At 64.2% G+C, this 55215-nt stretch carries 54 protein-coding genes, 1 tRNA gene and 3 pseudogenes (1 of these 58 only partly in view); 23 read left to right on the top strand and 35 right to left on the bottom strand.

Annotated features, from left to right (window positions below):
• The 6 genes from cobM to FJ425_RS16775 form a co-directional block, all read left to right on the top strand.
• Positions 1 to 278, top strand: the 3' end of a protein-coding gene (cobM, locus tag FJ425_RS16800) for a precorrin-4 C(11)-methyltransferase (protein ID WP_140626953.1). 487 nt of this gene lie to the left of the window's left edge; only the last 278 of its 765 coding nucleotides appear in the window; the start codon falls outside the window, past its left edge; it ends in the stop codon at positions 276 to 278.
• The gene (gene cobA / locus FJ425_RS16795; RefSeq protein ID WP_140626951.1) at positions 275 to 1090 is read left to right on the top strand and encodes a uroporphyrinogen-III C-methyltransferase; all 816 of its coding nucleotides are present in this window, start codon (positions 275 to 277) and stop codon (positions 1088 to 1090) included. The genes cobM and cobA overlap by 4 nt, the downstream gene beginning before the upstream one ends.
• Positions 1087 to 2403, top strand: coding sequence for a cobyrinate a,c-diamide synthase (locus FJ425_RS16790; protein ID WP_140724951.1), 1317 nt, complete (start codon positions 1087 to 1089; stop codon positions 2401 to 2403). The genes cobA and FJ425_RS16790 overlap by 4 nt, the downstream gene beginning before the upstream one ends.
• The gene (gene cobS / locus FJ425_RS16785; RefSeq protein ID WP_140543160.1) at positions 2400 to 3167 is read left to right on the top strand and encodes an adenosylcobinamide-GDP ribazoletransferase; all 768 of its coding nucleotides are present in this window, start codon (positions 2400 to 2402) and stop codon (positions 3165 to 3167) included. Before FJ425_RS16790 ends, cobS begins: the two co-directional genes overlap by 4 nt.
• A 24-nt stretch (positions 3168 to 3191) precedes the next feature.
• A complete protein-coding gene (cobT, locus tag FJ425_RS16780; RefSeq protein WP_140724948.1) occupies positions 3192 to 4202 on the top strand; it encodes a nicotinate-nucleotide--dimethylbenzimidazole phosphoribosyltransferase in 1011 nt (336 codons plus the stop codon).
• Positions 4203 to 4425: 223 nt separating this feature from the next.
• Positions 4426 to 4686 carry a hypothetical protein gene (locus FJ425_RS16775; protein WP_140724944.1) on the top strand — a complete coding sequence of 87 codons (261 nt, stop codon included), beginning with the start codon at positions 4426 to 4428 and terminating at the stop codon, positions 4684 to 4686.
• 40 nt (positions 4687 to 4726) lie between these two features.
• On the opposite strand, the gene FJ425_RS16770 is transcribed toward FJ425_RS16775, so the two are convergent.
• Both FJ425_RS16770 and FJ425_RS16765 read right to left on the bottom strand, forming a co-directional pair.
• Positions 4727 to 4802 (bottom strand) — tRNA-Lys (locus FJ425_RS16770).
• Positions 4803 to 4964: 162 nt separating this feature from the next.
• Positions 4965 to 5867, bottom strand: a complete 903-nt coding sequence (locus tag FJ425_RS16765; protein WP_140724941.1) for a PhzF family phenazine biosynthesis protein — start codon at positions 5865 to 5867, stop codon at positions 4965 to 4967.
• Between the two features lie 132 nt (positions 5868 to 5999).
• Here FJ425_RS16765 and FJ425_RS16760 point away from each other — a divergent pair, with 132 nt between their 5' ends.
• The 4 genes from FJ425_RS16760 to FJ425_RS16745 all read left to right on the top strand — a co-directional run bounded on the left by FJ425_RS16760 (position 6000) and on the right by FJ425_RS16745 (position 9519).
• The gene (locus FJ425_RS16760) at positions 6000 to 7286 is read left to right on the top strand and encodes an efflux RND transporter periplasmic adaptor subunit (protein ID WP_140724938.1); all 1287 of its coding nucleotides are present in this window, start codon (positions 6000 to 6002) and stop codon (positions 7284 to 7286) included.
• Between the two features lie 4 nt (positions 7287 to 7290).
• Positions 7291 to 7995 carry an ABC transporter ATP-binding protein gene (locus tag FJ425_RS16755; protein ID WP_140724936.1) on the top strand — a complete coding sequence of 235 codons (705 nt, stop codon included), beginning with the start codon at positions 7291 to 7293 and terminating at the stop codon, positions 7993 to 7995.
• Complete coding sequence (locus FJ425_RS16750; RefSeq protein WP_140724933.1) at positions 7992 to 9209, top strand: ABC transporter permease; 1218 nt, start codon at positions 7992 to 7994, stop codon at positions 9207 to 9209. The genes FJ425_RS16755 and FJ425_RS16750 overlap by 4 nt, the downstream gene beginning before the upstream one ends.
• A gap of 79 nt (positions 9210 to 9288) precedes the next feature.
• Positions 9289 to 9519 (top strand): hypothetical protein, encoded by a 231-nt coding sequence (locus tag FJ425_RS16745; RefSeq protein WP_140724930.1) that lies wholly within the window; start codon positions 9289 to 9291, stop codon positions 9517 to 9519.
• A 22-nt stretch (positions 9520 to 9541) separates the two neighbouring features.
• On the opposite strand, the gene FJ425_RS16740 is transcribed toward FJ425_RS16745, so the two are convergent.
• Together FJ425_RS16740 and FJ425_RS16735 are read right to left on the bottom strand one after the other, a co-directional pair.
• Positions 9542 to 10258, bottom strand: a complete 717-nt coding sequence (locus tag FJ425_RS16740) for a hypothetical protein (RefSeq protein ID WP_140725103.1) — start codon at positions 10256 to 10258, stop codon at positions 9542 to 9544.
• 5 nt (positions 10259 to 10263) lie between these two features.
• Positions 10264 to 11376, bottom strand: coding sequence for an endonuclease/exonuclease/phosphatase family protein (locus tag FJ425_RS16735; RefSeq protein ID WP_140724927.1), 1113 nt, complete (start codon positions 11374 to 11376; stop codon positions 10264 to 10266).
• Between the two features lie 167 nt (positions 11377 to 11543).
• Between FJ425_RS16735 and FJ425_RS16730 the strand changes: the two genes are divergently transcribed.
• The gene (locus tag FJ425_RS16730; protein ID WP_140626936.1) at positions 11544 to 12131 is read left to right on the top strand and encodes a BA14K family protein; all 588 of its coding nucleotides are present in this window, start codon (positions 11544 to 11546) and stop codon (positions 12129 to 12131) included.
• A gap of 174 nt (positions 12132 to 12305) precedes the next feature.
• Positions 12306 to 12590 (top strand): PilZ domain-containing protein, encoded by a 285-nt coding sequence (locus FJ425_RS16725; RefSeq protein ID WP_095764807.1) that lies wholly within the window; start codon positions 12306 to 12308, stop codon positions 12588 to 12590.
• Between the two features lie 184 nt (positions 12591 to 12774).
• Here FJ425_RS16725 and ilvC read toward each other — a convergent pair whose 3' ends face one another.
• Together ilvC and FJ425_RS16715 are read right to left on the bottom strand one after the other, a co-directional pair.
• On the bottom strand, positions 12775 to 13794 hold the full coding sequence (ilvC, locus tag FJ425_RS16720; protein ID WP_140724924.1) for a ketol-acid reductoisomerase: 1020 nt from the start codon (positions 13792 to 13794) through the stop codon (positions 12775 to 12777).
• 25 nt (positions 13795 to 13819) lie between these two features.
• Positions 13820 to 14473 (bottom strand): TetR/AcrR family transcriptional regulator, encoded by a 654-nt coding sequence (locus tag FJ425_RS16715; protein ID WP_140724921.1) that lies wholly within the window; start codon positions 14471 to 14473, stop codon positions 13820 to 13822.
• 121 nt (positions 14474 to 14594) lie between these two features.
• Between FJ425_RS16715 and FJ425_RS16710 the strand changes: the two genes are divergently transcribed.
• Positions 14595 to 15026: a DUF1772 domain-containing protein gene (locus tag FJ425_RS16710; RefSeq protein WP_181175957.1), complete on the top strand. Its 432-nt coding sequence runs from the start codon at positions 14595 to 14597 to the stop codon at positions 15024 to 15026.
• A 21-nt stretch (positions 15027 to 15047) separates the two neighbouring features.
• Here the strand turns inward: FJ425_RS16710 and FJ425_RS16705 are convergent, their stop codons facing one another.
• Positions 15048 to 15503, bottom strand: a complete 456-nt coding sequence (locus tag FJ425_RS16705) for a MarR family winged helix-turn-helix transcriptional regulator (protein WP_140724916.1) — start codon at positions 15501 to 15503, stop codon at positions 15048 to 15050.
• Between the two features lie 103 nt (positions 15504 to 15606).
• Here FJ425_RS16705 and FJ425_RS16700 point away from each other — a divergent pair, with 103 nt between their 5' ends.
• Both FJ425_RS16700 and FJ425_RS16695 read left to right on the top strand, forming a co-directional pair.
• On the top strand, positions 15607 to 15906 hold the full coding sequence (locus tag FJ425_RS16700; RefSeq protein ID WP_246677952.1) for a Rieske (2Fe-2S) protein: 300 nt from the start codon (positions 15607 to 15609) through the stop codon (positions 15904 to 15906).
• Position 15907: 1 nt separating this feature from the next.
• A complete protein-coding gene (locus FJ425_RS16695; RefSeq protein WP_181175951.1) occupies positions 15908 to 16627 on the top strand; it encodes a glutathione S-transferase family protein in 720 nt (239 codons plus the stop codon).
• On the opposite strand, the gene FJ425_RS16690 is transcribed toward FJ425_RS16695, so the two are convergent.
• On the bottom strand, positions 16581 to 17810 hold the full coding sequence (locus FJ425_RS16690) for an NAD(P)/FAD-dependent oxidoreductase (RefSeq protein WP_140724911.1): 1230 nt from the start codon (positions 17808 to 17810) through the stop codon (positions 16581 to 16583). The two genes, FJ425_RS16695 and FJ425_RS16690, sit on opposite strands and share 47 nt — an antisense overlap.
• An 89-nt stretch (positions 17811 to 17899) precedes the next feature.
• Positions 17900 to 18304 carry a helix-turn-helix domain-containing protein gene (locus FJ425_RS16685; RefSeq protein ID WP_140626926.1) on the bottom strand — a complete coding sequence of 135 codons (405 nt, stop codon included), beginning with the start codon at positions 18302 to 18304 and terminating at the stop codon, positions 17900 to 17902.
• Between the two features lie 272 nt (positions 18305 to 18576).
• Here FJ425_RS16685 and FJ425_RS16680 point away from each other — a divergent pair, with 272 nt between their 5' ends.
• Complete coding sequence (locus tag FJ425_RS16680) at positions 18577 to 19470, top strand: SDR family oxidoreductase (protein ID WP_140626925.1); 894 nt, start codon at positions 18577 to 18579, stop codon at positions 19468 to 19470.
• Between the two features lie 39 nt (positions 19471 to 19509).
• Here the strand turns inward: FJ425_RS16680 and FJ425_RS16675 are convergent, their stop codons facing one another.
• The 4 genes from FJ425_RS16675 to FJ425_RS16660 form a co-directional block, all read right to left on the bottom strand.
• Positions 19510 to 20550 (bottom strand): aldehyde reductase, encoded by a 1041-nt coding sequence (locus FJ425_RS16675; protein ID WP_140626923.1) that lies wholly within the window; start codon positions 20548 to 20550, stop codon positions 19510 to 19512.
• A gap of 81 nt (positions 20551 to 20631) precedes the next feature.
• On the bottom strand, positions 20632 to 22548 hold the full coding sequence (locus tag FJ425_RS16670; RefSeq protein ID WP_140626921.1) for a potassium transporter Kup: 1917 nt from the start codon (positions 22546 to 22548) through the stop codon (positions 20632 to 20634).
• Positions 22549 to 22696: 148 nt separating this feature from the next.
• Complete coding sequence (locus FJ425_RS16665; RefSeq protein ID WP_140689669.1) at positions 22697 to 24610, bottom strand: potassium transporter Kup; 1914 nt, start codon at positions 24608 to 24610, stop codon at positions 22697 to 22699.
• An 86-nt stretch (positions 24611 to 24696) separates the two neighbouring features.
• Positions 24697 to 25437 carry a pyridoxine 5'-phosphate synthase gene (locus FJ425_RS16660; protein WP_140724908.1) on the bottom strand — a complete coding sequence of 247 codons (741 nt, stop codon included), beginning with the start codon at positions 25435 to 25437 and terminating at the stop codon, positions 24697 to 24699.
• A 109-nt stretch (positions 25438 to 25546) separates the two neighbouring features.
• On the opposite strand from FJ425_RS16660, the gene FJ425_RS16655 reads away from it, so the two are divergent.
• Positions 25547 to 25942, top strand: coding sequence for an STAS/SEC14 domain-containing protein (locus FJ425_RS16655; RefSeq protein WP_181175949.1), 396 nt, complete (start codon positions 25547 to 25549; stop codon positions 25940 to 25942).
• A 115-nt stretch (positions 25943 to 26057) separates the two neighbouring features.
• On the opposite strand, the gene FJ425_RS16650 is transcribed toward FJ425_RS16655, so the two are convergent.
• The 9 genes and pseudogenes from FJ425_RS16650 to FJ425_RS16610 form a co-directional block, all read right to left on the bottom strand.
• Positions 26058 to 27185: an ATP-dependent RecD-like DNA helicase gene (locus FJ425_RS16650; RefSeq protein ID WP_140626914.1), complete on the bottom strand. Its 1128-nt coding sequence runs from the start codon at positions 27183 to 27185 to the stop codon at positions 26058 to 26060.
• A gap of 133 nt (positions 27186 to 27318) precedes the next feature.
• Positions 27319 to 27670: pseudogene (locus FJ425_RS16645) on the bottom strand (nitrile hydratase accessory protein).
• Positions 27657 to 27974 (bottom strand): annotated as a pseudogene (locus tag FJ425_RS16640) (SH3-like domain-containing protein); the annotation flags it as partial. The pseudogenes FJ425_RS16645 and FJ425_RS16640, both read right to left, overlap by 14 nt.
• Before the next feature lie 13 nt (positions 27975 to 27987).
• A pseudogene (locus tag FJ425_RS16635) lies at positions 27988 to 28245 on the bottom strand (nitrile hydratase subunit alpha); the annotation flags it as partial.
• Positions 28246 to 28309: 64 nt separating this feature from the next.
• Complete coding sequence (locus FJ425_RS16630) at positions 28310 to 31462, bottom strand: efflux RND transporter permease subunit (protein WP_140724905.1); 3153 nt, start codon at positions 31460 to 31462, stop codon at positions 28310 to 28312.
• Entirely contained in the window at positions 31459 to 32748 is a 1290-nt protein-coding gene (locus FJ425_RS16625) for an efflux RND transporter periplasmic adaptor subunit (RefSeq protein WP_140626910.1), read from the bottom strand. The genes FJ425_RS16630 and FJ425_RS16625 overlap by 4 nt, the downstream gene beginning before the upstream one ends.
• Before the next feature lie 421 nt (positions 32749 to 33169).
• Positions 33170 to 33766 (bottom strand): LysE family translocator, encoded by a 597-nt coding sequence (locus FJ425_RS16620; RefSeq protein ID WP_140543132.1) that lies wholly within the window; start codon positions 33764 to 33766, stop codon positions 33170 to 33172.
• A gap of 106 nt (positions 33767 to 33872) precedes the next feature.
• Complete coding sequence (ilvN, locus tag FJ425_RS16615; protein WP_140626909.1) at positions 33873 to 34448, bottom strand: acetolactate synthase small subunit; 576 nt, start codon at positions 34446 to 34448, stop codon at positions 33873 to 33875.
• Between the two features lie 142 nt (positions 34449 to 34590).
• Positions 34591 to 36372: an acetolactate synthase 3 large subunit gene (locus FJ425_RS16610; RefSeq protein ID WP_140724902.1), complete on the bottom strand. Its 1782-nt coding sequence runs from the start codon at positions 36370 to 36372 to the stop codon at positions 34591 to 34593.
• 584 nt (positions 36373 to 36956) lie between these two features.
• Between FJ425_RS16610 and FJ425_RS16605 the strand changes: the two genes are divergently transcribed.
• Complete coding sequence (locus FJ425_RS16605) at positions 36957 to 38765, top strand: NAD(P)/FAD-dependent oxidoreductase (RefSeq protein WP_140626905.1); 1809 nt, start codon at positions 36957 to 36959, stop codon at positions 38763 to 38765.
• A 56-nt stretch (positions 38766 to 38821) separates the two neighbouring features.
• Here the strand turns inward: FJ425_RS16605 and FJ425_RS16600 are convergent, their stop codons facing one another.
• Positions 38822 to 39412, bottom strand: coding sequence for an HD domain-containing protein (locus FJ425_RS16600; protein WP_140626903.1), 591 nt, complete (start codon positions 39410 to 39412; stop codon positions 38822 to 38824).
• Positions 39409 to 40560: a gamma-butyrobetaine dioxygenase gene (locus FJ425_RS16595; RefSeq protein WP_140724899.1), complete on the bottom strand. Its 1152-nt coding sequence runs from the start codon at positions 40558 to 40560 to the stop codon at positions 39409 to 39411. Before FJ425_RS16595 ends, FJ425_RS16600 begins: the two co-directional genes overlap by 4 nt.
• Before the next feature lie 111 nt (positions 40561 to 40671).
• On the opposite strand from FJ425_RS16595, the gene FJ425_RS16590 reads away from it, so the two are divergent.
• Positions 40672 to 41556 (top strand): LysR family transcriptional regulator, encoded by an 885-nt coding sequence (locus FJ425_RS16590; protein ID WP_181175947.1) that lies wholly within the window; start codon positions 40672 to 40674, stop codon positions 41554 to 41556.
• On the opposite strand, the gene FJ425_RS16585 is transcribed toward FJ425_RS16590, so the two are convergent.
• Genes FJ425_RS16585 through FJ425_RS16575 form a run of 3 tightly spaced genes read right to left on the bottom strand, consistent with a single transcriptional unit; the run spans position 41548 to position 43005 of the window.
• Positions 41548 to 42087: a GNAT family N-acetyltransferase gene (locus tag FJ425_RS16585; protein ID WP_140724896.1), complete on the bottom strand. Its 540-nt coding sequence runs from the start codon at positions 42085 to 42087 to the stop codon at positions 41548 to 41550. The genes FJ425_RS16590 and FJ425_RS16585 overlap by 9 nt on opposite strands.
• Before the next feature lie 37 nt (positions 42088 to 42124).
• Positions 42125 to 42433: a hypothetical protein gene (locus tag FJ425_RS16580; RefSeq protein WP_140724894.1), complete on the bottom strand. Its 309-nt coding sequence runs from the start codon at positions 42431 to 42433 to the stop codon at positions 42125 to 42127.
• Between the two features lie 5 nt (positions 42434 to 42438).
• Positions 42439 to 43005 carry an XRE family transcriptional regulator gene (locus FJ425_RS16575; protein WP_140724891.1) on the bottom strand — a complete coding sequence of 189 codons (567 nt, stop codon included), beginning with the start codon at positions 43003 to 43005 and terminating at the stop codon, positions 42439 to 42441.
• A gap of 153 nt (positions 43006 to 43158) precedes the next feature.
• On the opposite strand from FJ425_RS16575, the gene FJ425_RS16570 reads away from it, so the two are divergent.
• Complete coding sequence (locus FJ425_RS16570) at positions 43159 to 44991, top strand: ATP-binding protein (RefSeq protein WP_140724888.1); 1833 nt, start codon at positions 43159 to 43161, stop codon at positions 44989 to 44991.
• A 166-nt stretch (positions 44992 to 45157) separates the two neighbouring features.
• Here the strand turns inward: FJ425_RS16570 and FJ425_RS16565 are convergent, their stop codons facing one another.
• Complete coding sequence (locus FJ425_RS16565) at positions 45158 to 45949, bottom strand: GGDEF domain-containing protein (protein WP_140626893.1); 792 nt, start codon at positions 45947 to 45949, stop codon at positions 45158 to 45160.
• 123 nt (positions 45950 to 46072) lie between these two features.
• Positions 46073 to 47017 carry a tRNA (adenosine(37)-N6)-dimethylallyltransferase MiaA gene (gene miaA, locus FJ425_RS16560; protein ID WP_140628120.1) on the bottom strand — a complete coding sequence of 315 codons (945 nt, stop codon included), beginning with the start codon at positions 47015 to 47017 and terminating at the stop codon, positions 46073 to 46075.
• Here miaA and serB point away from each other — a divergent pair.
• Together serB and FJ425_RS16550 are read left to right on the top strand one after the other, a co-directional pair.
• On the top strand, positions 47007 to 47894 hold the full coding sequence (gene serB, locus FJ425_RS16555; protein ID WP_140724886.1) for a phosphoserine phosphatase SerB: 888 nt from the start codon (positions 47007 to 47009) through the stop codon (positions 47892 to 47894). The genes miaA and serB overlap by 11 nt on opposite strands.
• Positions 47891 to 48463: a GNAT family N-acetyltransferase gene (locus FJ425_RS16550; protein ID WP_140724883.1), complete on the top strand. Its 573-nt coding sequence runs from the start codon at positions 47891 to 47893 to the stop codon at positions 48461 to 48463. Before serB ends, FJ425_RS16550 begins: the two co-directional genes overlap by 4 nt.
• A gap of 46 nt (positions 48464 to 48509) precedes the next feature.
• Here the strand turns inward: FJ425_RS16550 and FJ425_RS16545 are convergent, their stop codons facing one another.
• From FJ425_RS16545 to FJ425_RS16520, 6 genes are all read right to left on the bottom strand, one after another.
• Positions 48510 to 50027, bottom strand: a complete 1518-nt coding sequence (locus FJ425_RS16545) for a DegQ family serine endoprotease (RefSeq protein WP_140545373.1) — start codon at positions 50025 to 50027, stop codon at positions 48510 to 48512.
• Between the two features lie 147 nt (positions 50028 to 50174).
• On the bottom strand, positions 50175 to 50360 hold the full coding sequence (locus tag FJ425_RS16540; RefSeq protein WP_140689591.1) for a DUF2065 domain-containing protein: 186 nt from the start codon (positions 50358 to 50360) through the stop codon (positions 50175 to 50177).
• Positions 50361 to 50365: 5 nt separating this feature from the next.
• Positions 50366 to 51319, bottom strand: a complete 954-nt coding sequence (locus FJ425_RS16535; RefSeq protein ID WP_140626885.1) for a protease modulator HflC — start codon at positions 51317 to 51319, stop codon at positions 50366 to 50368.
• Positions 51319 to 52434 carry an FtsH protease activity modulator HflK gene (gene hflK / locus FJ425_RS16530; RefSeq protein WP_140724880.1) on the bottom strand — a complete coding sequence of 372 codons (1116 nt, stop codon included), beginning with the start codon at positions 52432 to 52434 and terminating at the stop codon, positions 51319 to 51321. The genes FJ425_RS16535 and hflK overlap by 1 nt, the downstream gene beginning before the upstream one ends.
• A gap of 247 nt (positions 52435 to 52681) precedes the next feature.
• Positions 52682 to 53200 (bottom strand): dihydrofolate reductase, encoded by a 519-nt coding sequence (locus FJ425_RS16525; protein WP_140724876.1) that lies wholly within the window; start codon positions 53198 to 53200, stop codon positions 52682 to 52684.
• Positions 53200 to 54213, bottom strand: coding sequence for a DUF4424 domain-containing protein (locus FJ425_RS16520; RefSeq protein WP_140724874.1), 1014 nt, complete (start codon positions 54211 to 54213; stop codon positions 53200 to 53202). The genes FJ425_RS16525 and FJ425_RS16520 overlap by 1 nt, the downstream gene beginning before the upstream one ends.
• 141 nt (positions 54214 to 54354) lie before the next feature.
• Between FJ425_RS16520 and cobF the strand changes: the two genes are divergently transcribed.
• The gene (gene cobF, locus FJ425_RS16515) at positions 54355 to 55119 is read left to right on the top strand and encodes a precorrin-6A synthase (deacetylating) (protein WP_140724871.1); all 765 of its coding nucleotides are present in this window, start codon (positions 54355 to 54357) and stop codon (positions 55117 to 55119) included.
• Positions 55120 to 55215 lie beyond the last annotated feature (96 nt).

The raw sequence follows: 55215 nt of genomic DNA, 5'->3' as shown, positions 1-55215 counted from the left end.
TTCATCTTGCCATCCATGCCATCGACCGCGTCGTCGCGGATCTGACGCCGCTCTACGGCGCCGAGTGTCCGGTCGCGGTCGTTTTTCGCGCCTCCTGGCCGGACGAGCGCATTCTGACCGGCACGCTCGGCACTATCGAAGCACAGCTGGCGGAAAACCCGATGGAGCGCACGGCGATCATTTTCGTCGGCAGCGCGCTCGCGGCGCAGGATTTCGGCGAAAGCTCATTGTACGACGCCCACTACCAGCGGCGTTTTCGCGGACGGGACGGATTGTGAACGGCAGCGCCAATACGAACGGACGGGCAAATGTGGAGCAGGCGCTGGCGCGGCTGAACTTCAAGCCGCGCGTGCTGGAACCCGGCCATGTCTGGCTGGCCGGCGCCGGCCCCGGCGACCCCGGCTGCCTGACGCTGGAGGTGCTGGCCGCACTCGGGCAATGCGACGCGCTGGTCTATGACGCGCTGGTCTCGCCCGACGTCGTGGCGGTCGCTCAAGGTGCCGAGCTTTTCTACGCCGGAAAACGCGGCGGCCAGCCCTCGATGAAGCAGGACGACATTAACGCCCTTCTCCTGCGCCTGGCGCGCGAAGGCCGCCGCGTCGTGCGCTTGAAGGGCGGCGACCCCTACATCTTCGGCCGCGGCGGCGAAGAGGCTCTGGCGCTCGCCGGCGAAAGAATTCCATTCCGGGTGCTCTCCGGCCTCACCTCCGGTCTCAGCGCGCTGGCCGCCACCGGCATTCCGGCCACCATGCGCGGCATCAACAAGGCGGTCATCCTCGCCACCGGCCACGCGGCGGGCACTGATGACGACATAGACTGGGCCGCGCTCGCCCGCACCGGACAGCCGGTCGTCATCTATATGGGCATGGCCAATCTGCCGGTCATCGCGGCAAAGCTGCTCAGTGGCGGCCTAGCGCCGTCGACCCCGGCCGCCGTGATCATCGCGGCGACCACGCCGCAGGAGCGCATCGTCGTCGCCACGCTCACCACCATCGCTGAGGAGGCCGCGGCCGCCGGGCTCGCTTCGCCGGCGCTGATCGTGGTCGGCGGCATCGTCGCCATGCGCGCGGCACTGGCGGGCGAGGCATGACGGCGCGCGCGATCATCGTCGGCGCGCCGCGCTCCGGCTCGGGCAAGACCAGCGTCACGATCGGCCTGCTGCGCGCGCTTGCCCGGCGAGGGTTGAAGGTGCGCGGCGCGAAGTCCGGACCGGATTATATCGACCCGGGCTTCCACGCCGCCGCGACCGGCCTGTCCGGCGTCAATCTCGACAGCTGGGCGATGTCGCCTTCCTTGCTCAACGCGCTGGCGGCCCAGGCCGCGGGCGACGCCGAATACATCATTCTCGAAAGCGCGATGGGCCTGTTCGACGGCATCCCCGCGCCGGAAGGCCGCTCCGGCTCGGCCGCCGATCTCGCCCGGCTCTACGGCCTGCCTGTGCTCCTGGTGCTCGACGTTTCCGGCCAATCGACCACGGCGGCGGCGGTGGCCAAGGGTTTCGCGACCTACGATCCCGATGTCCGCATGGCAGGCGTCGTGCTCAACCGGCTCGGCAGCGAACGCCATCGCCGCCTGTCCGGCGACGCTATCGAGGCGATCGGCCTGCCCGTGGTCGGCGCCATCCTGCGCGATCCGACACTCAACCTGCCGGAGCGGCATCTCGGCCTCGTCCAGGCCGGCGAATACGAGAACCTGATGGCGCATCTCGACCGGCTGGCCGACATGGTCGAGAAGTCGCTCGACATCGACGCCATCCTGGCGCTGGCATCCCCGCTAGAGCCGAACGCCGGCGACTTCGGCGATGCCTTGCGGCCGCCCGGGCAGCGCATTGCGCTGGCCGAGGACGCCGCCTTCACCTTCCTCTATCCGCATGTCGCCTCGCATTGGCGCAAGGCCGGCGCCGAGATCGTGCCCTTCTCGCCGCTTACCGACGAGGCGCCCTCGCCGGACTGCGATGTCTGCTGGCTGCCGGGCGGCTATCCCGAGCTGCATGCCGGCAAGCTTGCGGCCGCGACGAACTTCCAGGCCGGAATGGCGCGCTTTGCGGCGACCAAGTCGGTTCACGGCGAGTGCGGCGGCTTCATGGTGCTGGGTGAGGTGCTGGAAGACGCGGACGGCGAGAGCCACAAGATGCTCGGCCTGCTTGGCCATTCGACCAGCTTCGCCAAACGCAAGATGAACCTCGGCTATCGCGAAGCGCGGCTGCGTGCCGCCTGTCCGCTGGGACCGGAGGGCACGCTGATCCGCGGTCACGAATTCCACTACGCGCAGATGCTTGCTGCCGGCAATGACGAGCCTTTGGCCGACCTTGCCGATGGCCAGGGCAACCCGCTCGGCGCCTCCGGCTACCGGCGCGGCCATGTCAGCGGCACCTTCTTCCATGCCATTGCGAGGGGCGCATGAGCGGCCCTTCCGCACCCCGGCAAGTGCTTGACGATATCGGCCTCAGCCTCGTCTTCTTCACCAGATTGAGGTTACCCTCGAGCGACTTCGGCGGCCGCAGCCTGGCGGATGCGATCTGGGCAGCGCCCTTCGCCGGTCTTGCGGTGGCGATCATCGGCGCGCTTGTCTATGCGATCGCCGCCGTCTTCGGCCTCGCCACAGCACCGGCCGCGGCGCTCACGCTCGCCGCGACGATGCTCGTCACCGGCTGCCTGCACGAGGACGGGCTTTCCGATATCGCCGATGGTTTTTGGGGCGGCAGGACGCGCGACAGGAAGCTGGAGATCATGCGCGACAGCCGCATCGGCGCCTATGGCGCCGCCGCGCTTGGGCTGTCGCTGCTCATCCGCTGGAGCGCGCTTTCCGAACTCGCCGGTCCGGGCCACGTGTTCCTGGCGCTGCTTGCTGCGCATGCGGGCTCGCGTGGCCTGTTCGGCGCCTTCATGCATCTTCTGCCGCCGGCCCGCAGCGATGGCCTGTCGGCGGGCGCAGGCACCGTCACCACCGAAACCGCAGTCATCGGTGCTGCGCTCGGCGCGGTGGCGCTGCTGGCGCTCGGCCTTGGCGGCGCGATAGCGGCGCTCATCCTGCTCGGCCTGGTCTTCATGGCGTTCCGCGCGCTTTGCCTCAGCCAGATCGGCGGCCAGACCGGCGACACGATCGGCGCGCTGCAGCAGCTCGGCGAGATCGCCGTGCTGCTCGTCGCATCCGTCTGCCTTTCCTGATTCACTTTCGGAGACCTTGCCCCCATGAGCTTCAAATCCCTCGAAGACCTTCGCGCCGCCTGCCTTGAACTCCCCACCGGCAGCGATGCGGCCGCCAGCGCCGTCGCGAGGCGCCAGGACACGCTGACCAAACCGCAGGGCAGTCTCGGCCGGCTGGAAGCGATCGCCGCCTGGCTCGGCCGCTGGCAGGCCCGCGACATGCCGAAGCTCGACCAAGTGAAGGTCGTCGTCTTCGCCGGCAATCACGGCGTCACCGCGCAGGGCGTGTCGGCCTATCCTTCGGAAGTCACGGTACAGATGGTGGCGAACTTTGCCGGCGGCGGCGCGGCCATCAACCAGCTTGCCCGCATGGCCGGCGCCAAGCTCGACGTCATCCCGCTTGATCTCGATCATCCAACCGGCGATTTCACGATAGTGCCGGCGATGGACGAAAAGGCATTCCTCGCCGCCGTCTCGGCCGGCTATGACACGGTGACCAAGGATCTCGATCTCGTCTGCTTCGGCGAGATGGGCATCGGCAACACGACGCCGGCAGCAGCGATCTCGACGGCGCTTTTCGGCGGCGGCGCGGAAAAATGGACCGGCCGCGGCACCGGCGTCGACGATGCCGGGTTGCTGCGCAAGATCGTGGCCATCGAGGCCGGCCTCAAGCGCCATGCCGATGCGCTCTCCGATCCGCTGAAGATCGCGGCCGCCCTTGGCGGGCGCGAGCTGGCGGCAATCCTCGGCGCTACGCTCGCCGCGCGCAAGAACAACGTGCCGGTGCTGCTTGACGGCTTCGTCTGCACCGCGGCCGCAGCACCGCTGGCGAGGCTGCATCCGACCGGGCTGGCCCACACCATAGCCGCCCATGTCTCGGCCGAAGCCGGCCACCGCCGCCTGCTCGAGGCGCTCGGCCTGCCGCCGCTGCTCGATCTCGGCATGCGGCTCGGCGAAGGCTCCGGCGCCTGTCTTGCCGTCAACATCGTGCGTTCGGCACTGGAATGCCACGCGAAGATGGCGAGCTTTGCCGAGGCCGGCGTTTCTGAAAAATAAAATCGGTCGAAATTTCAACACTGTTGAAACATCGAAATAACGTCATCTTGATTATTCCATGAGACGTAGAAGTCTCACGGGAGATCACTCGATGTATTTGAAGTATCTAATATCTGCTGCGATTCTTGTTGCCTCAGCTTCGTCGGCCGTATCTCAGGACCAATATGTTCGGCCGCTCCGTCCGGGCGAAGACGGGTCGGCCAGGATCCAATCGTCCATCTCGATGACCTTTCCGGTCAAGGATGACGACGACGCTGCCGCTCAGCAGCAAGTCGCGCTTCGCTCCTTCTACAAAGTGGCGGCCGGCAGTTGCGCGATGGTGCTCGAGACCGTCGCCGACACATGCGAACTTGCCGGCATGAGCACCAATCCCAACGCCAGGGACCGCAACATCGGCGGTTACGGCGGATCACAGCTCACGGTGAGCGGTCAGATCACAATGAAGGTCAGGTTCAAGGCGAGCCTCAGCAAGACGGCGCAGTAGGCGCCGCTGCGGCCGACTTCGTTGTTTTCATGAGAAGATTTGGTGGGTGTGCACAGGATCGAACTGTGGACCCGCTGATTAAGAGTCAGCTGCTCTACCAACTGAGCTACACACCCACACCGCCGGAAAACTCAGCGTCGGCGGCGCATATAGCCGCCGCTTTCGGCTATGTCTAGGCCCTGCCGGATCATTTCCCGACAAATCGACACGGCATGATCCCGAAAAGTGGATTCCGGTTTTCGGAAAAAGATCATGCCTGCCCAAGAAGCCCGCAGGTGTCACACGAATAGCTTGCCTTCAGCCACCTTGACCGCGTGGCCGCCAATGCGCGCGGCGGCCAGTTTCCCGCCATCGACATTGAGCTCGAGCCGGATGCGCGACGGCCGGCCCATTTCCAGCCCCTGCTCGATCCAGAGTTGCGATATGCCGTCGGTCGGGGCGTCGAAATGCATGATGGCGCCGGCAAAGGCGGCCGCGGCCGAACCGGTCGCCGGATCCTCATAGGACGGCGTGCCGGGCACGATCATGCGGACATGGAAGGCGCTGTCGTGATGGACCCGCTCGCGGCAATAGACATAGGGGCTGGCGAAGGCCCATTCGCTCTTGCGCGGCGCCAATTCCGACCACGCCTGGTTGTCGAGTCGGATCTTGGCGGCCTCCTCCAGCCCGGCAACGGGAATCGTCACATAAGGCACGCCGGCCGACCAGAAGGCGACGCGGTGATTCTCGAAGCCGATCTCGTGCGGGGCAAGGCCGAGCGCGGCGCCGATCGCGTCCGGGTCAGCCTTGAGCTCCAGCGGTTCCGGCAATTTCGCCAGGTCGAACTCGGCGAAGGTCGAGCCGTCATGCTTGCTCACCGCGCAACGCACCGGCCCGATATTCTCCTCCAGCACGAAGATGCCGGTCGCCTCGCCGGCGAGTTCGGCCAGCGCGATCGCCGAGCCGACCGTCGGATGGCCTGCGAAAGGCATTTCATAGTCGGGCGTGAAGATGCGTATGCGGTTGCGGTGCTTCGGATTGTCGGGAGGCAGCACGAACACCGTCTCGGACAGATTGAATTCGCGCGCGATCGCCTGCATGCCGCCAGTGTCGAGCCCATCGCTGTCGAGCACCACCGCAAGCGGATTTCCGGCCAGCCCTTCGGTGGTAAACACATCGTAAAGCAAGTAATTGCGCGCCATGGAGAAAACCTTTCGCCTCGCCCCGAATTTCTGCCTCAATCCCAACATGAGGGAAATTTAATTTGAAATTCGAACCTTAAGGCCTGATTTGTGGACGGATAGGGACATCCATTTTCAGCATAGGGGTCCGGCGTGGACCAGCTTGTCAATCCGCCAAACGCGGAATCCGGTACTTCCATAGAGGCAGCGCTCGGGCTCGACCGCAAGGGCGTAAGCCGCAAGCGTCGTCGCTTCTGGTTCTACGCGCTGCTGACGATAGCGATCATCGCGGCCGGCATTGCCGTCTATCGGTCGTATGCCGCAGCACCTCCCAGGATCGAATACAGCACCGTGCCCGCGGCGATCGCCGACCTCACCGTCGCGGTATCGGCCACCGGCACGCTGCAGCCGCTGACCCAGGTCGATATCTCCAGCGAGCTTTCCGGCATCGTCCGATCGGTCGCGGTCAACGAGAATCAGCAGGTCAAGAGGGGCGACGTGCTGGCGAGGCTCGACACCGCCAAGCTCGAAGTCCAGATCGAGCGCGCCACCGCCTCCGCCAAGGCGGCGGCAGCCGCCGTCGAGAACGCCAAGGTTACCTTGCAGGAGAACGAGAACGCGGTTGTGCGCGCAAGCGCGCTGACCAAGCGCGGCATGGCGACGGACCAGTCGCTCGAAGCGGCGACCGCAACGCGCGATCGCTCGAAGGCGGCGCTCGACAGCGCCGAAGCCAATCTCGCCATTGCTCAGGCCGATCTCAAGGCGCAGCAGACCGATCTCGCCAAGAGCACCATCTATGCGCCGATCGACGGCATCGTGCTAACGCGCTCGGTCGATCCCGGCCAGACGGTCGCGTCCTCGCTGCAGGCGCCCGTACTCTTCGTCATCGCCGCCGACCTTCGCAACATGGAATTGCAGGCTGCGGTCGACGAGGCCGATATCGGCGAGGTCAAGTCCGGCCAGCATGCCCGCTTCACGGTCGACGCTTTCCCGGACCGCCCGTTCGACGCTGAGATCCGCGACATCTCCTACGCCTCGGTCACCACCGACGGCGTTGTCACCTATAAAGCGCGGCTCGAAGTCGACAATGGCGAGCTGCTCTTGCGGCCCGGCATGACGGCGACTGTCTCGGTCGTCACCCGGCAGGCCAAAGGCGTGCTTACCGTCCCGTCGACCGCCTTCCGCTACCGTCCGATGCAACAGCAGGCACGCGGCTGGAGCCTGCGCGACCTCTTCACCGGCCGAATGGGCCGCCCCAACCGGCAAGCCGAGGCAACGAAGGCGCCGACCGACGGCTCGCGCACGCTTTATGTGCTGGAGAACGGCCGGCCGCATCCGGTCAATGTCAGAATCGGCTCGACCGACGGCGAGTTGACCGAGATCACATCCGGCCTCGATGAGGGCGCTGAGATCGTCACCGGCGCGCAGCAGCGGAGCTGACGAAATGTCGGCTCCTCTTCTCATCAGTTTCGACAAGGTCTGGAAGAGCTACGGCGAGGGCGAGGCCCGCGTGCACGCGCTGGCCGGCGTCGATCTCGCCATCCGCAGAAGTGAATTCGTCGCCATCATGGGTCCTTCCGGCTCGGGCAAGTCGACGGCGATGAACATCATCGGCTGCCTCGACACGCCGACGGCCGGAACCTACTGTTTCATGGGCATCGATGCGGGCCGCCTCGACCGCAACCGCCGCGCGCTTTTGCGCAACCTCTATGTCGGCTTCGTCTTCCAGGGCTACAATCTGCTGCCGCGCACCACCGCGGCGGAAAATGTCGAGCTGCCGCTGATCTATCGCGGCGTTGCCGCGCGCGAGCGCCGCGATCTCGCCATGCAGGCGCTGGCCGAGGTCGGACTTGTCGGGCGCGAGCACCACACGCCGGCCGAGCTTTCCGGCGGCCAGCAGCAGCGCGTGGCGATCGCCCGCGCCATCGTCACCAGGCCGACGCTGCTCGTTGCCGACGAGCCAACCGGCAATCTCGACACGGCGCGCACGCACGAGATCATGGAGCTGTTGACCAGGCTCAACGCCGAGCTCGGGCTCTCCATCGTCATGGTCACGCATGAGGCCGACGTCGCGAACTATGCCGGCCGCACCATCCGTTTCCTCGACGGCCATGTCGCCTGCGACACCTTAGCGGAGCAAGCGGCATGATCTGGGAGACCGTGCGCCTCTCGCTGCGCTCAATCCGCCGCAACGTATTGCGCTCGTTCCTGACGCTGCTTGGCATCGTCATCGGCGTCGCGGCCGTCATCGCCATGCTCACCATCGGCTCCGGCACGACGGAGAAGGTCAAGGCCGATATTTCCAAGCTCGGCAGCAACCTGCTCGTCGTCCGCGCCGGCCGGCCGGCGGGACCCGGCGGACCGGGAGGGCTCGACCAGGCGGTGCGGCCGCTGGCCGAAAAGGATGTCGCCGCGCTCGTCGCGCATCTGAGCGGCGCGCGCGCGATTTCGCCGGCCTCGCAAAAGCAGGTCCGCGTCATCTTCGGCACCGAAAGCCTGACCTCGGGCGTGACCGGCACCGACAGCGCCTATCTCGACGCCCGCGACTGGAAACTGGTGTCCGGACGATCCTTCAGCGATTCCGAAACGCGCGCCGGCGCGGGTGTGTGCCTGATCGGCGAAACCGTGCGCCAGCAATTCTTCGGCGCCGGCGATCCGGAAGGCGAGATCATCCGCGTCAACCGCACCTCCTGCAAGATCATCGGCCTGCTCGAGCCCAAGGGCTATACCGGCTTCGGCCAGGACCAGGACAATGTCGTGCTGACGCCGCTGCACGCCTTTCAACGGCGCATCGCCGGCAACCGCGACATCGACAACATCTATATCGCCGCCGACGACCGCACCCCGACCTCCGAGCTGCAGCCGCGCGTCGAGGACATTTTGCGCGACACACGCCGTATCACGCCCGACCGCGATCCCGATTTCGCCATCCGCGACATGACCCAGATCGCCGATGCGATGACCAGCGCCACCACCACCATGACCGGCATGCTGGGCGCCGTCGCCGGCGTCAGCCTGCTGGTCGGCGGCATCGGCATCATGAACATCATGCTGGTCTCGGTCACCGAACGCACGCGCGAGATCGGCATCAGGCTGGCCATCGGCGCGCATGAAAAACATATCCTCATCCAGTTCCTCGTCGAGGCGACGGTGCTGTCGCTCTTTGGCGGTATCATCGGCATCCTGACCGGGCTTTCGCTGGCCGGCCTTGCCTCGATGACGCTGACGATACCGTTCGCGCCAAGCCCCGCCGTCATCATGCTCGCCGTCGGCTTCTCGGCGCTGATCGGCATGGTGTTCGGCTTCTTCCCGGCGCTGCGCGGCGCAAGGCTCGACCCGATCGACGCGCTGCGGCACGAATAGGCCCGGCGGCGCCTCCACCCCGTTGCCGCAAATCCTGCGGTGATACAGCAGCCTCTTCGGAAAGCTTGAAGGTGGACGAATGAGCAAAAAGGCGCGTGTGATCCTCGCGGCGGTTGTCGTCGAGGCGTTCCTGGCCGGCACCTGGTGGTATCTGGCCCGTTTCGGCCTGGCCAATCCCGACCGCGTTACGGCCGATTTCCAGCAGGTCGTCGGCCAGACCATGGGAATGGCGATGGGCGGCTTGCTCGGCCTCAGTGTCATTTTGTTTTTCGTCGCGGCTCGCAACGATCGCAAAACCTCAAAGTCATAGCGGCTGCCGAAACCTGGCCCGGCTATTCCCGGCCGGCGAAATGCCACTCGACCAGCGGCTTCATGTGCGGCATCAGGCCGTCGGGCAGATCGGCGGCATTGCGGATGATGACCGGCCCTTCGATCTCCGGCTCGGTCTCGGCGGCGACGAAGGCACTGACGCGGCGCGCCAGCTCGTCGGCCGGCTCGGCCACCCGGTAGCGGCGGAAGATCACCGTGCCACTTGCCATCGATAGCGCGTGATAGCGCTGTCCGCGCTCGGCCGCAGTAAGATCGAGCCCGGTCTCCTCTCTCACCTCGCGGATCATGTTGAAGTCGACATCGGCCAGCCCGTCGCGGAAATCGATCGGCTCGAACGAGCCGGCCGCGAAATAGACGCGGCCGGCATTGACCGTATGCGGCCCCATGCGGATCGCGACCAGCGCATTGTCGCCGGCGACCAGCACGGCATGCGCGTAGGCGTGCTCGGCGCCGGAATTCTCGCGCCGCTTGCGCCACAGCATGAAGGTCGAATAGTTGACCGCGTGGCAGCGGCCGACGAGGCGGCCGTCGCGGTAGGCAAGCTCGGAAAGCAGCACCACGGCGCCGTCGAACAATGCCGGATTGGCGGCGATCTCCCGCCGCCAGTTCTCGGCGATGGCTGCCGCATTGCTCAGCGCGAAGGGATGCGGGCCGGGATCGAGGCGGACAGCGACCGCATCGACCGGAAGGATGACGTTGCGCGGCAGGTCGAACCTCAACAGCGTCATGCCATGTCCAGTGTGATCGCCACCGGGCAATGGTCCGACGCTTTCGGCCTGTCCCAGCCCGCGCGCGGGAAACGTTCGACCTCCTGTCCGGGCGGAAATATGGTGCGCCAGGGCTGGCCGTTGCGGATGATGTCGGGAACGGCGGTGGCGTTCTTCGCGGCCAGCGCCTTCGACAGCAGGATATAGTCGAGCTGGCAAAGGTGCCGCTCCTCCGGGCCGCGCGTATGGTAGAAGCTCCAGCGGTCCATCTCCGGACGCCGCTCGACAACATTCTCGCAAAAGCCGCCGGCGGTGAGCACATCGATCGAGGACCGGGCTTCGTCGATGACCTCGAAATGGTAGCCGTCAATGGCGTCGCCATCGATCTTCACGCGTTGCCGGTAATCGTTCATGTCGCCGCAGATCGCCCAGCGTTTGTCGGCGGCATGGTCCTTGCCGAAACGCTCTTCGACGATGCGGCGCACCGCTTGCGCTTCGGCAATGCGCAGCGGCATCGACGCCTGGCGGCCATCCAGCCCGTTGCGCGGCGGCCCCATCGATTTGAAATGCACCAGATAGAGCGTCAACGGCACGCCGCCGACCCTCAGGTCGATCTCCAGGCAGTCGCGGCGAAAGACACGCTCATTGGCGAGATAGCCGAGCGCGGCGAGCTCCGGCGTGAACAGGCCGAACTGTTCGAAGGTGACATAGGCATGGCTGGTCATGCGCACGAAGTCGATCGGCTGCCCTTGCGCGGTTTCGTTGCGCATCATCACCGCGACATCGATGCCGCGCGTATCGTTGCCGGCGGTGGTGTATTTCTGCCGGTAGCCCTGGCCGATCATCTTGAACAGATAGCCATATTCGAAAGCCTTCAGCGCCTCGATATTGTCGACCTCCTGCATGCAGATGATATCGGCGCGGGTGGCTGCTATGGCGAGCGCCGTCAGCTGGCGCGTGTCGTCGGACTGGGCGATGGCACGGGCCTGCTCGAGAAACCGGTATTCGGCCTCGCTCTGAATATCGAACAGCGCCAGCGTGCGGTCTTCGTTGAGCTGGTTGCGATAGCCCGAGAAATCGAACCTGCTCATCAGGTTCTCGACATTGAAGGTGGCAAGCCGCAGCGACATGGTCGTGACCTTTGCCCGCAAGCGGGGACGAAAACAAGAGCCATGCCCGATACTCGTTATGGTTGATGGAACCTTTCCGTTCATCCTCCGTTCAGACGGAAAGTTCCAACAATGGGCCTCTTCCCGAGTTGTGCTGGGCGTGGGGCCTTTGCTCCTTGGAGAGTGAGATGAAACCGCTTTTTTCTTCCATGAGATCCGGCCTCCTGGTCCTGGGCCTCGTTACCGGCGTGACGGCGCCATCGGTCGCTGGACCGATCCTGCAACCCGATCTGTCGACCGCAACCAGCACGGCGGCAACCATCATACCCATCCGCGACAGCTGGGCCGGCGGCAACGACCGGCGGGGGATGTATGATTGGCGCTGGCGGCGCGGTGGCGACTGGCGCGGCCGGGATTTCAGATGGCGCGGCGACGACTTCCGCTCTCGTCATTTCTCCCGCAACTGGGACGGTGGCGGCGACTGGCGCTGGCGGCATCATCGCCATCACCGGGGTTTCGACAATGGTGACGCCGCCCTTCTGGGGCTGGGCCTAGGCCTGGGCCTGGGTAGCCTCGCCTACAACAACTACTACGATCCATACTATTACGACCCTTACCCGCGCTACGTTCAGCCGCGGCGCATCTACCGGACCGAGCGGCTTTCCAGGGCCCATGTCCAATGGTGCTACGACCGCTACCGGTCCTATCGGGCCTGGGACAACACGTTCCAGCCCAACTACGGCCCGCGCCGGCAGTGCATCTCGCCCTATATCTGAGCCCTTCGGCATGAAGGATGAAACGGCGCCCTTCGCGGGCGCCGTTTTTGTTTTTGCCGCAACCTGTGCCCGCCATCGGCCGATAACCCTAAATTCATCGGCGGCGGCTATTCATCCACGCCGTTGTCCCCCAATATGACGATTCGCGCGAACGGGGTGCGAGACGTGCACGCCATGGCCGAAAACGAACACAGAAACCAACACAGGCAACGCGTGCTCAAAGGCGCGGCGATCCTGACCGGCATCAACAATTCCGAGGTCAGATGCACGGTGCGCAACATGCATGCTAACGGCGCAGAGTTGAAAGTGCCGATCGATGCACGCGTGCCGGACGAATTCCTTCTCTATGTGCCGATCGACGGCATCGGCTACAGGGCGGTGGTGCGTTGGCGCCGCGAGGACCGCATCGGCGTCGAGTTCACCGGCACCGAGCCCAAGCCGCACTGGCATTACGGCTAAATTCCCGGACCCGACCAGCTTGCTTGGCAAAGAAAGGCCGGCGGATCGCTCCGCCGGCCTATGGAATGCAACGGTGAAATCGAAGATCAGTTCTTCGCCTTGTCGACGAGCTTGTTCTTGGCGATCATCCGCGCGACCGCAGGGCGAAGCCCGAGGACGCGCAGGCAAAAAGATGTGGATCGCCTTAGTTCTTCGCCTTGTCGACGAGCTTGTTCTTGGCGATCCACGGCATCATCGCGCGGAGCTTGGCGCCGACTTCCTCGATCTGGTGGCTGTCGTTGCCGCGGCGGATGCCCTTGAAGCGCGACAGGCCGGCGCGATATTCCTGCATCCATTCCGAGGTGAACTTGCCGGTCTGGATGTCCTTCAGGATACGCTTCATCTCGGCCTTGGTCTCGGCGGTGATGATGCGCGGACCCGAGACATATTCGCCCCATTCGGCGGTGTTCGAGATCGAGTAGTTCATGTTGGCGATGCCGCCTTCATAGATCAGGTCGACGATCAGCTTCACCTCGTGCAGGCACTCGAAATAGGCCATTTCAGGCGCGTAGCCGGCTTCCACCAACGTCTCGAAACCAGCGCGGATCAGCTCGACCAGACCGCCGCACAGCACCACCTGCTCGCCGAACAGGTCGGTCTCGCATTCCTCGCGGAAATTGGTCTCGATGATGCCCGAACGGCCGCCGCCGACGCCGCAGGCGTAGGAGAGCGCGAGGTCGAGCGCGTTGCCCGAAGCATCCTGGTTGACGGCGACCAGGCACGGCACGCCGCCGCCCTTCTGGTATTCCCCGCGCACCGTGTGGCCCGGGCCCTTCGGCGCGATCATGACGACGTCGACCGAGGCCTTCGGCTCGATCAGGCCGAAATGCACGTTGAGGCCGTGCGCGAAGGCGATCGCGGCGCCGTCGCGTATGTTCGGCGCGATCTCGTTTTTGTAGATGTCGGCCTGCAATTCGTCGGGCGTCGCCATCATCATCAGGTCGGCCCATTTGGCGGCGTCCGCCACGCTCATCACCTTGAGCCCGTCGGCCTCGACCTTCTTGGCGGTCGCCGAGCCGGCCTTCAGGCCGATAGCGATCTCCTTGACGCCGGAATCCTTGAGGTTGAGCGCGTGCGCCCGGCCCTGGCTGCCATAGCCGATGATGGCGACCTTCTTGCCCTTGATCAGATTGAGATCGGCGTCACGATCGTAATAGACACGCATTGTGGTCTTCCTTCCCGTTTGAAGATCAGAGGGCCTGCGGCCCGGTTTTTGCTCCGAAAAGAGCGAGAAACTGTTGCGTCGCGCGGCGGGCATCGCCGCCGATCGTCGCCCCAGTCAATTCCACCCGATCGCCGAGCAGCAGACGTATCTGCACGTCGCGGCCGACCAGGCCGAAAAAGGTCCGGAACGCCGTCTCGGCGTTCTCGAAATCGAGCAGTCCTGCCTGGCGCCCGGCTTCGAGCACAGGCTTCAGGCGCTTCGCCAAGGCAAAGCGGCCGTTCTGCAGCACGACGGCGCCGAGATCGTCCTTGCCCGAGCCGGCATGGCTGACCGCGACACGGTTGAGCGCGATCGAGGTGTCGCTGGAAATCACCTTGAGCCAGTCGGATGCGAAGCGTTCGAGGCTCGCGGTCAGCGAAGCAAGGTCGAGCCCTTTGCGATCGACCGGCGCCACGCGCACTTTGGACGCCTGCCACTGCACTGTCGCCGTCAGCAGCCCGTCGCGGTCGCCAAACCATCTGTAGAGCGTTTCCTTGGAGCAGCTTGCCCGCCGCGCCACCGCGGTCATGGTCAGGTTGTCGCCCTCCTCGACCAGCAGGCGAAGCGCCGCATCCAGAACGGCCTGCTGGCGCTCGGTGAGCGTTTCGCTGTTGTCGATGTCCTGCACGCTATGCAACACGTTTGCCCTCGGCTACGTCAACAAGACCGGTGCGTACCGTACGTTACGGTTCGGCTCTATGCCGTATTGCCGGACGTCATGCAAGCCCTATTTTCCATTTCCTTGCCGGAGGGATACGATGCTGGTCGGTCTGCTCGCCCTGGCTGTGGCCGCCGCTTTCACCGGTGCCGCTGTCTATGTCAGCGTCGCGGAGCAGCCTGCGCGGCTTGGCCTCGACGACCAGGCGTTGCTGCGCGAATGGCAGCCCTCCTATAAGCGCGGCGCCGCCATGCAGGCCTCGATTGCCATGGTCGCCTGCGTTCTCGGCTTGATCGCCTGGTGGCTGACCGGCGCGTCGGCCTATCTGGCCGGTGCGCTGTTCATCATTCTGCCTTGGCCATGGACGCTGCTGGTGATGATGCCGACGAACCGGAAGCTGGAGGCGATGGATGCCGAGGCCGCCAATTCTCAGGCGAGGTCATTGATCGTCAGGTGGGGCGAGTTGCATCTGGTCCGTGTCGCGCTGGGCGGGCTGGCGACGATCGCATTTCTATGGGCCTTGCGCCTGCCCTGAACGCTCGTCGGCTGATGGATTTCAGTCCGTGACAGGCGGATCGCGCAGCCGCCCGAGCAACCCGGCAAGCATCTCCAGCTCTTTGGCTGACAGCCTGTCGCCCATCAATTCCGCGATCGAAGCGCCGTAGACGGCCCAGATGCGGCGGCGCATGTCCCGACCGCTTGGCGTGATGCGCACGGTCTGGCCCCGGCCGTCATCCGAAACGGGGAGCTTTTCGACCAGGCCATCCGCTTCCAGCCGGGCCAGCAGCCTTGAAACGCCGTACTGCGCCAACAGAACGCGATCGATCAGCTCGAATGGCCTGAGTCCTCCCTCGCCCGCTTCCGCCAGCTCGTGCAGCACATCATACCAGCCTAGCGGCGGCAGCCCGCTGGCTTTCAGCGCGTCCTCGGTCTTTTCGACCAGTTGGCGCGAGACGCGCATGAGGCGCGCCCAGGCGGTGACGGCTTCGGGCGATGGGGATCTCTTCGTCATCGGCGCAGCCTAGCGGATAGATGCAAATGCATCAAGCTTGACGATCGATGCAAACGCATCCATATAGATGCAAACGCATCGACATGGAGTTCTCCGATGAAACATGAAATCTGCAAAGATCGCCGATATCCCGCAAACCGGCAGCCTGATCGCGCCGTTCTTCGGCCGCGAGGTCCATGTCTGGCGCAGCGGCGAGCGGATCCGCGCCGCGGCCAATGCCTGCCTGCATTTCGGCGGGCCGCTGGAATGCAAGGACGGCTCATTTGTCTGCCGATGGCATGGCGCGAAATTCGACATTGCAAGCGGCGAGCGCCTGGAAGGCCCGACGCCGAAGGGCTCCCGCCTGATGCTCCTGTCGACCCGCGTCGAAGACGGCGCGCTGAACTATGTCTGGGGGGAATGAGATGACCGCCAGGCTCACCCTCGTCAGCCATCACCTCTGCCCCTACGTCCAGCGCGCCGCGATCTCGCTTGCCGAGAAAGGCGTGCCGTTCGAACGGGTCGATGTCGACCTTGCCAACAAGCCCGACTGGTTCAAGGCGGTCTCGCCGCTCGGCAAGGTGCCGCTGCTGCGCGTCCGGCATGGCAACGCGCAGGAAGTCATTTTCGAATCCGCCGTCATCCTCGAATTTCTCGAGGAGACGGAGGCCAATCCCTTGCACCCTGCCGATCCGCTGCTCCGAGCCAGGCATCGCGCCTGGATCGAATTCGGCTCGGCAATCCTCAATGCCATCGGCCGCTTCTATTCCGCTGCCGACGAAGCCGCTTTCCTCCATGAAAGCGCAGGCTTGTCCGGGATGTTCGCGCGTGTGGAAGTAGAACTCGCGGCAAGGCAAGGCGGTCCGTGGTTTGCCGGAGATCGTTTCTCGCTGGTCGACGCCGTCTACGGACCGGTCTTCCGCTATGTCGACACGTTCGACAGCATCTCCGATTTCGGCATTCTGGACGGCAAGCCGCTCGTCCAGGCATGGCGCGCGGCCTTGAGCAAACGCCGGTCGGTGAAGGAAGCCGTCAGCCTTGACTATCCGCAGCGGCTGCATGCCTTCCTACGGGCAAAAAGATCTTATCTGTCCGAGATCATCCGGGAGCAGGCCATTGCAACTCCGCAAGCCCGATCCGCCTGAACGGATCGATTACCGTACCAGCGACCATGGCCGCAAGGAGTTGCGGCCCTGGCGGAACTCTTGCCAGCGCCGCGACCACACGGTCGCGGACAAAGGGCAAGGCCGCGGAGTCCGACTGGTAGAATGGCGTCAGCGACCGCGACAGCGCCTGGAACACGCGCACGTGCCAGCGCCTTGCCTTCGCGTAGGTGTCGAGCGCGTCGTCGACACCTTTCGCGTGCGCCAGCGCATGGCTGAGCGCCGCCGCGTCGAGCAGCGCCATGTTCGCGCCTTGCCCGAGCTGCGGGCTGGTCGAATGCGCCGCGTCGCCGATGACGGCAAGCCGCCGGCCGGCCGGCAATGTCATCGTGTGGTGGCCATAACGGGCGAGCGAGAGCTGCTCGAAACTGTCGATCTGGCTGGTGAAAGCCTCGCACTCTGGCCACACAGAGACCACCCTCGCTTTCCAGGCATCGAGGCCCTTCGCCTTTATCTGTTCGGCATCGGCCGGCTTGAGGCTCCAGAAAAAGGCCGCCATCTCTTGCGCGCCGGGCTCCGGCCGGCCGATCGGCAGCACGCCGACCATGACGCTCGCCTTGTCATAGCGCTGCAGCAGCGCGCTTCTGTCAAAGCCGTCCCGCCAGCCAAGCGACGCCCAGAATGCGCCATAGGCGAGCGGCCGTGGCATGGCGTTATCGCCGAGATATGACCGCAGTTTCGAGCGCGCGCCGCTGGCATCGACAATGAGGTCGAAGGTGCCGAGCCGCCTGCCGTTGCCGCAGACCAGCGTCGCCCGTTCGCCGACTTCCAGCGTTTCGACCTCGACATTGGTTTCGATGGCGATCGCATCGCGCAAGGCGGCGCGGTAGAGCACCCCGAACAGCGCCGCCCGATGCACCGCGAGGCCGAAGCGGCTGCCGCGCCGCGCGTCATAGCGGACTTCGAGCACCGTGCGCCCGCTGCCGGAGTCGGTGCCGTGCAGCCGCTCGATACGGCTGCCAAGCGAAAGGATCTCGTCGAGCAGGCCGAGATCGGCGAGCACGGTCAACCCGGTCGGCTGCAGGATGAGGCCGGAACCGACAGGCTTCGGCGCGTTGAAGCGCTCGAAAATGGTGACCTTGTGCCCTGCCCGCTTGAGGTAAAGCGCTGCTGCCAGTCCGGCCGGACCAGCGCCAGCAATCGCGATCTCGTAAGACTTGCCCATCGTCCCCCAACCCGACCCTGCGGGGACAATCCCGCTTGGAACGCGCCGGATCAATCGGGCGCTTTGACGCTTGTGTCGAGAGATCAGCCCTAGGCAGCGTCGAAGGCGGCGCGGGCGGCGCGCACCGCGTCATGATTGAGTTCGGCCCATTGAACGAGCTGTTGCAGAGGCAGGAACATCGAGCGTCCAAGATCGGTCAGGCTATATTCGACACTCGGCGGCTTGGTCGGGAATACTTCGCGGTGCACATATCCGTCCCGCTGCAGATCATGGAGCGTCTGCGTCAGCATGCGCTGCGAAATGTCGGGAACCAACCGGCGCAGCTCGCCAAAGCGATAGGGCTTCTCGGCCAGCGCCATCACCAGCAGCGAGCTCCATTTGCCGCTGATGCCCTGGATCACGTCGCGGACCGGACAATCGGCGAAATTGGCGCCGTTCGTCATGGCCTTGTAGACCTCGAGCTTGGCTTTCAGATTGAAGATCTTGCTGTCCATCGCGACATCCGCTGATCGAAACTAAAGCATGTCTCCCGAAAGCGGGAACCGGTTTCAGGATAAAGACATGCGTAAAAATCAAAAACCTAAAGCGCATGGAGCGAATCTGAAAGATCGCGACGCGCTTTAGGCCGGCCGGGGTGGTTCCCTCGCAGTGCCTACCTCCCGAAAAACTGCCTTCTTTACGGCCTGCGGTCAATTCCTATTTTAGCGCTGGTCTCTTTTTGAGACCATCAATCAGACCCGCCATTGGCATTTTCAAGGGATACCCGATGACCGAAACCCTTCTCGTAACCGGTGCTTCCGGCCATCTTGGCCGCGCCGTCATCAATCATCTGCTTGGCGAACGGAAAGTCGCGCCAGCCAATATCATCGCCACCACGCGCAACCCGGAGAATCTCGCCGATCTGGCTGCGCGGGGCGTCGCTGTGAGAGTCGCCGACTTCGACGATAGGGCTTCGCTGGAAGAAGCGTTCACGGGCGCCGACCGGGTGCTTGTCATCTCGACCGGCGAGCTCGACCTGAAAAGCGACCGGCGCCTGAAGCAGCACCAGGCAGCGGTGGCGGCGGCCAAGGCGGCCAAGGTCTCGCACCTGCTCTACACCTCGATGCCCAATCCGGAGCCCGGCTCGCCGGTGCTGTTTGCCGGCGACCATTACGGCACCGAAGAGGCGATCAAGGCGAGCGGCATCCCCTACACCATCTTCCGCAACGGCTGGTACCAGGAGAACCTGTTCATGTCGCTGCCGCACGCCATTGCGTCGGGCAAGTGGTACAGCTCTGCCGCCGACGGCCGCGTCGCTCACGGCGCGCGCGACGACATGGCGGCGGCCATTGCTGCCGGCCTCGCTTCCGGCTCGAAGCAGAGCGAAATCCATACGCTGACCGGCCCGGAGGCCTACACGACAAGCGAGATCGCCGCGCTGGTGAGCGAAGTCATCGGCAAGCCGCTGGAGGTCATCCAGTTGCCGGACGAGGCGCTGACCGAAGGGGTGAAAGCGGCGGGCGTTCCCGAGGACTTCGCCCGCATCATCGTCTCCTTCGATGCCAACACCCGCGCCGGCCGCATAGGCGAGGTGACCGATGCCGTCGAGAAGCTCTCAGGCCGCAAGCCGCGGACGCTGAGGCAGTTCCTCGAAGCGAATAAGACTGCCCTGCTCGGTTGAAGTCTGGCGCGCCTGGGGAAGTCGTCCCGCGGGCGCGCTTCACTTCGACTTCTTGAGCAATCCAAGCCGGATCAGGCTCTCAGCGGTCGCGACGAGCGCGTCTTCGCGCGATCGCGGCGCCCAGCCGAGCAGGCGCACGGCCTTGGCGCTCGTGGCGTTCCTCGGTTTGCCCAGTTCTGTCACGATCTGGGCCGCTTGCCCGTCGAACAGGCCGACGATCCGGACCAGCCAGTCCGGCAACACCCTGGTCGTGATGCGCGAGCCTGCGTCGCCCAGTCGCGCTTTCAGCGTCCGCGCGATCTCGAGCATCGTCATGAAGTCGCCGCTGATGGCCAGGAACCGCTCGCCCCTGGCGGCGGGATTGGTCATGGCGCGCAGATGCAGGTCCGCGACGTCGCGCACGTCGACCACGCCGAACACCATGCGCGGCAGGCCGGGCATCTCGCCATCCATCAGGCGCCTGATGAAATCCGTCGACGTCGAATGATCCGGTCCCAGAACCGGCCCGAAAATGCCGACCGGATTGACGACCGCCAACTCCAGCGACCCGCCCTGCGCGGCGATGAAATCCCACGCCGCCCGCTCGGCCAGCGTCTTCGATTTCACATAGGCGCTCACCTTCTGCGACAGGTCGGTCCAGTTCTCTTCCGTGAACGGATGGCCGGCGATCGGTAGCTGGCCATAGCCGATGGCGGCAAAGGACGAGGTGAGCACGACGCGTTCGACGCCGGCATCGCGCGCGGCCCGCAGCACGCGCAACGCCCCCTCCCTGGCCGGGACGATCAGGTCGTCCTCGTGCTTCGGCACGCCGGGCGGAAAAGGCGAAGCGACGTGAAGGACGTAGCGGCATCCGCCGACCGCTTCCGCCCAGCCTTTGTCGCCCGTGAGATCGGCATGGGCAAAGGAAAGCGCATCGCCCGGATCGGCGCCGCCGGCCTTCAACATGGCGAGAACATCGGCTTCGCGCTTGGCCGAGCGAACGCTCGTGCGCACGCGGTAGCCCGCGTTCAAAAGCCCAAGGATGCAATGGGCGCCGAGGAAACCGGAGCCGCCGGTCACAAGCACCAATTCGCCGCTCATGCCCGCCTCCCCTCAAGAGTAATTCCAGCAGCTTTCCATCGGAATTGCGTGACGCTGAGCTACCCCGTGCGGCGCAGTTTCTCAGATCGCGACCTGCGTGCCAATCTCCACCACGCGTCCGGTGGGAATCTGGAAATACTCGGTCGCGTCCGACGCCGTCTTCGCCAGGCCGATAAACAGCCGATCCTGCCAGATCGGCATGCCGGAATTGGGCGAGGCCTTAAGCGAGCGACGCGACAGGAAGAAAGACGTCGTCATGATGTCGAACTTCCAGCCCTGCTTGCGGCAGATGGCCAGGGCGCGCGGAATGTTCGGCTGCTCCATGTAGCCGAAAGTCAGCGTCACCCGCATGAACAGCTCGTTGACCGTCTCCAGCTTCACGCGCTCGCTGTCGGGCACGACCGGCTGCGGCGCCGTCACCACTGAAAGGATGACGTTCTTTTCGTGCAGCACCTTGTAGTGCTTCAGGCTGTGCATCAGCGCCGTCGGCGCGCTCAACGGATCGCTGGTCAGGAACACGGCTGTACCGGATACCAGCTGCGGTTTTTTCTTCAGAAGATTGGCCGCCAGGAAATCGAGCGGGATCTCGTTGCGGCGCGTCTTGTCGAACAGATAGCGGCTGCCGCGCACCCAGGTCCACATGCCGAGGATGATGGCGAAGGCGACCGCGAGCGAGGCCCAGCCGCCCTCGAACACCTTGACGACGTTGGAAGCGAAGAAGCCAATGTCGATCAGGGCGAACACCGCCGTCAGGCCGATCGCCGGCCAGATGTTCCATTTCCAGATGCGCGTCATGATGATGAACAGCAGCGTCGTCGTCACCAGCATGTTGCCGGTGACGGAAATGCCGTAGGCCGAGGCGAGCCTGCTGGATTCGCCGAAGCCAACCACCAGCAGCATCACCACCAGCGCCAGGAGCATATTGACGCGCGGCATATAAACCTGGCCGGACTGCTTCTCCGACGTATGCAGGATTTCAAGCCGCGGCAGCATGTTGAGCTGCACCGCCTGTCTGGTCAGCGAATAGGCGCCGGAGATGACGGCCTGGCTGGCAATCACGGTCGCCGCGGTTGCAAGGACCACCATGGGGATGAGCGCCCAGCCCTCATTCATCTCGAAAAACGGGTGGCCGACCGTACCCCCCTTGGCAAGCACATAGGCGCCCTGCCCGGCATAGTTCAAAAGCAGGCAGGGAAACACGATCGCAAGCCAGGCCAGCACGATCGGTTTGCGGCCGAAATGGCCGAGGTCGGCATAGAGCGCCTCGGCGCCGGTGACGGCCAGGAAGACGGCGCCGACCGTGACGAAAGACACGTCGGGCGAATTGATGAAGAAGGCCACGATGTAATGCGGGCTTATGGCCCACAGGATTTCCGGGTCCGAGATGATGTGCTTCAGCCCGGATATGCCGATGGCAAGGAACCATATGGCGGTGACCGGCCCGAACACCAGGCCGACACCGCCCGTGCCGAAACGCTGCACGGCAAACACGGCGGCGAGAATGAGCAATGTCAGCGGCACCACATAGGGCTGGAAGGCGGGGGTGACGACGTTCATGCCCTCGACCGCCGACAGCACCGAGATGGCCGGCGTGATGACGGCATCGCCGAAGAACAGCGACGCGCCGACGATGCCGATGCCGAGCACGATCGCCGAGCGTGTCGGGAAAGTGCCGCGCGCCAGCGCCATCAGCGACAGCACGCCGCCCTCGCCGCGGTTGTCGGCGCGCAGCACGAACATGATGTATTTTACCGTGACCGTGATGGTGAGCGACCAGATGATCAGCGACAGCACGCCGAGAATGTCGGCGCGGTTGGCCACGTCGCCGCCCGACGAGGCGTGCAGCGCCTCGCGGAAGGCGTAGATCGGGCTCGTACCGATATCGCCATAGACGACACCGAGCGCCCCCAGCATCAGCACCTTGGTGCTGTGCTGTTCGATCTCTGGATGGCTCGATTGGTCGACGGGTTCTGCCTCAGCACCATTGGCAAGGGCCATGGACGACACTCCGATAAAATGCGCGGTGCTCTACGCTTGCTGCAGTGCAATATCAAGTGCCCTAGCGTGAGGGCTCCCATGCCGCCGACGCACGACTTCACTGCGTACGGAGCGCGTTGGCACCGTCATCCGACAGAAACGGGCCTCGTCAGATAGCGACCTGCGTGCCGATCTCGACCACGCGTCCGGTCGGAATCTGGAAATACTCCGTTGCATCCGCTGCCGTCCGCGCAAGGCCGATGAATAGGCGGTCCTGCCAGACCGGCATGCCGGAATTGGGCGAGGCCTTAAGCGAGCGACGCGACAGGAAGAACGACGTCGTCATGATGTCGAACTTCCAGCCCTGCTTGCGGCAGATGGCCAGCGCGCGCGGAATGTTGGGCTGCTCCATGTAGCCGAAGGTCAGCGTCACCCGCATGAACAGCTCGTTGACCGTCTCCAGCTTCACGCGTTCGCTGTCCGGCACGACCGGCTGCGGCGCCGTCACCACCGACAGGATGACGTTCTTTTCATGCAGCACCTTGTAGTGCTTCAGGCTGTGCATCAAAGCTGTGGGGGCGCTCAGCGGATCGCTGGTCAGGAACACGGCGGTGCCCGAGACGAGCTGCGGCTTCTTCTTCAACAGGTTCCCCGCCAGGAAATCGAGCGGGATCTCGTTGCGGCGCGTCTTGTCGAAGAGGTAGCGGGTTCCGCGGATCCAGGTCCACATGATCAGGCCCATGAGGCAGGCGACGGTGATCGACACCCAGCCCCCTTCGACGATCTTGACGACGTTGGCCGAGAAGAAGCCGAGATCGATGACGCCGAACAGCAATGCCAGCGCTAGTGCGGCCGCAACCTGCCATTTCCAGAGCCAGCGCATGACGACGAACAAAAGGATCGTCGTCATCAGCATCTCGCCGGTCACCGAAATGCCATAGGCCGAGGCGAGCGCGCTCGAGCTGCCGAAACCGACGACCAGAAGCATGACGCCGAGCGCCACCAGGAGGTTCACCCTCGGCATATAGATCTGGCCGCTCTGCATCTCGGAAGTATGCTGCACCTCGATACGGGGCAGAAGGTTGAGCTGCACCGCCTGCCTTGTCAGCGAGAAGGCACCGGAAATGACGGCCTGGCTGGCGATGACGGTGGCCGCGGTCGCCAGGCCCACCATCGGCATCAGCGCCCATTCGGGCAGCATCTGGAAGAACGGGTTGGTGGGCTTGCCGCCATGCGAAAGCACGAAGGCGCCCTGCCCGAAATAATTCAGGAGCAGGCAAGGGAAAACGATTGCGAACCAAGCCATCACGATCGGCTTGCGGCCGAAATGGCCGAGGTCGACATAGAGCGCCTCGGCGCCGGTGACCGCCAGGAACACGGCGCCCACGGTGACGAAGGCGCCTGTCGGCGTGGTGGCGAGATAATAGATCGCGTAATAGGGATTGATCGCCAGGAAGACGGACGGGTCGTCGATGATATGATAGACGCCAGCCGCTCCGATCGCCACGAACCATGTCGCCGTCACGGGTCCGAACACCGCCGCCACCTTGCCGGTGCCGAAGCGTTGCACGGCGAAAAGCACGGCCAGGATGACCAGCGTGATCGGGACCACATAGGCATCGAGCGCCGGGGTGATGACTTTCAGGCCCTCAACCGCCGAAAGCACCGAGATCGCCGGCGTGATGATCGAATCGCCGAAGAACAATGCCGCGCCGCAAAGGCCGATCACCAGGATGAAACGCGAGCCCGGGGGATAGGCGCTGCGCGCCAGCGACATCAGCGACAGCGTGCCGCCTTCGCCCTTGTTGTCGGCCCTGAGCACGAAGGCGACATATTTTATCGTGACGATGATGGTGAGCGCCCAGACGATCAGCGACAGCACGCCGAGCACGTCATAGCGGGCGACCGAGCTCGACGAGGCATGCAGCGCCTCGCGGAAGGCGTAGATCGGGCTCGTGCCGATATCGCCGTAGACGACGCCCAGCGCGCCAAGCATGAGAACCTTGGTGCTGTGCTGCCGCTCGGTTTCGGCATGGCCCGAGCGTTCGAGGGATTCCGTCTCGCTGGCGTTGGCTAGCACCATGAACCCCATTTCATCAGATTCGCCACGCTTCGACGTCGCCGCAACGCGCGGGACGCACCGAAACTGCCGGAGTTACGCAAGGCGCCCTACCATCCGCAGGCTTTCAAGAACCGCCCGACAGTGCCGGCCATGCCATACTCCAGCGCATCCGCTGTCAACCCATGTCCGATCGATACTTCGGCTAATGCCGGAATGCGTTTGGCCAGCGGCGGCAGGTTCTTCACGGTCAGATCGTGGCCGGCATTGACACCGAGCCCGGCCGCGAACGCCGCATCAGCGGTTTTTCCCAACCTTTCCAGTTCTTTCGCCGCCTTTGCGGAATCAGAATGGTAACCTCCATATGGCCCGGTATAGAGCTCGATGCGGTCGGCGCCGGTATCGCGCGCCGCGTTCACCCCATCAGGATCGGCGTCGGAGAACAAAGACACGCGAAACCCGCCCTTCTTCAACCGCTTGACGATCGGAGTGAGGAACGCCGCCTGGGCGACGAAGTTCCAGCCATGGTCAGAAGTCGCCTGCGCAGGGTCGTCCGGCACCAGCGTCACTTGCTCGGGCTGGTTCTTTTCGACAAGCGCCAGGAAATCCTCGGTCGGATAGCCCTCGATGTTGAACTCCGCGCCCGGAAACTCGTCATCGATCAGCGCCCTGATCTCCGGCAGGTCGGAATGCCTGGTGTGCCGCTCGTCAGGGCGCGGATGCACCGTCAGCCCGTGCGCGCCGGCAGCAAGCGCTATGCGGCCAAGTCCGGTCAAGCTCGGCCATGGCAGGTCGCGACGGTTGCGCAGCATGGCGACGGCGTTGAGATTGACCGAAAGCTTGGCGGGCATGAGCTGAGGTCCAGTGGATCGGCGGGCATCTATAGCGCCTTTGACGGGAACAGATAGAGGGTTTCGCGTGTTCCAGGGGATAGATGGAGGCTAAGATAAGGATTTGCCAGTGAATTTCCTCGAAGCCGTGCCGGCGATCCGCCGCATCGAGACCAACCGCGATGCGCTTTTCGCCATCGACGTCGTCGGCGATGTCTCGCCGGCCGATGCGGAAAACCTGTTCGGACTGCTGGAGGCCGCCTACGCGCTGCATCCCAGGATCGACGTGCTGGTCAGGTTGACCGACGAGGAAAGCGTCGACTGGGCCAATATCAAGCAAGACACGCTCAAGCAGGGCGTGGCCGACGCGATGCAACATGTCGTGCGCTGCGCGGCCATCGGCGAGCCGAGTTGGGCCCCCCTCGTCGCCGGCCTTTTCCCCAAGACGCTGCCTTTCGAATTCAGGCGCTTTGGCGTCGACGACGAGGAAGCCGCCTGGCAATGGCTTGGCGCAAGGCCGACATGACATTCGCTGGGGCAATTCCAGGGAAAGTGCGCAGCGGTTTTCCGTCCGGAATTGCGCCAAAACAAGGAGATGGAGCGGTTCGCCGTTTCCGTGAAACGGTGAACCGCTTTAGTCGTCAGCGCACCACCGTCAGCCGCTCGGCGGCCCGGGTGATGGCGGTATAAAGCCAGCGCTGCCTGGTTTCCTTGAACGCCCAGCTCTCGTCGAACAGCACCACGTCGTTCCATTGTGAGCCCTGCGCCTTGTGCACGGTCAGCGCATAGCCGTAATCGAAATCGTCGAAGCGCTTCTTCTGCTGCCAGGGGATCTCGGCATCCGGATCCTCGAACGCCGCCTTGAGCAGCTTGATCTTGGCGACGCCGCGGTCGGGGTCGTCGTCTTCCGGCGAGACCAGAAGATTGATGCCAGGTTTCACCGTTTCGCGCGACGAGGTCATCACCTTCCACAGCGAACCGTTGAGCAGCCCCTTGGCCGGATCGTTGCGCAGGCAGACCAGCTTGTCGCCGGCTTGCGGGAAGTCGGCATTGAACCCTTTCAGCTCGCGCAGCCTTTGATTGTAGCGCCGGCGCGTGCGGTTGGTGCCGACCAGCACCTGGTCGGCCTTGAGAACCAGCTCCTGGTTGACTGCTTCCCTGCCGATCACCTGCGCCGTGCCGTAGTCGCCATGCATGAATTCGCGGCCCTCGCGCACGTCGAGCGCCAGCCGGATGATCGGATTGTCGCGCGCCTGGCGGTGGATTTCCGTCAACAGAACATCCGGCTCATGCTCGGTAAAGAAGCCGCCGCCCGAGATCGGCGGCAGCTGCGCCGGGTCGCCAAGCACCAGGATCGGCGTGCCGAAACTCTGCAGGTCGCGGCCGAGCTGCTCGTCGACCATCGAGCATTCGTCGATGACGACAAGCTTGGCGCGCGAAATCGGGCTTTGCCGGTTGAGCGAAAAGGTCGGCGACATCGATGTCTTGCCGGTCACCTCGTCCTCGACCGATTCCTCGCCCTTGGGCCTATAGATCAGCGAATGGATGGTGCGGGCGTTGGTCGCGCCCTTCGAGCGCAGCACCTGCGCCGCCTTGCCGGTGAAGGCGGCGAACTGCACCTGGCCGTCGACATGCTCGGCGAAATAGCGCGCCAGCGTCGTCTTGCCGGTGCCGGCATAGCCGAACAGCCGAAAGACCTGCGGCCGGCCCTCCTTGAGCCAGCGCCCGACCGCCTTCAGAGCCTCGTCCTGTTGGGGAGAAAATTCCATCAGTGCGACAGACCGGATTCGCTGACGAAAGACAAGATTGGCCCGCCATGTCGACCGTTGTCGGCTGCGGGCGCGAGCCTCGTCAACTCAGGCTATCAGTCGCCAACCGGAACGTAAAGAGAACAAAAACGATCTATCGGCCTGCGCCCGGATCATTCTCCAGCAGGATCGGCTTGCCGTGCGGGGTCGCATGCGCGGCGCGTTCCCAGGCGGCGGCAAGCTGGTCCACCTCGACCTTGCCGGCGACCCCTTTTCGCGACAGCAGCTTCTCCAGCGCCGCCAGCCAATGCTCGTAGTAGTCGTGGCCGTCCGTTGCCGCGCCTGGCCGCTTCACCTCGGCCGAAAGCGCCTCCGCCCACTCGCTCCACGAAAACAGGCCCTCGCCGTGCAGCGCCACCGTCATGGCGAAGGCTTCGGCCTGCCACGGCTCGGGCAAAGACCGGCTCGTCGAAACCGGCCGGCAAAGCACCTTCATGCCGGCTCAAGATAGCTCTCCCAGGCGTCGATCGAGACGCTGAGCGTCGGATCGGCGCCTTCGCCCCAGATTTCGCCCCCGTCGAACACCACGGTGTAGACCCATTGCGGGTTCTCCCCCTTGCCGTGCGCATTGCTGTCGGGGAAGACGAAGCCGTCGCGCACCGCCTCAATCCTGCCGTTCTTGCCGCGCGCATAACGCGGCAGGTGCGTATGCCCAGTCGGGTTGAAATTCTTCGTCCGCACCCGGTCGCCCGCCTGGAACCGCGCCGGCGTGGTGACCGGCCGGTCGCACGGGCCGCCCTTGGCGAGCACGGCCGGCACATCCCTGGCGACCGGTGTAGCCCAGCGAGGCGATCGCCGCCGTCGCGTCGCGCTTGAGCCATTCGGCATAGGCTGGATCATTCCAGGCCTTCGCCACCACCCGCGCCCCGTTGCGCGGGCCGATCTTCGTCTCATAGGTGTCGATGATGACTTCGATGGCCGCAGGGTCGATCAGGCCCTTTTGGGTCAGGATCGTCTCCAGCGCGCGCACGCGCGCCGCGAACGGATCGAGCTCGTTGTCGTGGTCATGATCATGGGACATGGCCACAGACTAGGATCGGCTGCGGCCGGCGGCAAGCGCCACGGCTTGGGCCAGTCGGCGCGATCTACTCGGCTGCCGTCTTCTGCGGCTCGGGTTCGCCGTCGAACAGCGAGCGTTGCTCGCCGCTTTCCACCACATGCAGCGCCGGCCGGCTCTTCTTCGACGAGAAGCCGAGAAGCCAGCCCGAGAAATTCTCGAAATAGACGTAGATCACCGGCGTGACGAACAGCGTCAGCGCCTGCGAGGCGAGCAGGCCGCCGACCACGGCTACGCCGAGCGGCTGGCGCAATTCGGCGCTGGCACCGGTGCCGAGCGCGATCGGGAACGTGCCCATCAGCGCCGCAAGCGTCGTCATCATGATCGGCCGGAAGCGCATCAGGCAGGCTTTGTGGATGGAGTCCCTCGCCGACATGCCGTGCCGCCTGAGCTCCAGCGCGACGTCGACCATCATGATGCCGTTCTTCTTGACGATGCCGATCAGCATCAGGATGCCGATCACCGCGATCACAGAGAGATCCATGCCGGCGAAGCGCAGCGCCACCACGGCGCCCAGCACCGCCGACGGCAGGCCGGTGAGGATGGTGAGCGGGTGAATGAAGCTCTCATAGAGCATGCCGAGCACGATATAGATCGTCAGGATCGCGCCGCCGATCAGCAAGCCTTGGTTGGCAAGCGAATCCTGGAAGGTCTTGGCCGTGCCGGCAAAGCTCGTCGAGATCTCCTTCGGCATGCCGATCTGTTCTTTGAGCTGGTCGATGCGGGTCACCGTGTCGCCGAGCGAGACGCCCTGCGGCAGGTTGTAGGAGATCGTCACCGCCGGAAGCTGGCCGAGCTGATTGATCGTCAGCGCGCCGGCCGTGCGATCGACATGGGCGAAGGCGCCGAGAGGCACCAGGCTGCCGCTCGCCGTGCGCATCTGGATGGCGAGCATCCGTTCGGGCGACCACTCGATCTTGGGATCGAGCTCGGTGATGACCTCGTAGCTGTCGGCCGAGCCGAAGATCGTCGAAACCTGGTCGGTGCCGAAGCCGCCATAGAGGGCGGAACGCAGCGTGTTGGTGTCGATGCCGAGCTGGGCGGCCTTGTCGCGGTCGATCACCAGCGAGGCCTGCGATGCGTTGTTCTGCAGGTCGCTGGTGACATCGGTGAATTTCGTATGGTCCGCGGCCATCGCGTCGTTCAGCTTCTGCGCCCAGATATCCGTCTGGCCGGTGTCGAGCCCCTGCACCACGAGCTGATAGGCGCTGGCCGACGACCGCGAGCCGAGCCGCAGGTTCTGCACGGGCTGCATATAGGTCTCGATGCCCGCCACGCCGGCCAGCTGGCGTCTGAGGTCCGAAAGCACCTTCTCGATGTTGGGCCGCTGGTCCTTGCCCTTGAGCTGGACGAAGAGCTGGCCCTGGTTGAGCGCGTTGTTGCCGCTACCCGCCGACCAGGCCACATGGTCGACATAGGGCGACTTCGAAAACACGCTGGCCACCTGCCCTTGCAGCTTCGCCATGGCGTCGAACGAGATGTCCTGGCGCGCGATCGTGCTCACCGATATCTGGCCGATATCCTCCTGCGGAAAGAAGCCCTTCGGGGAGACCTGGATCACCCACACCGACGCCGCGGCGGTCGCGATGAAGACGAGGAACACCAGGAAAGTGTTTCGCAGGCAGAAGCCCAGGATCCGGTCGTAGCCGCGCGTGACGAGGTCCGGCTTATGACCGGGGGCATGCTTTTCGCGATCGGCCTTGGTCACCGACAACAGACGCGAGCAGAGCATCGGCGTCAGCGTTAGTGACACGAACATCGAGGCCAGGATGGCGACGGTCACCACGACGGCGAATTCGTTGAAGATGCGGCCGATGACGCCGCCCATCAGAAGCACAGGAATGAACACCGCCACCAGCGAGATCGAGATCGAGATGATGGTGAAGCCGATTTCGCGCGCCCCCTTCAGCGAAGCGTCGAAGGCGGACAGCCCGTCCTCTTCCATATGGCGGAAGATGTTTTCCAGCATGACGATGGCGTCGTCGACGACAAGGCCGACGGCCAAAGTCAATCCCATCAGCGAGATGTTGTCGATCGAGAAGCCGAACAGGAACATCGCGCCAAGCGTGGCAATCAGCGAGATCGGCACCGCCACCGCCGGGATGATCGTCGCCGTCACCCTGCGCAGGAACACGAAGATCACCAGCACCACCAGGGCGATGGTCAGGAGCAGCGTGAACTGGACGTCATCGACGGCCTGGCGGATTGATGTCGAGCGGTCGTTGAGCAGCTTGATCTGGGCGGCGGCCGGCATCTGCTCCTGGAAGGACGGCAGCATCGCCTTGACCTTGTCGACGACGTCGACGGTGTTGGCGTCGGGCTGGCGCTGCACAGCCATGATGATCGCGCGCGTGCCGTCATACCAGCTCGCCGTCGTCGTGGTCTGCACGGAATCGACGACGCGCGTCACGTCGCCCAGCCGCACCGGGCGGCCGTTCTTGGTGGCGATGATGAGGTTGGAGAAGCCTGCGGCGTCGGTAAGCTGCGTGTTGGCGGTAATCGTCAGCTGCTGCTTGTTGTTCTGCAAAACACCGAGCGGGGTGTTGCTGTTGGCCGAGGTTATCGCGGCCTGCAGCTGATCGATCGAGATGCCGCGAGCGGCGAGCGCGGTCGGATCGATCTGGATGCGCACGGCATATTTCTGCTGGCCGAAGATCGAGACCTGGGCCACGCCGTCGATGGTCGACAGCGAGGGCGAGATGACATTTTCGGCGAAGGCGTCGAGGTCGGTCAGCGGGATCGTGTCGCTGACCAGCGACATCAGGAGGATCGGCGCGTCGGCCGGATTGACCTTGCGATAGCTTGGCGGCGAGGTCATTTCCGGCGGCAGCGATCTTTGCGTGCGCGCGATCGCCGCCTGGACGTCCGCGGCCGCGGCATCGATGTCACGGTTGAGCACGAACTGGATGGCGATCGAGGTCTGGCCGAGCGAATTGGTGGTCGAGATCGAATCGATGCCGGCGATCGTCGCGAATTGCTTGATCAGCGGCGTCGCCACCGATGTCGCCATCGTCTCCGGCGAAGCGCCGGGCAGGCTGGCCGAAACATTGACCACCGGGAATTCGGCGCTGGGCAGCGCCGCCACCGGCAGGAACTTGTAGGCAAAAATACCGCCCAGGATGAGGGCGAACGACATCAGAAGGGTGGCGACAGGCTTGCGGATGCAGAATTCGGAGATCATCGGCTCGCCCCGCCGGCCTTGTCGGCCTCCGCGACCTTGGGCGATGCCTGATCACCGGATCCCGCGGCGGGTTTGCCTTCATGCACCGCCGCGCCGTTTTTCAACCGTGTCTGGCCTTCGACGACGACCTTCTCGCCGCTCTTGAGACCGTCGCTGATGGCGCTGTTTTGGCCCTCCGTCAGCGCCACCTGCACCGGCCGCATCTCGACGGTGTTGTCCGGCTTGACGACATAGACGAACGGCCCCTTCTGGCTGGACTGCACCGCGACCGTCGGAACCGAGGTCATCTGCGGCATCATGCCGGCCTCGAGCACCACGTTCACATATTGCCCAGGCCATAGCGAAAGATCCGAATTCGGTATGCTCGCCCGCGTGGCGATGGTGCCGGAGGCCGTATCGACGCTGGAATCGACGAAATCGAGTGTGCCCTTGCCGATCGGCGTGGGATCGCCGCTTTTGGTCAGCGTCACGTCGCCTTGCTGTGGATCGGAGAGCGCCTTGTGCAACAGGGCAAGGTTGCTCTCGGGCAGCGTGAAGTTCACCTGCAGCGGATCCATCTGCGTGATGGTGACCAGCGGCGTCGAGCTGCTCGAGTTGCCGTTGCTGGTGGTGACGAGATCGCCGACCGAGACGTTGACCGCGCCGAGCCGGCCCGAGATTGGCGCCGTAATCGCTGCATAGCTCAATTGCACGGTGTCGGCATCGATGGTCGCCTTGTCGGCGTCGATGGTGGCGGCAGCGGCTTTCTGCGCCGCCAGCGCCTGATCGTAGGTCTGCTGCGTGCCGGCCTGCTTGGCGACGAGGTCCTTGGCGCGCTGCAGATCGGCCTGGGCGCTCACCAGCATCGCCTGGTCCTTGGCGAGCTGCGCCTGATCCTTGGCGAGCTGCGCCTTCAGCGCGCGGTCATCGAGCGAAATGAGCAGATCGCCGGCCTTGACCATCTGCCCGTCCTTGACCGCGATCGACACGATCTGGCTGGAGACACGGGCGTTGATATTGACCACCTCCGGTGACGAGACGAAGCCGATGGCATAGCGGCGGATCGGAAAATCGGCTGTCGTCGCGGTGGCGGAGACGATCGAGGCCGAACGCGGACCACTGCCTTTCGCATTGTCCGAGGCACCGGCCGACTTATCGCCGCTCGCCGTCTTGTTCGTGGCGCCCGCGCTTTCCTGCTTGCCCGAAATCAGCTGCTGGACCTTGGCCAACATCGTGGGCGAAAGATAGAGCCCGGCGCCCGCCAGGCAGGCGACCGCAACAACTGCAAAGGCAATTTTTCCGCGCATCGACAAATAAGCCTTCTACCCGACACGCCGATCCCGGTGGTCCATTCTAGCTCGCTTCACGACCTCGTGCCGCGATTTTCGTGGAGTAGATAGGACAAGGCTTTGGCCGAAAAGGGCCAAAGCGGGGCATTACGAAGATTTAATGTGCAGTGCACAATGGCTAAGCAGCCGGCAAACGAACCAACGAACGCCTCTGCGACCAGTCCGAAAACTGTCAGATGTGTTGAGATTCAGGTCAGGCCGAGTCGAAAACGATGGTTTTCGAGAACCGGCCTACGCCAGCCGTAGCCTTCATAGGGCGGAGACACTTATGAGGGCTTCGGCCGGCGAAGGCCGGAGCGGAGCGTACTTTTCGTACGTGAGCACCGGAAGCGCAGAAAGCCAGCGTTTGCAGGCCGGCCTCACCTGAATATCGGCACATCTAACGGAGCATTGGCCACAGAGTCGCCGCCAAGAGCACACCCATGGCGATATTGAACCATTTCAGCCGCACCGGATCCGACAGGAAGCCGCGCAGCGCCGTGCCGAAGCCGGCCCATACCGAAACGCTGGGCAGGTTGACGATGGTGAAGGCGATCGAGATCAGCGCCACCGAGACGAACGGGTGATCGGCATTGGTGTAGACAGCCATCGCGGTGATCGCCATCACCCATGCCTTGGGGTTCACCCACTGGAATGCGGCGGCGTCGATGAAGCGCATCGGCCGCCCCTCCGCTCCTTTTCCGTCGCTTATCGAGCGCGACATGGCGATCTTCCAGGCGAGGTAGAGCAGGTAGGCGGCGCCGGCGATCTTCAGCGCCGTATGCAGCGCCGGCACCGCGGTCAGCACCGCGCCGAGCCCGAAGCCGACGGCCAGCAGCAGGACCAGGAAGCCGATGCTGATGCCCAGCATGTGCGGAACCGTCCTGGCGATACCGAAATTGACGCCGGAAGCCAGCAGCATGAGGTTGTTCGGCCCCGGCGTGATCGAAGTCACGAAGGCATAGACCAACAGGGCAAGGAATGTGTCGAGCGACATGTTATCCTCCCGGATATGTCAGCCTTACTGTCCTTTAGCGAATGCGCAAAAGCCAGAACCGGGCAACCGCCGGGCCAAAGCTTGAAAACAGGATGGTCGTCCTGTTTCACATTCCCTGCGAACCGCGGTTCATCGCTGCGACGCCGGTGCGGCAGATCTCGACAAGGCCAAGCGGCTTCATGATGGCGATGAACTGGTCGAGCTTGGAGCCCTTGCCGGTGATCTCGAAGATGAAATGCTCGGTGTTGGCGTCGATCACGCTGGCGCGGAACGCGTCGGCGAGCCTCAGCGCCTCGACCCGGGCGTCGCCGGTGCCGGCGACCTTGACCAGCGCCAATTCCCGTTCCAGCGGCCGCTCCTGGCCTAGCTCATGCGAGCGCACGGTCAGGTCGACCACCCTGTGCACCGGCACGATGCGCTCGAGCTGGTGCTTGATCTGCTCCATCACATGCGGCGTGCCGCGCGTCACGATGGTGATGCGCGACAGATGCTTCTCATGCTCGGTCTCGGAAACGGTAAGGCTCTCGATGTTGTAGCCACGACCGGAAAACAGGCCGATGACGCGTGCAAGCACGCCCGGCTCGTTGTCGACCAGCACTGAAAGCGTGTGCGTTTCCGGCTTCTCGGTTTCCTTGGCGATAAAATAGGCGGAGCCGGTCGGTTGAAGGTGCTGTGCGTTCATAAGGTGAATCTCGATTTCAGACTTTTGAGCTAATTCTCTGTTTGCGCACGGCTTTCTCGCGACAGCCCCGCCTTGATGGCTGGTGTTATGGATGGAGCATGATGTTGCCCGAAAACCGCTTCTCACTTTTCGGCATCATGCTCTAAACTAGTTCCCTGCCCTTGGCGTCGATGGCGTTGGCCACCGCCTCGTCGGTCGCCTCGTCGGGCAGAAGCATCTCGTTATGTGCCTTGCCCGATGGGATCATCGGGAAGCAGTTGGCCAAGGTCGCCACGCGGCAGTCGAACAACACCGGCTTCTTGACCGAGATCATCTCCTTGATCGCGTCGTCGAGCTCGTCCGGCTTGTCGCAGCGAATGCCGTGGCCGCCATAGGCTTCCGCCAGCTTGACGAAGTCCGGCATCGCCTCGGTGTAGGAATGCGACAGCCGGTTGCCGTGCAGCAGCTGCTGCCATTGGCGCACCATGCCCATATACTGATTGTTGAGGATGAAGATCTTGATCGGCGCCTCATACTGCACCGCCGAGCTCATTTCCTGCATGGTCATCTGCACCGAAGCGTCGCCGGCAATGTCGATGACCAGCGCGTCGGGATGCGCGATCTGCACGCCGAGCGCGGCCGGCAGGCCGTAGCCCATCGTGCCGAGACCGCCGGACGTCATCCAACGATTCGGCTTGTCGAAATGATAGTGCTGCGCCGCCCACATCTGGTGCTGGCCGACTTCGGTGGTGATGTAGGTGTCCTTATCTTTGGTCAGTTCGTAGAGCCGCTGGATCGCGTATTGCGGCATGATCACGTCGTTGTTCATCTTGTAGGCGAGCGAATCCCGCGCCCGCCATTTCGCGATCTGCTCCCACCACGGATAGAGCGCCTTCTTGTCGACCTTGGCGGTCGCCCGCCACAGCCGCACCATATCTTCGAGCACCCGGCCGACATCGCCGATAATCGGCACCTCTGTGTGAACGTTTTTGTTGATCGACGACGGGTCGATATCGACGTGGATCTTCTTCGAGTTCGGCGAGAATGCGTTGAGCCGGCCGGTGATGCGATCGTCGAAGCGCGCGCCGATGCAGACTATCACGTCGCAGTCATGCATGGCCATATTGGCTTCGTAGGTGCCGTGCATGCCGAGCATCCCGACCCAGTTCTTGCCGGATGCCGGATAGGCGCCGAGGCCCATCAGCGTCGAGGTGATCGGAAAACCGGTGAGATCGACCAGCTCGCGCAGCAGATGGCTGGCTTCCGGACCGGAATTGATGACGCCGCCGCCCGAATAGATGATCGGCCTCTTCGCGCCGGCCATCAGCTCGACGGCGGCCTTCACCTTTTCCAGGTCGCCCTGGACCTTCGGCTGATAGCTGGTGCGCGGCGCCGTCTGCGGCGGCACGTAGATGCCCTTGGCGAACTGCACGTCCTTCGGAATATCGACCACGACCGGGCCGGGTCGGCCGGTCGTCGCGACATGGAACGCCTCATGGATGGTGGCGGCGAGCTCGTTGACGTCCTTCACCAGCCAGTTGTGCTTGGTGCAGGGCCGCGTGATGCCGACCGTGTCGCATTCCTGGAAGGCGTCGGAGCCGATCAGCGAGGTCGGCACCTGGCCGGTCAGGCAGACCAGCGGGATCGAATCCATCAGCGCGTCCTGCAACGGCGTCACCGCGTTGGTGGCGCCCGGGCCCGACGTCACCAGCATGACGCCGGCCTTGCCGGTCGAGCGCGCATAGCCTTCGGCCGCGTGGCCGGCGCCCTGCTCGTGCCGCACCAGAATGTGCTCGACGTCGTCCTGCTGGAAAATCTCGTCGTAGATCGGAAGCACGGCGCCGCCCGGATAGCCGAACACATGCTTGACGCCGTTGTCCTTCAGCGCCTGCACCACCATTTCGGCGCCCGTCATCTCGCGCCGCTCGTTCTGTCCGTTGCTCATCGGTCTGGTCCCGTAATGTTCGCCGCCTGGCGATTTGCTGGTCGTTTAGTCGTGTTCAAGGCAATAAAAAAGGCCCCCGAGGGAGCCTGTGTGATGCGCATGGGAGGTTTTCGCCCGGCGGTTACACCGCCTTGCCCACGCGCCAGCCTACGAGAATGAGTGCCGTTTTCATGGGCGCGGACAATAAGGGCCAAAACGCGGGCTCGTCAATGGGGTCCAGCGCGAATTCACTCGCCTGTGAGAGACGGCGCCTGCGCGCTACCGCCCCACAGCTACCATAGTACAGTTGAGCGTCGCTCTCCGACGCACCACTATACGCTGGCAAAAGACGTGCGAGGAGGACGCATGGCTGGCGAGCACATACGCGAGATCGAGCAGGTCGTGTCCGGCGTGCGATCGTCTCGCGACGATGTCATAGTTCAATCCTGGCCGCGCTGCATCGATACCCATCGACTCGACCCGGCACGGCCGATCGAAGCCCATATCGTCCTAACAGATTGATTTCATTGCAATCGCTCATGAGCGTCGCGGTTGGCAGGCTGCTTGCTGCTCATGCCGGACTCTAGCAAAGTGGAGGAGAACAAATGCTCGAGAGAACACCCACCACCAAGGCGCAGGCGCTGCTCGACAAATTCGGCAAGGCGCTGGAAGCCGGCGACATCGACAGCGCCGTCAACTGCTTCCAGGCCGATTGCTACTGGCGCGACCTCGTCACCTTCACCTGGAACCTGAAGACGATGGAGGGCCAGGACCAGATCCGCGACATGCTGCAGGCGACGCTGGCCAGCACCAGGCCGACCGGATGGGCGGTGGCCAAGGACGAGGAAGCGAACGAGGACGGCGGCATCATCACCGCCTGGATCACCTTCGAGACGAGCGTTGCGCGCGGCTTTGGCCTCGTGCGGTTCAAGGGCGACCTGATCTGGACCCTGCTCACCACCATGGCGGAGCTGAGAGGCCACGAGGAGAAGGCCGGCTTCACCCGCCCGCTCGGCGCCAAGCACGGCCACGGCAAGGGCCGCAAGACGTGGCGTGAGGAGCGCGACGACGAGATCGCCGAGCTCGGCCACACCAGGCAACCCTATGTCGTTATCATCGGCGGCGGCCAGGGCGGTATCGCGCTCGGCGCCCGGCTGAAGCAGCTCGGCGTGCCGGCCATCATCGTCGAGAAGAACGAGCGCCCGGGCGATTCCTGGCGCAAGCGCTACAAGTCGCTCTGCCTGCACGACCCGGTCTGGTACGATCACCTGCCCTATATCGACTTCCCGAAGAACTGGCCGGTCTTCGCGCCCAAGGACAAGATCGGCGACTGGCTGGAAATGTACACCAAGGTGATGGAGCTGAACTATTGGTCTTCCACCACCGCCAAATCCGCCAAATACGACGAGAAGGCCAAGGAATGGACGATCGTCGTCGAGCGCGGCGGCAAGGAGATCGTGCTGAAGCCGAAGCAACTGGTGCTGGCGACCGGCATGTCGGGCAAGGCGAACTGGCCGAAATACAAAGGCCAGGACATCTTCAAGGGCGAGCAGCAGCACTCCTCGACCCATCCCGGACCGGACAAATACCGCGGCAAGAAGGTGGTGGTCATCGGCTCCAACAACTCGGCCCACGACATCTGCGCGGCGCTGTGGGAAGGCGGCGCCGATGTGACCATGGTGCAGCGCTCGTCGACCCACATCGTCAAGTCGGACACGCTGATGGATATCGGGCTTGGTGCGCTCTACTCCGAGCAGGCGGTGGAGAACGGCATGACGACGGGCAAGGCCGACATGATCTTCGCTTCGTTGCCCTACCGCATCCTGCATGAGTTCCAGATCCCGCTTTACCGGCAGATGAGGGAGCGCGACGCGAAATTCTACGACGACCTGGAAAAGGCCGGCTTCATGCTCGACTGGGGCGACGATGGGTCGGGCCTGTTCATGAAATATCTGCGCCGCGGCTCCGGCTACTACATCGATGTCGGCGCCTGCGACCTCGTCATCGACGGCTCGATCAAGCTGAAGAGCGGACCGGGTGCCGCGGTTCAGGAACTCACCGAAACCGGCGTCAAATTCGTCGACGGCACCGAACTGTCGGCCGACCTGGTCATCTATGCGACCGGCTACGGCTCGATGAACGGCTGGGCCGCCGACCTCATCTCGCAAGAGGTGGCCGACAAGGTCGGCAAGGTCTGGGGCCTCGGCTCCGCCACCACCAAGGATCCGGGTCCCTGGGAGGGCGAGCAGCGCAACATGTGGAAGCCGACGCAGCAGGAAGCGTTGTGGTTTCACGGCGGCAACCTGCACCAGTCGCGCCACTATTCGCAGTATCTGTCGCTGCAGCTGAAGGCGCGCCAAGTTGGCCTGCCGACGCCCGTCTACGGACTGCAGGAGGTCTACCACAAGAGCTGACGCACGGCGCGCTCGCGGATGGCAGAAAGCCGGCCGACCGGCCGGGCTTCTGCCGTCTATGCCGCCTTTTCAGCCGCGAACTTCTTCACCACTCGATCGAGCAACGGCACGTAGTCGCGAAAGGCCCGCGTCTTCATGTCGGCGACCTTGCCGCCCTCGTCCCAGATCCGCACGCGCACCGCTTCGTCGTGGAAGGGATTGCTGCGGAACTCAGCCACCTCCTCCGCGCTCATCGGCCCGCCCTGCAGCGACAGCGTATGCACCGAAGCCGGCGACAGCTTGCCGAAATAGGTCGGATCGGTGGCGCACAGATAACGCTTGGCCGAGACATGCAGCCTGACGCATTCGACGATGACCGGCGGGAAGAACGGCGCCAGCACCTCACCGCCCGCCTCGTCATGGTGCTTGTCCTCGACGTCGTCGGGCGAATAGGTGCCGAACTCGCTGGTGTAGTGGCCTATGTCGTGCAGCAGCGCCGCCGCCACAAGCTCCTCCGGCGCGCCGTCCTGCTCGGCCAGCCACGCGCCCTGCAGCATATGCTCTGACATGGTGACCGGCTCGCCGAGATAGGATTCGGCGCCGCGGCGCTCGAAAATATCGGCGATGAACTCGACGATGTTGCCTGCGTTCAATTCGTTCGGCTTCATTCCGCCGCCTCCTGGAAACCATGCTCGATCGCGGCAAGCGTCGACAGCAGGCCGTCCTTGTCGGCGTAGCAGCCCTGCAGCCAGCGCTTGCCGCTGCCGGAAAACGCCTTGCGCGCATGCATGACGCGGGTGTTGTCGACGATGAAGCATTGCCCCGCCTCGAGCTTGAACGTGACCTCGAAGGCAGGATCCTCGATCAGCTCGGCGAACCGGCGATAGGCCGCATAATATTTGTCCATCTCAGCGAAGGGCACATCGACGGTCGGGGCCAGCGAGCGGTTGTTGAAGCGGATGCAGATGAGCTCGCCATCGGGCCCGAGTTCGATCATCGGCCGCTTGGACTGGAGCCGCACACCCGACGAGCCGGCATATTCGAAACGCGCCGGATAGGAAGAGAGCAGCCGGAAGCCGTCCGGGTTTTCCGCCTGGAGTGCCGCCGCCACCGCAAACCCGTCGACGACGCTGGACTCGCCGCCTTCCACCGTGTTCTCGATGCAGGCGAGGATCTGCAGCGTCGGCACCGGATCGCGATAGGGATTGTCGGTATGCGCCTGCAGGCCGAGATTGGTGTAGGCGAGATTGTTCGGATTGACCTCTGCGCGCACCTCAAACCAGCGCCCGTAATTGGTCTCCCTTATATAGCCGAACAGGTCCGCCACCTTGCACAGCGCGCCGGATTCGGCAGGCAGGCCGTCCATGATAGCGAAGCCGAAGCTGCGGACCGCGGCCAGCCATTGCCGCAGCACATTGCTGTCGCGGCTGGCCTCGGCATAGGCCGCGCGCGGCACGGAATTCTGCATCGTGGCTTTCGTCCAGCGCTCTATGTCGCTTGCCGTCCAGCCAGGCTCGCGCACCTCCTTGCGATCATAGGCATGGCCGCGCAGCCAGCCGGCGGGAAAGCCGACGATCTTGCCATCGGGAACGAACGTGACTTCGAGCAGCTCGCCCTTGATCGTTGCCGCGCCGATCCGCGTCTCAGCCGGAATATCGAGGATGGTGATCAGCCGCTGTCCGTTGCCGGCGCTGCGCGTCTTGTCGTCCAGCGCGTTGTCGCGCAGCCATATGGCATGGAAGCGGCTCACCGTTCCGTCCTTCCAGCAAAGCTCGATCACTCGTCCGTCGTCGGCTAGCGTTGCCGTCCTCAACATGTCCCGAAAGCTCCCATCCTTTCCCCGCCACTAGGGGCACGGATTGCATGGTGGCTTCATCAAAGGCATAATTCAAATTATCGTTTTTCGGGTATTGGCGCCAAATTTCTGATGGCTGGAAGAACTTTCGACACGATGCCTCCGCTCGACTGGCTGCGCAGTTTCGAGGCTGCCGCCCGCCTGTCGAACTTCACCGCCGCGGCCGCCGAGCTCGGGCTTACGCAAGCCGCCGTCAGCCAGCACATCCGTTTTCTGGAGGAGCGGCTCAAGACGCGATTGTTTGCGCGCCTGGCGCGCGGCGTGGCATTGTCGCCGGAAGGCGCAGCCTATCTCCCGCACATCCAGTCGGCATTCGCGACCATCGGCAACAGCACGAACGAGCTGTTCGAGCCGCGTGCCGTGCAGATCGTCAGCATCCGCGTCCCCATCTCCTTCGCGATGCTGGTGCTGGTCCCGGCTCTTCCGGACCTGGCAAAGGTGCTGCCGCAGATCCGGCTCGATTTGGTGACCATCCATCGGCCGACCGACTACGACCAGCCGGGCTCGGCGCTTGACATACGCTTCGGCAACGGATCCTTTCCCGGGCGTGAGGCCGACAGGCTGACCGTCGAGCGGCTTGTCCCGGTCGCGGCTCCGCCGCTCGCCCAAGGTGGCGAGTGGACGTCATTGCCGCTTCTCCTGGTGGCGGGCGCGCGCGAGATGTGGGCGGAATGGTTCGCCGCCGCGGGCGTTTCCGGCCATCCCCGCCGCTCGCACCGCTTCGACAGTTTCGTCGCCGCCATGGAAGCCGCGAAGGTCGGCGCCGGGGCGCTGCTCGGCTCGCGGCCACTGATCGACGCGGCCCTCAAGGACAAGGTTCTCATCAGGCTTTCGGATTTCGAGCTTTCGAGCCCGTCGGGCCATTTCCTGACGAGACCGTCATCGTCGCGGCTCTCCGGCGCCGAGCAGGATTTTAGCCGCTGGCTTCTGTCGCGCATCGCCAGGATTTCAGGATAGCCTGTCGGCCGCTGCCCCGATCCGTTTCCAGTAGATAAGGGTGCCGGTGAGCCCGCCATGTGGCTTAAGCGCGAAATCGGGGATCTCACCGGCCAAGGTGAAACCAAGTTTCTCATAAAGCCCGGCCGCGCCCTCTTCGCTGGCCGTGTCCAGCACCAGCAGCGTACGGCCTTTGTCGACGGCCAGGTTCTCCGCTGCCCGCATCAGGGCGGTCGCGATGCCTTTGCCGCGATGGTTCCGGCCGGTCATCAGCTTGGCGATCTCGGCGCGGTGCGGTTGGTTGGGCGGGAAGTCGAGCAACAGCGTGACGGTGCCGGCAAGCGCCTCGCCATGCCATGCGCCCAGCACCGCCCTTTCGCCGCGCGCGGCCGCCGCAAGCGACTTGCGCCAGAAATCCCGCGCCGCCTCCGCCGACAATGGATGCATGAAGCTCACCGATCCGCCGGCGGCGACCGTCTCGATCAGCAGGTCGGTGAGCATCGCGATGGTCGCCGCATCGTCGCGCAACGCCCGGATTTCAAGGGAATTCATGCTGGTGCTCTCCAGGTGACGAAACATCGGGGACAGGTCATTCGAAATGGCCGATGCGTTTGCGTCGTCGCGCCCGCCGGATTTCGGCAATACGGTCGGCGTCGTCCTCGCTGAGATGGCGGCCACGCTCCAGGATCTCGAGCGTATATTCCTCATAGGTCAGACCGAGCCGCTCGGCCCGTTCCAGCCGCATCAGCATGACGGCGTCGCTTGGCGCCCTCCACGCCTCGTCGTGGGCGGCGCGCCAGGCGAGGAAAATGTAGGCATCGCCCTTGCCCCAGGGCGGGCCGTCATAGTCGTCGAGCGGCGGCCCGCCATTGTGCGAGCGTTTTGGCCGGCGAGACATCGGAGTCAGTCCCTGACCAGCGCCACGAGATACTCCGCCGCATCCGGTCCGGGAGCATGAAAGACGCAATCCGAGGGCGCGCCCAGCGCCAGGCAGTCGCCAGGCTCGAGCCGGTGCACCACATCGCCCTCGGTGAAATCGAGCCGTCCTTCGATCAGCCATATCTGCTGTTTGATAAAGGCGTAGGACGCCGCCGGCAAACTGACTTTGGCACCTGCCGGAAGGCTGACCCTGACCAGTTCCAGCGGCATCTGCGATGCCGGCGATAGATGCCGCCTGATGTACCCGGTTGCCGGATCCTGCCAGATCGGCTGCTCGTCCCGGCGCGAAATACCGCCGCCTTGCATCTCGGCCCGTGCAATCAGCGTCGACAGCGTCATGCCGAAGGCCGCCGCGATGCGCACCAGAAGCGCTGCGGTCGGACTGGTCGTACCGCGTTCGATGGCGCTCAGCATCGCCTTCGAAACGTCCGAGCGCTCGGCCAATTCGGCGAGCGACCAAACCCTCACCGTTCTTTCGGAGCGTATCCGCCTGCCGATCGTGGCGGTAATGCTATCCGATATATCATCCATTCGTCCAATATATCGGATTTTTTCAGCCTGGAAAGAGGCCAGTCGATCGAATTGTCGCGCCGGGCTTAACGCTGCCTACACCATCCAACCTCACCTGACTTTAACCCCGATTGGGTAGGGTCGAAGCTCTAGGGGAATGGGATCAGGCCAGCCATGTTTGTCGAACGCGAAGCCTCCGTTGGCGAACCGACTTCGCAGGAGCGCCGCAACATCCAGCAGAACGACAAGCGTATTCTGGGCAATGTCGTGCAATGCGACGGCGCGCGCGCCACCATCAGTGCCCATGCCGAAGATACCGAAGGCGCGATCAGCGGCCTTTGGACCGTCGGTAAGATGATCTCCATCAATCTCGGTTCGACACGAACGGTCGGCCTTGTCTATGCCATCGGCAAATCGGATCGCGCCTGGAACCACGAAGGGCAGAATCCGATTGAGGTCAGCGTCGAACTGGTCGGCGAAGTGCGCGACGGCGTCGACCCCGGCGCCAAGCCGGTGTTCGACCGTGGCATCACCACCTATCCGCATATCGGCGCCATCGCTCACCGCATCCGAACCCGCGACCTGCAGGCGGTCTACGATCTGGCCGGGCGCCATTCGGTGACCATCGGCACGCTGTCGCAGGATGAATCGATCGATGCCAACATCGCCATCGACGACACGCTGGCGCGTCATTTCGCCATCGTCGGCACCACCGGTGTCGGCAAGTCGACAGCTGTCTCGCTGCTGTTGCGCAAGACGATCGAAGCGCGTCCGGATCTGCGCGTGCTCATCCTCGACCCGCATAACGAGTTCGCCGCCTCGCTGCCGGAATATTGCGTGAAGGTCGATTCCAAGACGCTCGACCTGCCGTTCTGGATGTTCAGGCTGGAGGAGTTCGCCGAAGTGCTGTTTCGCGGCCGCGAGACGGTGCCCGAGGAAGTGGATGTCCTGCGCGACCTGATCCCGGCCGCCAAGAACCTTTACCGCAACCCGAATTCCGGCACCTATGTCAGGCGCGGCAGCGACGCGCTGACGGCGGACACGCCGGTGCCTTATCGCATTGCCGATCTCATCAAGCAGATCGACGAGCGCATGGGCATGCTCGAAAGCAAGAACGACCGCCCGACCTTGAAATCGCTGAAGACGCGCATCGAATCGGCGGCGGCCGATCCGCGCTACCGCTTCATGTTCAATTCGCGGCTGATCGAGGACACCATCCACGAAACGATCGGCAACATCTTCCGCGTCCCCAACCATGGACGCCCGGTGACCTGCTTCGAGATGGCGGGCATGCCTTCGGAAGTCGTCAACTCGGTCTGCTCGGTGCTGGCACGCCTGGCCTTCGACCTGGCGCTGTGGAGCGAGGGCCGGCTGAAGCTGCTGCTGCTTTGCGAGGAAGCCCATCGCTACATGCCGGCCGATCCGCGTCTCGGCTTCGCGCCGACAAGGCACGCGCTGTCGCGCATCGCCAAGGAAGGCCGCAAATACGGCTGCTATCTCGGCGTCGTCACCCAGCGTCCGGGCGAGCTCGACCCGACCATCCTGTCGCAGTGCTCGACCTTCTTCGCCATGCGGCTTGCCAACGAGCAGGACCAGGCCATCATCCGCTCGGCGATCGCCGATTCCTCGGCCTCGACCCTGGCGTTCCTCTCCTCGATGGGGCAGCGCGAAGCCATCGCCTTCGGCGAAGGCGTGGCGACCACCATGCGGCTGAAGTTCGAGAAGCTGCCGCAGGAGTTCATCCCGGGCACCGCGAAGGGCGAGAAGATCGATCCCTCCGTGGATGGCAACGACGTCGATCTCGCCATGATCGTCGAGCGGCTGCGCAACGTGCCGAAGCCGCAGCAGGCCATGGCCTTCGCCGAGGCTGTGGATTCTTCCCGCCAGGCCGGCGACCCAGACTACAAGAAGCCGGCCACCGCCGCGCGCGTGCAGCCGGACGACGACTTCGACACGCGCTACGGCCTGAAGCCCTCGACCTTCGGCATGCGCCAGCTCAACGACTGATCTGGCGGCGCTGCAAGACACGCAAATTCCGATAGGGAATTCGTCAGGCTGAGTCGGATGGTGCCGTTTGCGAGAACCGGAGCGGAGCGGACATAAAAGTCCGTGAGCACCGGAAGCGCAGCAAATGGCGGCATACGGCCAGCCTCACGAATTCATCTTCGGAATTTTAGGCGCAGACGCGGTTGCGGCCTTGCTTCTTCGCCTCATAGAGCTGGCGGTCGGCGCGGCGGTAGAAATCCTCCGCGCTCTCCTTGTGGTCCCAGACGGCAAGGCCGACGCTGGTGGTGACCTTCAGCCGCACGTTGCCCGACATGATCGACATGTTGGCGACCGCCTTGCGGATGCGCTCGGCGAACCTGGCGAGCAATTCGACATCCATGTTGGGGGTGACGACGGCAAACTCCTCGCCGCCCAGCCGCGCCACCACGTCGTGATAGCGTGTCATGCCCCGCAGGCAGGTAGCGACGGCCCTCAGCACCTCGTCGCCGACGTCATGGCCATGCGTATCGTTGACCTGCTTGAAATGGTCGAGATCGAGGATCATCAGCCCGACTGGCCTGTCGATGCGGCGAAACTCGTGCAGATATTCGCGCAGCGCATCGTCGAAATAGCGGCGGTTCTGCATTCCGGTGAGACTGTCGGTGAGCGCCGCCTGCTCAAGCGTCTGCGAGCGAGCGCTGAGCGAAACCGTCATGGCCCTGAGCTTGCCCTCTTCCCGCACCTGGCCGCGGATCAGCGGGTAGATGAAGAAGGTGCCGAAGAACAGCGCGGTTGCCAGAAGCGCCCCGGTGACGAACAGCAGTTTGTTGAGATAGACAATTTTGTCGACGCGCGATGCGGTGTCGAGGTCGGCGGCGATGTCCTGCAATTGGCCATAGGCGTGGTAGGTCACCAGGCCCGCGGCCAGGATCACGAAAATAAAGACGAAAAATGCGGATTCCGCCTTATGGAAACGCATCTACTCCCCGCGCACTCTAGCCCCGAGGTTATGGCATGGCCGACCTTACGGACAGTTAACCCGAGCAACCTTGGCGAGAATTAGAGCCGGGGATTTTAAGGCGCTGATTGAAAAAGCTTTTAGTCAGTCCTGAACAGCCGGTTCGTCGCCCGGCCGCAGCCTGCGCCACTCCGCTCCCAGCTGATGCCTGAACCAGGTCGACTGACGCTTGGCATATTGCCGGGTCGCGATCTTGGCGCGCTCAATGGCTGCTGGAAAATCCGATTGTCCGGCCATCGCCGCCTGCAGCTCCCGCACGCCGATCGCTTTCATCGCCGGCAGGTCCGGGTCGAGACCGAGAGCGGTGAGTCGACGCACTTCGTCGAGAGCGCCCTTGTCGAGCATCTGGTCGAAACGCGCCTCGATGCGCCGGACCAGTTGCTCGCGGTCCGGCTCGATGACCAGGAAGCGCGCGCTGTCGCGATCGATCAGCGGCCGACCGCGCACCGCCTGCCATTCGAGGATCGAGCGCCCGGAAGCGTCGAGCACTTCGAGCGCCCGAACGATACGCTGGCCGTCGGTCGGCCTGAGTTGCATGGCCACAGCCGAATCCTCGTGCATCAGCAGGCGGTGCAGCCTTTCGGCCCCTTGCTCCTTGAGCTCGTAGCGCCAGCGCTCGCGGACGGACGCCGGAATGTCCGGCATATCCGAGATGCCTTCGGCCAGCGCGCGGAAGTAGAGCCCGGTGCCGCCGACGAAAGCGACCGGACGGCCCGACAGCACGCCGTCGTCAATCAGCTTTGTCACGTCGCGCAGCCAGGCGCCGGTGGAATAGGCGGTGGCGGGATGGACATGGCCGTAAAGGAAATGCGGAACGCGTGCCATTTCGGCGGCGCTCGGCCGCGCCGTCAGGACATCGAGCACCGAATAGCCCTGCATGGAATCGGTGTTGACGATGACGCCGCCATTGCATTCGGCGAGATCAAGCGCTAGCGCCGACTTGCCGCTGGCTGTCGGCCCGGCTATCAGGATCGCGTTCTTGATGCGGCCTTCGCCCGCCTGCCTGCCGGAATTCTCGATGCCGCTGATCGCCACTTTAGTGTCCCGTCCAGAAGCCCGCGCCATGCCGGCCTCGCTTGCGAATATGGCCTTGCGGGCCGCCGGCGCAAGCGCCGTTCATTGGCTGGCCGAGGACGTCGCCTGCGATCTCGTTTTGCCGCAGACGCCGGATATCGGCGAAATGACCGCCAATCTGCGCGCGGCGCTGGCTTCCGAGCCGGTCGACGTCATCGTCCAACCGGCCGAAGGCAGGCGCAAGAAGATCCTGCTCGCCGATATGGATTCGACCATGATCGACCAGGAATGCATCGACGAGCTTGCCGACGAGATCTGCGTCAAGGATCATGTGGCGGCGATCACCGCGCGCTCGATGAATGGCGAGATCGCCTTCGAGCCCGCCTTGCGGGAGCGCGTCGCCTTGCTGAAAGGCCTCGACACAGCCGTGGTCGACCGCATCATCGCCAATCGGCTGACGCTCGCCTCCGGCGGCCGCGCCTTGGTGCAAACGATGCGCGCCCATGGCGCCTGGACGGCGCTGGTCTCTGGCGGCTTCGACGTCTTCACCAGCCGCATCGCCGATATGCTGGGCTTCCAGGAAAACCGCGCCAACCGCCTGATCGAAAAAGACGGCACGTTCACCGGCATGGTGGCCGAGCCGATCCTCGGCCGCGCCGCCAAGGCCGAAGCATTGCTCGACATCGCGGCACGGCTCGGGCTGACGACCGAGGATGCCATCGCGGTCGGCGACGGCGCCAACGATCTCGACATGATCCGTCTTGCCGGCACCGGCATCGCGCTTCACGCCAAGCCGACGGTGGCCGAGCAGGCCCGCATCCGCATCGATCACGGCGATCTGACCGCGCTGCTCTATCTCCAAGGCTACCGCCGGGATGAGTTCGTCGAATGAAGCCGATCCGCACCGAGCGCCTGATCCTGCGCAACTGGGAGGAGCGCGACCGCGAGCTTTTCCACCGCGTCAACTCCGACGAGCGCGTGATGGAGTTCTTCCCGTTCCGCCGCGACCGTGCGACCGCGGATGCCAAGATGGACGAATTCCGCGCCTGGATCGATGAGGATGGCTACGGCTTCGCCGCCGCCGAGATCGCGGCCACCGGCGAATGCATCGGCTTCGTCGGTCTCCTGGATACGAATGATGTGCCATCGCTACCGGACGGCACGATCGAGATCGGCTGGCGGCTGGCGCCGGAATTCTGGGGCAAGGGCTATGTCACCGAAGCGGCTGAAGCCTGGCTCGCCTTCGGCTTCGAAACGCTGAGGCTGGAGGAGATCGTCTCCTTCGCCGTCGCCGAAAACCATCGCTCCATCGCCGTCATGAAGCGACTCGGCATGCAAGCCGATGCGGGCGCCGATTTCGATCATCCGAGCGTTCCCGACAGCCATCCGCACCTCAAGCGGCATGTCCTCTACAGGCTGTCGCGCCAGGATTGGCAGGCACGAAAAAGGGCGGCTCGCTAGCCGCCCTATTCATTGAAACATCAATCGGTTACCGGACGTTCCGGACTCAATCCATCCGGATCGTCACGAAGCGCAGTTCGCCGGTCTTCGACGCCAGCATCAAGAGCGCGTTCTTGCGGCCCTGCTCCTTCAGCGCGCCGATCCGGTCCATGACGTCCTTCGGCGTGCCGACCGATTCCTGCGCGATCTCGGTGATCACCTCGCCGGGCTGGATGCCGCGCTCGGCCGCCGCCGAATTCTTGGCGACGTCGGTGATGACCACGCCGGACACATCGGCCGCGATGCCGAACTTCTGCCGTGTCTGGTCGTTGAGCTCGCCGACGGTCATGCCGAGCACCGAGGCCGTCGATACCGGAGGCGTCGCCTTGTCGCCCTTGTCCTGGTCGGTGTTGCCGTTCTCGCCGCTGGCGAGCTTTTCGCCGTCCTCCAGCCGTCCGAGCGTCACCTTGACGGTCTGCTCGACCCCCTTGCGCACGATGACGACGTCGACCGCCTTGCCGACCGGGCTTTCGGCGACGACACGCGGCAGGTCGCGCATTTCATGGATATCCTTGCCGTCGAACTTGATGATGACGTCGCCGGCCTGCACCGAACCGTTGTCGACCGGCCCGCCCTTGATGACGCCGGCCACCAGCGCGCCCTTGGCGGTCGCCATTCCAAGGCTTTCGGCGATGTCCGCCGTCACCGGCTGGATGCGCACGCCAAGCCAGCCGCGCCGCGTCTCGCCATACTGGCGAAGCTGGTCGACGACGCCGGCGGCAAGCTGCGAGGGGATGGAAAAACCGATGCCGATCGAGCCACCCGACGGCGAGATGATCGCGGTGTTGATGCCGATGACCTCGCCCTCGGCATTGAACAGCGGGCCGCCGGAATTGCCGCGGTTGATGGCGGCGTCGGTCTGAATGAAGTCGTCATAGGGGCCGGAATTGATGTCGCGGTTGCGCGCCGAGACGATGCCGACCGTCACCGTGCCGCCCAGGCCGAACGGATTGCCGATCGCCATCACCCAGTCGCCGACGCGCATCTTGGTGGAATCGCCGAATTTCACCGCCGTCAGCTTGTGACCCTTGGGGTCGACCTTCAGCACCGCGACATCGGTCTTGGTGTCGGTGCCGACGAGCGTCGCCTTCAGCGTGATGCCGTCGGAGAAATTGACCTCGATATCGTCGGCATCGGCGATGACGTGGTTGTTGGTCACCACGATACCCTGCTCGGCATCGACGACGAAGCCGGAGCCGAGCGACTGCACCTTCTGCCCGGCGCCGCCCTTGTCGCCGCCGCGATTCTTGAAGAAATCGTCGAAGAAGTCCTGGAACGGCGAGCCCTCGGGCAGCTGCGGCATCGGCACCGCGCCCGGCCCTTCCGTGCCTTTCACCGTCTGCGAGGTCGAGATGTTGACCACCGCGCCAAGCAGGCGCTCGGCGAGATCGGCGACCGAGGGCGGCCCGTCGGAGGCGATCGTCGGTGTGACGAAGGACGGGACGGCAACAATGCCGACCGCGAATGCGGTGGCGCCGGCGAAGACCATGCGCCGCGCCGCGCGCAACAGGGTGTCGGATATCATCGTGGCCTCCCGGTGTGTCTGAAAAGGACAGGCGTTTTCCGCAAAGACGCCCTGTCCGGTTCATGTTGGCAAGAAATACGGCACGTTTGCGGCTATGCCCGTCTTCTCAGGATAAATCGTCCGTCGCCGCGGCACCAATGAATTTCATCAGCCGCGAACCAGCCACACAATGGCGACGCCAACCGCGATTGCCGCCAATCCTCCGAACCGCAGCGCGTTCTCGGGCATCGACTGCATTTCCGTCGCCAGTTTCCGGGCTAGGCCCGGAAACCCGCCATAGACCAGGCCCTCTATCACCAGGACCAGCCCGATCGCCGCGACAAAGTCCTGCACCGCCGCTACTGGGCGGTGCCGGGTTGCGCGGCCGGTGCGGCAGGCGGCGTCGCAGGCGCGGCCGGCTGCCCGGGCTGAGGCTTGCTGTCCGGATCACGGAAGTAGCGGAAGAACTCGGATTCGGGCGAGAGCACCATCGTCGTTCCGGTGCTGTCCAGCGCCGTGCCGTAGGCATTCATCGAGCGATAGAAATCGAAGAAGGCCGGATCGCGCTTATAGGCGTCCGCGAAGGTCGCGCTGCGCTGCGCCTCGCCCTCGCCGCGCAGGATTTCCGATTCCTTCTGCGCCTCGGCGACGATCTCGACGACCTCGCGGTCGGCCCGCGCCCTGATGCGCTGCGCCGCCTCGTTGCCGCGCGCCCTCAGACGCTCGGCTTCCGCCAGGCGCTCGGCCTTCATGCGGTCATAGGTCTGCTGCGAGACTTCCGCCGTCAGGTCGGTCCGGCGGATGCGCACATCCTCGATGTCGAGGCCGAGCGAGGTCGCGTCGGGGCGAAGCTGATCGCGCACCTCGCGCATCATGACGCCGCGTTCCTCGGAAAGCGCGGCCTCGAAGTCGCGCAGGCCGTAGACACGGCGAAGCGCCGCATCGAGACGCGTCCGCAGCCGTGCCTCGGCCAATTCCACCTGACCGGACACCGCCGCGCGGAACGTGCGCGGATCCGAGATGCGATAGGCGATGAAGGCGTCGACCTCGTAGAACTTGCCGCCCGAGACCTGGACGCGGATGTTGTCGAGATCGAAGCGCATCACCCGCTTCTCGACCATCTGCACGCTGTCGGCATCGAAGAAGGCGAATGGCGCCTTGAAGTAGATGCCGGGCTCGCTCTTGACGTCGATGATCTCGCCGAACCTGAGCACGATCGCCTGCTGGCCGGCATTGACCACGAACACCGAGGAGTAGAGCAGGAACAGAAGGACAGCCGCAATGACGGCGACGATGGGAAGACGGTTGGCCATCACTGGTTGCCTCCCGTCGTGACGCCGCCCAGCGGGGCCGGCGCCGGCTGCGCTTTCGGCTGCAATGCCGGCAGCGGCAGGTAAGGCAGCACGCCCTGACCGTTGCCCTGCTCGACGACGACCTTGTTGGAGTCCTTCAGGATCCTCTCCATGGTTTCGAGGTAGAGGCGCTTGCGCGTGACGTCGGGCGCCTTGGCATATTCGTTGTAGACGGAGATGAAGCGCTGCGCCTCGCCTTCCGCCTCCTGCACGACGCGGTTCTTGTAGGCGGCGGCGTCCTCGCGGACCTGCGCCGCCTGGCCGCGCGCCTGGCCGAGCTTCTGGTTGGAATACTGGTTGGCCTGCTCGACGAACTTGTCCTCGTCCTGCTCGGCGCGCTGCACCTCGTCGAACGCGTCGGCCACCTCGCGCGGTGGTGCCGCGTCCTCGATCGAGACTGCGTTGACCTGGAGACCGGTCTTGTAGCCATCGAGCGTGCCCTGGATGATCTCGCGCACCCCGGTTGCGATACCCTGGCGGTCGTCGCGGAAGATGTCCTGCGCCGGCCGCCGGCCGACGACTTCGCGCATGGCGCTCTCGGCGACCTGGGTCAGCATGCCGTCGGGATCTGAAACATCGAACAGATAGGCTCTGGGATCGGAGACCTGGTAGGCCACCGAGAACTGCACGTTGACGATGTTCTGGTCGCCGGAGAGCATCAGCCCGGAGCCGCTGCTCGACCCGCCGCCGATGCTGACGAGCTGCTCGGAGATCTTGGCAGTCTCGACCGTTTCGATCGGCCACCAGTGGAAATGCAGGCCCGGCTGCGAAAGCTCGGTCTTCGGCTGGCCGAAGCGCAGTTCGACGGCAACCTCGTCGGGCTGCACGGTATAGATCGCCTTGAAGGCCCATAGCACGATGAGGGCCAGCGCGATCAGCCCGAGCACCGCCGGGCTGGCGCCACCGCCGCCCGGAAGCGCGCGCCGCAGCCTGTCCTGGCCGCGGCGGATGATGTCCTCGAGATCGGGGGGCGAACCCTGCGGGCCGCTTGGCCCTTTCGGTCCCTGCCCCCAGGGCCCCTGATTGCCGCCGCCGCCCCATGGGCCGCCGCCACCGCTCTTGTCGTTCCAGGGCATGAATGTCCTTTCGCTTCGGTTCCCTCAGGCCTTGCGGCGCAATCCTAGCGCATGACCACGAAAACCCATATCGGTTTTCGAAAAGGAATCATGCCCCAAAATCAAAGTATTACGGCGGCCTCTTGCGCGTCCGGTTGGACGCGCGCCGCTGCAACACCGTTCTTCTATAGGGACGCCTTGACCCGCTTTCAACGCGATGTGCCATCGTCCCCGTGCGATTTGGACGGGTAGCGACCCTTTGTCGTCGTCAACGATCGTCGCGTCGGCGCTCGTAAACCGTGTAACGCGTGGCGTGGCTGTCTTTCTCGCCGGCAGGAAAATCCTCGGCGCTGACCACTTGCCAGGCGCCCGGATCGATCGGCGGAAAATGGGCGTCGCCATCGACGCTGGCCAGCACATGGGTCACGTGCAGCCGGTCGGCAAGCGGCAAGGCCTGGGCATAGATCTCGCCGCCGCCGACCACGCAGATCTCCTCCGCTCCCGCCATGCAGCGGCCGCGCACCTTGGCCAGAGCGATCGCGTCCTCCAGCGAGTGGGCCACCTCGATGCCCTCGGCGCGCCAGGTCTTGTCGCGCGTCACCACGATGTTGAGCCGGCCGGGCAGCGGCCGGCCGATGCCTTCATAGGTCTTGCGGCCCATTATGATCGGCTTGCCCATCGTGTCGGCCTTGAAGCGCTTGAGATCGGTGGAAAGCCGCCACGGCAGGCCGCCTTCGCGGCCGATCACGCCGTTTTCGGCGATGGCGACATAGATCGCGATATCCATCAGCCGCCGTTCCCGCCATTGTCCGACGGCTCGAGCAGAAGGATGTCGATATCGTGCTCGGGATAAAAATCCTTCGCGGTGACCTCGAACGTCGTCGGTCCGACCTTTTTGACATTGTCGCCGCAGAAGGAGACGAGGCTTTTGGGGCTGCCCTTGTCGATGGTGAGCTTGAAATTGCCGATGGTGCCGGATGCCCAGTTGCCCCCCGTCGTCAGGATGTAGGCGATCCGGCTCTCGTAATATTTCGGATAACCGTCCGGATTTGCCTTGGCCGCCTTGCGCACCGCGTTCTCGAACGTCTGATCCATGCAATAGCGGGTCTTGTAGGCCGCATACTGGCCCTGGAACTGCCCATCATAGAAGAAGCTGACCGAGGACGTGCCACCGACGCTGGGCTTGTAGCGGTGCGAGACATGGACCTCCTTGTTGGCCGGGAAGGTCGAGCGCCACCAATAGGTCGAGCGTAGCTGCCAGAACGGCGCAAAGGCGGTTTGCGTGCCCGAGCCGCTATCGGCCGTATCCTCGATGATGATGCCGCGGTCTTCCCAGTCCTTGGCGACATCCTTGGGCAGCTTCGCCAGCGCCGTCTTTGCGGCGTCGCCGAACGGATAGAGCGGCACGTTCTGCGCCTTGAGATCGGCGGTGATATCGATGCCGAGCGCCAGCGCCTTTTGCTCCAGCTGCGGCTTCGCATCGACGCCGTCGATCGTCACCTCGAAGCCGAGGAAATTATCGCTCTGCGCTTCCGGGATGGCCGGCATCTCGTTGGGATCGCCTTCGATGTCGGGCATCGGAAACGCGACGATGGAGCTGACATCCTTGTCGGTGTTGTTGCGGAACACATAGTCGACCGTCACCTTCTCCGGCGAGATGAAAAGGTCCTCGCTTTGCATGGCGACGGCGTCGCTGCGCGACAGGATCAGCCCGCCGGTGCCGAGTTCGGCGACGGAATCATTGGCGAAGGCCGGGGCAGCCACGAGCGCCAGCGCTGCGGTCAGTACGGTGCGTAACATGGACCCTCCTCTCTGCGGCAATACCGGGATCAGCCGAATGCGCAGTTCCATCTAGCCGTTTCAGGACGGCGTTTCAAAGCCCTTCGTCGGCCGATACGGGTACTTCTGGACACCGCGCCGCCGATCGGGCAGGAGATCGCCATGCGCAAGCTTCTCGTCATCGGCATCGGCGCCGGCAATCCCGACCACATGACGGTCCAGGCCATCGACGGCCTGAACCGCGCCGACGTGCTGTTCATTCCCGACAAGGGGGCGAAGAAGAACGATCTTGCCGACTTGCGCCGGCAGATCTGCGACCGCTTCGTCACCAATCCGAAGTCGCGCCGGGTCGAGTTCGATGTGCCGGTTCGGGCCGAGCCGACATCGTCCTATCGTGTGACAGTCGACGACTGGCACGAAGCGATAGCGGAGATCTACGAAACCCTGATCCGCGACGAGCTTGCCGACGATGGCTGCGGCGCGTTCCTGATCTGGGGCGATCCGTCGCTCTATGACAGCGCGCTGCGTATTCTCGAGCGCGTGCGCCTGAGAGGCAATGTCGGTTTCGAGCTCGAAATCATCCCCGGCATCACCGCGATCCAGGCGCTGGCCGCCGCCCACGCGACTGCGCTCAACCGCATCGGCGATTCGATCCTGGTGACGACCGGTCGCCGGCTAACCGAAGAAGGGCTGCCAGCCAACGCCGGCTCCACCGTCGTCATGCTCGACGGCAAATGCGCCTTCAACACGCTTGCCGACAAGGACGTCCTCATCCAGTGGGGCGCCTATCTCGGCACGCCCGACGAGATCGTCATCTCCGGACGCTTAGGCGACGTCGGTGCCGAAATCGAAAGGGTTCGTGAAGACGCCAGACGAAAGAAGGGCTGGATCATGGACATTTATCTGCTGAGAAAATCAGGGGAGTAAGGGAGTAGGGGAGTAAGGTAATAGGGGGCGCACATCGCATGCGCAGGCGGCCAGGACATCACATCCTACTCCCCTACTCCCCTACTCCCCTACTCC

The organism is Mesorhizobium sp. B2-7-2, from assembly GCF_006440775.1.
Lineage (GTDB): Bacteria > Pseudomonadota > Alphaproteobacteria > Rhizobiales > Rhizobiaceae > Mesorhizobium.
This window is presented reverse-complemented; position numbering and strand designations above follow the sequence as displayed.

What these genes read in the sequence shown, in the direction of transcription:
- cobS (WP_140543160.1), top strand. Translation starts at nt 2,400, where the DNA reads ATGAGCGGCCCTTCCGCACCCCGGCAAGTGCTTGACGATATCGGCCTC.
- FJ425_RS16580 (WP_140724894.1), bottom strand. Translation starts at nt 42,433, where the DNA reads ATGTCTCGCCGGCCAAAACGCTCGCACAATGGCGGGCCGCCGCTCGAC.
- hflK (WP_140724880.1), bottom strand. Translation starts at nt 52,434, where the DNA reads ATGCCCTGGAACGACAAGAGCGGTGGCGGCGGCCCATGGGGCGGCGGC.
- FJ425_RS16585 (WP_140724896.1), bottom strand. Translation starts at nt 42,087, where the DNA reads ATGAATTCCCTTGAAATCCGGGCGTTGCGCGACGATGCGGCGACCATC.
- FJ425_RS16535 (WP_140626885.1), bottom strand. Translation starts at nt 51,319, where the DNA reads ATGGCCAACCGTCTTCCCATCGTCGCCGTCATTGCGGCTGTCCTTCTG.
- FJ425_RS16690 (WP_140724911.1), bottom strand. Translation starts at nt 17,810, where the DNA reads ATGGGCAAGTCTTACGAGATCGCGATTGCTGGCGCTGGTCCGGCCGGA.
- FJ425_RS16625 (WP_140626910.1), bottom strand. Translation starts at nt 32,748, where the DNA reads ATGCGCGGAAAAATTGCCTTTGCAGTTGTTGCGGTCGCCTGCCTGGCG.
- FJ425_RS16595 (WP_140724899.1), bottom strand. Translation starts at nt 40,560, where the DNA reads ATGTTGAGGACGGCAACGCTAGCCGACGACGGACGAGTGATCGAGCTT.
- FJ425_RS16550 (WP_140724883.1), top strand. Translation starts at nt 47,891, where the DNA reads ATGAAGCCGATCCGCACCGAGCGCCTGATCCTGCGCAACTGGGAGGAG.
- FJ425_RS16605 (WP_140626905.1), top strand. Translation starts at nt 36,957, where the DNA reads ATGCTCGAGAGAACACCCACCACCAAGGCGCAGGCGCTGCTCGACAAA.
- FJ425_RS16660 (WP_140724908.1), bottom strand. Translation starts at nt 25,437, where the DNA reads ATGCCCGCCAAGCTTTCGGTCAATCTCAACGCCGTCGCCATGCTGCGC.
- FJ425_RS16670 (WP_140626921.1), bottom strand. Translation starts at nt 22,548, where the DNA reads ATGGCCCTTGCCAATGGTGCTGAGGCAGAACCCGTCGACCAATCGAGC.
- FJ425_RS16695 (WP_181175951.1), top strand. Translation starts at nt 15,908, where the DNA reads ATGACCGCCAGGCTCACCCTCGTCAGCCATCACCTCTGCCCCTACGTC.
- ilvN (WP_140626909.1), bottom strand. Translation starts at nt 34,448, where the DNA reads ATGAACGCACAGCACCTTCAACCGACCGGCTCCGCCTATTTTATCGCC.
- FJ425_RS16700 (WP_246677952.1), top strand. Translation starts at nt 15,607, where the DNA reads ATGAAATCTGCAAAGATCGCCGATATCCCGCAAACCGGCAGCCTGATC.
- FJ425_RS16665 (WP_140689669.1), bottom strand. Translation starts at nt 24,610, where the DNA reads ATGGTGCTAGCCAACGCCAGCGAGACGGAATCCCTCGAACGCTCGGGC.
- FJ425_RS16570 (WP_140724888.1), top strand. Translation starts at nt 43,159, where the DNA reads ATGTTTGTCGAACGCGAAGCCTCCGTTGGCGAACCGACTTCGCAGGAG.
- FJ425_RS16675 (WP_140626923.1), bottom strand. Translation starts at nt 20,550, where the DNA reads ATGAGCGGCGAATTGGTGCTTGTGACCGGCGGCTCCGGTTTCCTCGGC.
- FJ425_RS16725 (WP_095764807.1), top strand. Translation starts at nt 12,306, where the DNA reads ATGGCCGAAAACGAACACAGAAACCAACACAGGCAACGCGTGCTCAAA.
- FJ425_RS16755 (WP_140724936.1), top strand. Translation starts at nt 7,291, where the DNA reads ATGTCGGCTCCTCTTCTCATCAGTTTCGACAAGGTCTGGAAGAGCTAC.
- cobF (WP_140724871.1), top strand. Translation starts at nt 54,355, where the DNA reads ATGCGCAAGCTTCTCGTCATCGGCATCGGCGCCGGCAATCCCGACCAC.
- FJ425_RS16790 (WP_140724951.1), top strand. Translation starts at nt 1,087, where the DNA reads ATGACGGCGCGCGCGATCATCGTCGGCGCGCCGCGCTCCGGCTCGGGC.
- FJ425_RS16775 (WP_140724944.1), top strand. Translation starts at nt 4,426, where the DNA reads ATGACCTTTCCGGTCAAGGATGACGACGACGCTGCCGCTCAGCAGCAA.
- cobT (WP_140724948.1), top strand. Translation starts at nt 3,192, where the DNA reads ATGAGCTTCAAATCCCTCGAAGACCTTCGCGCCGCCTGCCTTGAACTC.
- FJ425_RS16705 (WP_140724916.1), bottom strand. Translation starts at nt 15,503, where the DNA reads ATGACGAAGAGATCCCCATCGCCCGAAGCCGTCACCGCCTGGGCGCGC.
- ilvC (WP_140724924.1), bottom strand. Translation starts at nt 13,794, where the DNA reads ATGCGTGTCTATTACGATCGTGACGCCGATCTCAATCTGATCAAGGGC.
- FJ425_RS16685 (WP_140626926.1), bottom strand. Translation starts at nt 18,304, where the DNA reads ATGGACAGCAAGATCTTCAATCTGAAAGCCAAGCTCGAGGTCTACAAG.
- FJ425_RS16765 (WP_140724941.1), bottom strand. Translation starts at nt 5,867, where the DNA reads ATGGCGCGCAATTACTTGCTTTACGATGTGTTTACCACCGAAGGGCTG.
- serB (WP_140724886.1), top strand. Translation starts at nt 47,007, where the DNA reads ATGCCGCTGATCGCCACTTTAGTGTCCCGTCCAGAAGCCCGCGCCATG.
- FJ425_RS16600 (WP_140626903.1), bottom strand. Translation starts at nt 39,412, where the DNA reads ATGAAGCCGAACGAATTGAACGCAGGCAACATCGTCGAGTTCATCGCC.
- FJ425_RS16575 (WP_140724891.1), bottom strand. Translation starts at nt 43,005, where the DNA reads ATGGATGATATATCGGATAGCATTACCGCCACGATCGGCAGGCGGATA.
- FJ425_RS16630 (WP_140724905.1), bottom strand. Translation starts at nt 31,462, where the DNA reads ATGATCTCCGAATTCTGCATCCGCAAGCCTGTCGCCACCCTTCTGATG.
- FJ425_RS16620 (WP_140543132.1), bottom strand. Translation starts at nt 33,766, where the DNA reads ATGTCGCTCGACACATTCCTTGCCCTGTTGGTCTATGCCTTCGTGACT.
- FJ425_RS16735 (WP_140724927.1), bottom strand. Translation starts at nt 11,376, where the DNA reads ATGTCGCTGCGGCTTGCCACCTTCAATGTCGAGAACCTGATGAGCAGG.
- FJ425_RS16525 (WP_140724876.1), bottom strand. Translation starts at nt 53,200, where the DNA reads ATGGATATCGCGATCTATGTCGCCATCGCCGAAAACGGCGTGATCGGC.
- FJ425_RS16745 (WP_140724930.1), top strand. Translation starts at nt 9,289, where the DNA reads ATGAGCAAAAAGGCGCGTGTGATCCTCGCGGCGGTTGTCGTCGAGGCG.
- FJ425_RS16545 (WP_140545373.1), bottom strand. Translation starts at nt 50,027, where the DNA reads ATGATATCCGACACCCTGTTGCGCGCGGCGCGGCGCATGGTCTTCGCC.
- FJ425_RS16590 (WP_181175947.1), top strand. Translation starts at nt 40,672, where the DNA reads ATGGCTGGAAGAACTTTCGACACGATGCCTCCGCTCGACTGGCTGCGC.
- FJ425_RS16650 (WP_140626914.1), bottom strand. Translation starts at nt 27,185, where the DNA reads ATGGAATTTTCTCCCCAACAGGACGAGGCTCTGAAGGCGGTCGGGCGC.
- FJ425_RS16520 (WP_140724874.1), bottom strand. Translation starts at nt 54,213, where the DNA reads ATGTTACGCACCGTACTGACCGCAGCGCTGGCGCTCGTGGCTGCCCCG.
- FJ425_RS16610 (WP_140724902.1), bottom strand. Translation starts at nt 36,372, where the DNA reads ATGAGCAACGGACAGAACGAGCGGCGCGAGATGACGGGCGCCGAAATG.
- FJ425_RS16730 (WP_140626936.1), top strand. Translation starts at nt 11,544, where the DNA reads ATGAAACCGCTTTTTTCTTCCATGAGATCCGGCCTCCTGGTCCTGGGC.
- FJ425_RS16680 (WP_140626925.1), top strand. Translation starts at nt 18,577, where the DNA reads ATGACCGAAACCCTTCTCGTAACCGGTGCTTCCGGCCATCTTGGCCGC.
- FJ425_RS16565 (WP_140626893.1), bottom strand. Translation starts at nt 45,949, where the DNA reads ATGCGTTTCCATAAGGCGGAATCCGCATTTTTCGTCTTTATTTTCGTG.
- FJ425_RS16750 (WP_140724933.1), top strand. Translation starts at nt 7,992, where the DNA reads ATGATCTGGGAGACCGTGCGCCTCTCGCTGCGCTCAATCCGCCGCAAC.